This window comes from Rouxiella chamberiensis, from assembly GCF_026967475.1.
GTDB classification, from domain to species: Bacteria; Pseudomonadota; Gammaproteobacteria; order Enterobacterales; family Enterobacteriaceae; genus Rouxiella; species Rouxiella chamberiensis.
The window spans coordinates 3,744,550-3,802,220 of the sequence record NZ_CP114058.1 but is presented as its reverse complement, the minus strand read 5'-3'; the positions used below and the strand labels follow the sequence as shown (position 1 = coordinate 3,802,220).

Genomic DNA, 57,671 nt, shown 5'->3' with positions numbered 1-57,671 from the left:
AGACCGGGCGCATCACCAGCAGCGTGAGCGCCAGCGCGATGCCGGTCAGAATCTTGTTCGGCGGACTCTGCTGCAATCCGAGCGCCTGACGAAGAATGGCCAGCACAATGATGAAGCGGGTGAAGCAGGTCGTCATCAGCAGCATGATGGGCAGCAGGCCCAGCAGGGTCATGAGGACCAGGATTTCGATTTTGACGTTGTAATCCTGCCCTGCGCCGTGCGCCGTGGTGCTAAATAACGTCAAGTCGCCCCCGAGCGCCCAAACCTGCGGGGTGGCAAGCAATCCGGCGCACAGCAAAAAGAGCGCCAGCGGTCTGCGCCACGGCACAAGCTTCATAGGATCAGCTCACCCAAGTCTTTGTTGTTGAATTCGATGAGTCGCAGTCCGTATTTGTCGTTAACCACCACCACTTCGGCCTTGCCGAGCTGGGATGCCGTTGATTTTGACATCCAGAGAATCGCCGGCCAGCTTGTCGAGTTCTATCACCGAATCGTTATCTACCGACATCAACTCGGCGAGGGTAATTTCGGCCGAGGCGACTTCCAGCGTCAGAGTGACGGGAATGCGGCTAAACAGCGACATCTTGCGCTTGGTGGCGCTCAACCTTTGCTGCTCGGCGAGCAAGACATCGTCAAGCCGTCGAGCAGGATCAGGGTCGGTATCGGCGGCGGAGATTTCATTGGCAATCAGCTCAAAATCCATCTCACCCAGGGGGTTTCTTCGCGCTCAGTCATGCTTGTTCTCGCTTGTTGTGTCTGTAAACTCTGAAAAGAAAAGTTTTCCGCGATCTTCTGCGACGACCGCGTTGAAGATTTGTTCTCTGCCGACAAAAACGGCCACGGTATCGGGAAGCGAAACAGGCAGAATGCTGCCCTCTTTCAACCCTAAAAGTTGCGCCAGCGTCAGGCTCAGGCTGCACAATTTGCCATGCAGCCTGACGGGCAGGGATTCAATCGAATGCGGCGTGGCGCACAACGAGGTCGTAAGCGAGCCGGTGGGCTGGCGCAAAACGCACAGCAGACGGTCGACATTGCCGGTATCCAGAAACAGATAGAACGCCCCCTTTCCGCCTGCCAATACAAAGGTCAGCCGGTAAGCCCATTCGCCAATCTGGGCGGCATGCTCGGTTTTACACGGGGTAGGTGCTCCGAAGGCTTCCTGATTTATCACCCACTCGGCAAGCTCAATCCCCAGGGTATTTTTCAACCGCTCTTCGGTTTTGGTCAGCGGCGTATTGCCGTTGCCAGACGCGGATGCGGGCAAGCCAGAACGGCCTTCCTCTTTGAGGAATCCGTAATAGTCATCAAGAATGCCCAGCAACAGTTCGCGGTCGAGATCGAACCCGATATTGCCTGCCGAATTGGAAAAAACCTCTACCTGTCTGGCGACATAATTTTCGTCGAACGTTATTGCTTCCAGAGAAATACTCATTCGGTATTTCTTTAAAAAGTAATAAACCAGGCTGCTGTCAATGCTGTCGAAACAGGCCAGCACGACCTTCGGTAATTTATGATAAGGCCGACCTAATTTCTCCACGTCGATAGGAATGACTCCCGCCGCATTATCTTTGGAGAAGATTTTAATATTTTTATTATTTCCTTTCATACGCTCACCGGAGGGACAGGAATGATTATATTAATCTGCCAATTTGAACCCCATCGAATTAATATTGCAACGACATTCTGGTTAAAAACAATAAGCCCGCGATAAATGGTTGTATCGATTGATGATTAATTTAATTAATTCAACATTATTTAATAATTGAGCCACATTGAAATGACGCTGTTATTTAATTCATTGAAATAAAGACAACAGTTTTACGAATTGTCAGGAAAAATACCTCCACCTCATGATTTTATATTTATCAACAAAATACTACCAGACAAGTCCTGTTCAAACTTAATTCGCAACTTCATATAATTCATGCCGATATCCTGCAAATAACGGTCAGGAATAATATGATGGAAAGCACAACGGGCGGAGCATCAATGCACCTCTATAATGACACGGATGATAAAGTGAGTTATATCGCGCGATCTCAATCGAGTCTGAATATCATGGCATTGGCGCGTCGAGTCGCTAATTTCAACGTTCCGACCCTGATTACAGGTGAAACCGGAACGGGTAAAGAGCATGTTGCGCGTTATATTCATCATTGCGCCCTTGGCGACGGCTTGCCCTATGTCGCCGTCAACTGCGCGGCCATTCCCGAAAGCATGATTGAAGCCATTCTCTTCGGCCACGTCAAAGGGGCATTTACCGGCGCGCTCGGCAGCGTCAAAGGCAAATTCGAGCAGGCCAACGGCGGCACACTGCTGCTGGATGAAATCGGTGACATGCCGATGAATATGCAGGCAAAACTGCTGCGTGTGCTGCAAGAGCACGAGGTGGAAAGGATTGGCAGTCACGAGCGGATACCGCTCGATATTCGCCTGATAGCCTCAACCAATAAACATCTTCCTACCGAAGTCGCCAACGGCCATTTTCGACAGGATCTTTTTTATCGTATTTCGGTCGTGCCTATTCATATTCCCCCGCTGCGCGAAAGGCCGGAAGATATTCTTCCGCTGACCCGGCTGTTCCTCAATAAATATCAGGCCACCTTGCTCAATAAGGCGAGACTTTCACCGCAGGGGCTGCAATTGCTTGAACACTATGACTGGCCGGGGAATGTGCGCGAGCTGGAAAACGTTATTCAGCGCGGCATTATTCTCTGTGACAATTATCTTATCACGCCAAAAGATCTTGGTTTATTGCCGCAGCAGGCCGAACCGCCTGCGCCAAAACATAGTCACGACTCTGCATTTTCGACGCCGCCCGAAGACAGTCTGAAAAATAATATCAAACAGCACGGCCGACTGGCGGAATATCATTACATCAACGAATTATTGCGCGAATGTCAGGGAAATAAATCCAAAACCGCCGAGTCGTTGGGCATTACCACCCGCGCCCTGCGTTATCGTCTGGCGTCCATGCGGCAAAAAGGCATCGGTATCGACTGTTATTCCTAATTCACTTTCGTCAATCAGGCGGGTTAAAAAAATGGACAAGCTCACGGCTGTGGGTATGCAAAATACCCAGCGGCAACTGTTGCAGGATATGCAAAGGATGGCCGCTCTCGGGGGCAATTCATTAGCGGTCGGCGCTCAACCGCGCATTATTGAAGACAACGCGGTTTCGCCGCCTCCGGCAATGACGTTTTCGGGAGTCTTGGCGGGCGCGATAAATAATGTCAACGATCTGCAAATAAGCGCCAGCGATAAACAAACGGCAGTCGATATGGGTATCAGTGACGATCTTTCCGGCACGATGCTCGAGAGTCAGAAAGCCAGCGTGGCTTTTTCGGCATTGGTTCAGGTCAGGAATAAATTGACGACCGGCCTGGATGAAGTCATGAACACCGCTCTTTAAGGCAAAATCGTGCTCGATAAAATAAAACACTCTTTACGGCAGATAACATTGCCGCGCGGTAAGAATCCGCTGTTTGTTGCCGCCGCCGCGTTGGTCATGACGGCCGCCATTGCGCTGTCATTGTGGGGCAACAGCGCGAATTATGTTGCGCTGTTCGGCTCGCAGGAAAATATTCCCGTCGCACAGGTCGTCGAGGTGCTGGGCGGAGAAGCCATCGCCTATCGGGTAAATCCCGACAGCGGCCAGATTCTGGTCAAAGACCGCTATCTCGCCAGGGCGCGTATGGCGCTGGCAGCCAAAGGCATTACGGCGCTGACGCCCTCGGGTTATGAGTTGATGGACAAGGAGCAGATGCTCGGCAGCAGCCAGTTTATGCAGAATGTCCGCTACAAGCGCAGTCTGGAAGGCGAACTGGCGCAAAGTATCATGGCGCTCGACGCGGTAGAACACGCGCGCGTTCATCTGGCGATGGTCGAACCCAGTGCCTTCGTTGTCAGTACCCGACCGGAGAGCAGTGCGTCCGTCATCGTTCACCTGCGCTACGGTCAGCGACTGAGCGACGCACAGGTCGGCGCGGTGATTCAACTGGTGGCAGGCAGCGTGCCCGGCATGAAAGGCGAGAATGTCCGCGTGGTCGATCAGCACGGCAACCTGCTGTCTGAATCCTATATCGCCGAGCATGACGGCGTGCCTTCTGCCAAAAATGGCCGCGAACTGGCCGAAAGGCTGAAAAACGACACCCGCAAAAATTTGGGCGACCTGCTGGTTTCCATTGTCGGCGCAAATAATTTCCGTCTCAGTATTACGCCTATATTCAATCTAAGCCGCGTCGAAGAAACCGAAGAGCGCCTGTCGGGTGCGCCGAAGGTCAGCGACGAAAATATCAATCAGGAAAATACCACCAACGAGCTGGCGCTCGGCATTCCCGGCTCGTTGAGCAATCGCCCCGCCAGTAAGGTCGATGCCGCCTCGCCTCAGGCGCTCTCCACCCGCAATCAGGCGCAGCGCAAATATGCCTACGATCGCGAGATTCGCCACGTCCGTTATCCGGGCTATGTGCTGGAGAAAATGAGCATCGCCATCGTGCTGAACCAGTCCGCGCCACAATTGGCGAAATGGACGGACGCGCAGCTTAACTCCCTGAACACGCTGATGACCAATGCCGCCGGTCTCGACAGCACCCGCGGCGACGTGCTCACCCTGAAGATGATGGCCTTTACGCCGCAGCCCGATATCGACATGACGCCCCTTCTCTGGTGGCAGGACACGGCAGCGCAGCGTTGGGCCGAAATCCTCATCGCGGGCCTGCTGGCGCTGCTGCTGATTATTTTCGTCGTGCGCCCGGCTGTGCGTCATTACCTGATAAAACAGGGGTCGACGCCGCAAACGGAAACCGGCAGCGAGACGCCGGATACGGGCGAACTGTCGGCCGCCGAAACGCTGGACAACCTCACCCGCCGCAACGTGTTTGAAAGTGAAGAAGCATTCCTGCCGCTAAGCTCCGGCATTGAAGAAAAAATTGCCTGTCTGCAGGCCCTGACCCTTTCGGAAACCGATCGCGTCGCTGAAGTCATCAAACAATGGATTAACTGTCATGAGCAATCTGACCCTCAGTAAAGCAACGGCTCAGAGCGAAGCGGTACCCGGCTCCGAGCATACCCGCATTGAACAGGCGGCCATCCTGCTGCTGAGTATCGGCGAAGAGGCCGCCGCCAATGTGATGAAGAAGTTCAGCCGTGAAGAGGTGATTCTTATCAGTGAAACCATGGCGCGGCTGCGCGGGATAAAAATCGTCGAGGCCAAACTCGCCATCAACAGTTTCTTTGAAGACTATCGCGATCAAAGCGGAATCAACGGCGCGTCGCGAACTTATCTGCACACCATTTTGCAAAATGCGCTGGGCGGCGAGATTGCCAAAAACGTGATTAACGGCATTTATGGCGATGAGATTCGCTTTCGCATGGCGCGCCTGCAATGGATAGACACCTTGCAGCTGGCCGCGCTGATTGAGCAGGAGCATTTGCAGCTACAGGCGGTTTTTCTGGCTTTTTTACCGCCCGACGTCGCCGCCGAGGTGCTGTCTTTTCTGGAGTCGAGTCGTCAGGACGAAGTGTTGTACCGCATTACCAAACTCAATGATGTGAATCGCGACGTGATAGCCGAACTGGACCGTCTTATAGAAACCGGATTGGCGATGCTTTCCGAACACGGCTCGAAAGTCGTTGGTTTGAAGCGCGCCGCCAACATTATGAACCGCATTCCGGGCAATCAGCAACAGATGCTGGACCACCTTGGCGAACGCGACGATAGCATGGTCAACGCCCTGAAAAACGAGATGTACGAATTCTTTATTCTCAGCCGTCAGAGCAGCGACACCCTTCAGCGCATTGTGGAAGAGATCACGTTGAACGACTGGGCGGTGGCGCTGAAAGGCACCGAACCCGTGCTGCGGGCGGCCATTTTTGGCGCGATGGCGAAACGGCAGGCGCAGTTGCTGAAATCGACCATCGATCGGCTGGGGCCGGTGCCGGTCAGCCGCATCGAGCAGGTGCGCAAGGACATTATGGCGCAGGTACGCGACATGGCCGAGCTGGGCGACATTCAGATCCAGCTCTTTGCAGAACGGACGCTGGAATAATGGCCCCTTTCAATAAACAGAAAACGCGACCCTATGCAGACTCGACGCCGCGATTGCATCGGTTTCCACCGCTGCGTAAAGCGCCTCAAAATGAGCAAGAAACGCTGCCCACGGGGCTGGAATATCAGCAACGATTAAACGACGGCTTTCAGCAGGGTGTCAGTCAGGGTTTTGCCAAAGGGCTGGAAGATGGCAGGCAGAGTGGCTTTGCGCAGGGACGTCACGACGGCTTCGCCGAAGGCATGGCCACAGGGCGCGTCGATGCTCAGAGGGTCGAAAAAGCCGCCTTCAATGAAGCCGCAGAGCCGCTGTCGCAATTAGTCGAGAAAATGAATCAGGCGCAGGAACGTTATGAAGAACGCCGTCGCGAAGAGCTGTTGCAGCTGGTTGAAAAGGTCACACGGCAGGTCATTCGCTGTGAACTGGCCTTGCAACCTACGCAGTTGCTGGCGCTGATCGACGAAGCGCTAACGGGCATGGACGTGCGCCCCACCATGTTAAAAATCAAGCTAAATCCAGAAGAATATCAGCGAATTACCGATATCGATGCCGAAAAATCCGCGCTGTGGGGCCTCACGCCCGAGCCTGCCATGCTCCCCGGAGAATGTCGCATCATTACCGATAATGCCGAGCTGGACGTCGGCTGTGAGCACCGTCTCGCGCAGTGCATCAGCGGCTTGCGCACCAGTCTGCTGCCCGAGAAAGCCGATGAGTGACAGCGATTATCTCGATAATGCCCTGAAATCGCTGGATAACATCAATCTGGCGCGCGTTGCGGGCAGATTGACCCGTGTTAACGGCATGCTGCTCGAATTTGTGGGCTGCCGTCTGGCCATTGGTCAGCGGTGTCAGGTAGAGACGCGTCAGGGTCAGCTTATCGACGCACAGGTCGTCGGTTTTCAGCTCGACGTCACCTTTTTGATGTTATTCAAGCCGACCACCGATCTGATGGCGGGCGCACGCGTTCTGCCCGCCGAAAAGGACCCGTCGCTTCAGGTCGGCGACGGCTGGCTGGGCCGTGTGGTCAACGGTCTGGGCGAACCGATTGATGGCAGGGGAAAACTGTACGGCGACACGCCGCTGCTGCAACCCTTGCTGCCGATCCATCCGCTGACCCGCCGCGCGATCGATACGCCGCTGGACACGGGTATTCAGTCAATCAATGGCTTGCTGACAATGGGCAAAGGCCAGCGTATAGGATTGATGGCCGGTAGCGGCGTGGGTAAAAGTGTACTGCTCGGGATGATCACCCGCTGTACGGCGGCGGATGTCGTCGTCGTCGGGCTTATCGGCGAGCGCGGGCGCGAGATTCGGGAATTTATCGAAAACGCGCTTCAGGCCGAGGGAATGGCGAAATCGGTGGTCGTTGCGGCTCCCGCCAACGAATCTCCGCTGATGCGCATTAACGCCACCGAAATCTGTCACGCCATTGCCACCTATTATCGCGACAAAGGTCAGGACGTGCTGCTGCTGGTCGATTCTCTGACTCGCTACGCGATGGCGCAGCGCGAAATTGCGCTTTCGCTCGGCGAACCGCCCGCGACTAAACGATACCCGCCTACCGCGTTTGCGGCGATCCCGATGCTGGTCGAAAGTGCAGGAAATAGCAGCAGTTCGGGGACGATGACCGCCATTTACACCGTTTTGGCCGAAGGGGATGACCAGCAGGACCCCATTGTCGACTGCGCGCGCGCCGTGCTGGACGGCCACATCGTGTTATCGCGCAAACTGGCCGAAGCGGGCCAGTATCCCGCCATCGATATCAGCCAGTCGATTAGTCGCTGCATGAATCAGGTGACTTCGCCCGAACATCAACAGGCCGCGCGGCGGGTTAAACAGTTGTACGCCGACTATCTGAGCATTCAACCGCTGATCCCGCTTGGCGGCTATGTCGCGGGCGCTTCGGCCTCGTTCGACTGCGCGGTTAACCTGCATCCGGCCATTCAACGGCTCTTGCAGCAGGAAATCGTTCATCACGTCTCTCTGCCCGAGGCCATGTCGGCCGTGATGGCTATCAATGCCGAGGCCTGCCGCGCCGCGCCGGAGCTTTCATGACCCAGGCAATCGAGAGTTTGGCGCTGTTCCAGCAGTTGCGTTTACGCCAGGTCGACAGCCTCACCGGCGAGCTAGGCCAGCAGAAAAGCCTCTGTCAGCGGTATCAGCGCACTCTGGCGGCGCTAGCCGGTCTTTATGAAAGTACGCGCCAGCCCGAGGGCGGTTTAGCCATACAGCTGAATAACCAGTGCGGCTACAAGCACCATATTCAGCGGCTCATCGACTGGCAGAAACAGGAGCAGATTCTGGCCGACAAGCAGCAACAGCGGCTGCAACGGCTACTGCTGGCCGAGGCGCGACGGGAAAAAGCGGTGGAGTGCGTGCTGAACGAGCAATACCTCGCGCAGTCGAGAGAAACGCAGCGCCGCGAGCAAAAGGTGACGGATGCCCAATCCGTTCAATGCTGGGTGCGGCTTCAGGCACTAAAAAAATAGACTTCAGAGGGAACTGCGATGAATTCAAAGAAAAAACAGGTTGTTACTTCCAAAAGTGCACGCAAGCATCTGCTGACTGCGCTTATCAGCAGGAGCCGGTCGCAGGCGCTTGCGCCGATAAGTGCCGACGAATACCCCTTTGTCAGCGTGATCGTGCCAAGCTATAACCGCCGTCATTTTTTGCCTTATTTATTATACATCTATCAATATCAGGATTATCCGGCAGACCGGCGCGAACTGGTCATTCTCGACGATTCCCCGCAAAGCAGTCAGGACCTTGTCGATCAGCTTCTGGGTGAGCACAGCGGCGAAAACGTGCGCTATATCTTTAGCCCCGAGCGGCTGTATCTGGGGCAAAAACGCAACATGCTGAACAAGCTGGCAAAAGGCGAATACCTGCTGTGCATGGATGACGACGACTATTATCCGCCCGATAAAATCTCCTACACCCTGCGCGAAATGCAGAAAACACGGGCGCTGTTCTCCGCTTCCGGGCAAATCTACATCTGGTACAGCCATCTGGATAAAATCTATAAAACCAGTTCGCTGGGGCCGTATTACGCGCTAAACGGCACCTTTGCCTATCATCGCGACTTTCTGAAAAACCATCTTTACGATGACAAGGCGATGATTGCCGAGGAGCATGTTTTTCTCAAAGGCTTTACCGAGCAAGTGCTGCAAATCGCGGCGGAAAAAAGCATTCTCTGTATTTCGCACAGCAACAATACCTATGACAAAGATTTTGTGATGGAGAGCTGCACGCCCGCAGACTTTACGCTTAAAGATTTTATTGCCGACAAAACCCTGCGGGCACATTACCGCCGCATGAGCCACGCGCCGGTTTCGCAAAAAGTGAACTGGCAGGCTTTCGAAAAAATCGCCGTGGTCGTGGAAAACAGGGATCAGGAACAGTGGCAGCAACTGCAGGCCCGCTGGCAGGAGATGGGGATGGACAGCGCCCGTTTGCTGCCTTTTTCGCTCGACAGACATCCGCATCCCGCCATCGCCGAAAGCCAGACTCATCTCGAGATTCTGACGCAGGCGCAGCAGGCGGGCTGGAAAAACGTGCTGATACTGCACGCCAATCTGCACTTTCTTCATCAGGAGAAAGCCATTGCGAAGGTCAACACGCTGATTGAGGCGCTTGAACACGTCGAATGGCAGGTGATGATGCTGGGCGTCGATCACCACAGGATTGCGCCTTCCGTGGTGCTGCCGGGCATTGTCAAAATGAATCATGGCGAAATCCCGTGCGCCTATGCCGTCAATCAGCCCTATTTCTCGACGTTAATCGAAAATTATCAGCAGGGTTTGACGCTGCTGCTGGCGCAGCCAGAAAAGATAATCTATCGACTCGACCAGTTCTGGACGTCCCTGATGCAGCGAGATACCTGGCTTGCGATGTACCCAAGCTTTGCCTATCTGCCGACCCTGCGATATCCAAAAGAGCCTGAGCCCGTGGATTCAGCCCACCGTTTCTTCCGCAAAATTGCCGACGACAAGCCATTGGCCAAAAAGCAAAAGGTCCGAAAATGAGTCTCTATACTCCAGAATGTGTCCTGAAATTCCGTCAATACGTCGATCGATGCGCCTGCGCTTACTGCCTTGCCTCTGGCGCGGAAAACGTGGCGGTAACGCGGACTTGGGCAAACGAACAGCGCGAAAGCCTGCGGCTTGGCTGCGAACGTGCCTGCCGCGAGGTGTTACTCAATCCCGAGGCCTTTGTGCTGCACGTCGACGAATCCACCGCCCGGGCCGCCTCTACATTGACCCCGTTTGAACAGACGTTGAATCAGCTGTCCATCAATCTGGCGATTGACCCTTATCTGTCTTTCGATGAAAGTCTCTACGGCCTCGGCGTGCTTATCAGCAAGGCGTCAACGTGCGACCCTACCGTGTCCGACGCCGTATTGGCGCTGAACACGTTGAGTCATGAGCTTGGCGAGCTGGCACAGCGTGGCTTGCTTCAGCAGCAATGTGCCTTGATGCCGCCGCTGCCCGACAGGCAAACTCGCGCCTTTGCCACGCTGGGCAAACAATCCTTTCCGCTCGCCTTGCCGCTTATCGACAAAATGGCTTTTATGCTGGCCTTGACCGAGTTGGCGCTGTTTAGCCCGGCGCAGCGGGCCGAACGGCACCATGCCCTGAAAACGCTCTGGCGCGAGCGCTGTGTGCCTTTCTTTGCCTCGCAGGACCACATCTGGCGCAACTATCTGCTTTATCGCCTCTACGATCGGCCTTTCTGTCTAGCTTCCGAACACAGTCTCGGCCAGCAATTTTTACAGCTGATGCAAGATATTCATGGGCTGAAATTACTGTCTGCGCTTTTGATTTCGCTCGATTTACCGCTCGACCATGAAAATCTGATCAAGGTGTTCAGCGCCTATGCAATGACAGCGGAGAAAACGCCGCACTCTGAAGGTGGCGGCGAAGAGGCAGGCGAGGAAGCCAACAAGGTGCCGTTTGCCCTTGCCCTGATTTCCCTCTAACTCATTCTTTATAAATGTAATCTTGCTCTCTGTCGAACCAGGGAGCCAGAAGGTCGCGCTGTAGGGTCAACAACGCGCCATTGCGCTCATTAAGCCGTTTGCAGGTCAGCGCAGCCTTTGCCAACTGCCGCCACAGGCTGTTAAGAGCAGGGTGATGGCTGGGCGGCAGGCGTTTCACCAGCATGTCAAAACCGGCGCTGCTGGCCGGTATCTCAAGTGCGATAAAATATTGATGACGCAGCACCGCGTGGGCGCTCAGGCGCTGATAAACCGCCGTCAGCGCCGCGTTAAGCTCGAAAAGCGCCGCGCCGCGACGACGCAGCATCAGCTGTCTTTGCTGCTCAAGCTGCGTTATCAGCTGCTGATAATCCTGCCGATCGGCATTGAGAAGCTTGAGCAATGCGGTGACGGACTGCGCAGTCGACGGGCCATTCACCCTCTGTAAAACTGCTGCATGCTGTCTGCCAGCGTCTCGAGGCACACAGAGAATCGGCCTTCCGCCAGCGCCTTTTTCATCTCTTCTACGCGATCGTTGTCCACCTCGGGCATCTCGGCGAGGGTTTTCCTTGCCGCCTGCAAGGTGGAAGACAGCACGCCGTCTGCCTGCACGGGGCGAGTCACGGCGGACTTGGCGTCCGGTTTGCGCAGATTTCTGACTGGCGCAACCGGCCGGATAGGTCCTGAATTGATTTTCATTTATTGCTCCCGATAAACGTCCTGCACGGCCTGTTTGATTTCAGGCGGAAGTTTTCTTTCATACCCACAACAGGCGGCACGCCGCGGCCAAAACTTTAATTTTTTTCGTCTGTCGCGACGCGCTACTGAACGGGCAACGCCATCACGGTCACCACCCCCACGTCGGTCACCCGCGCCATCACTGTTTTCTGGCTGGCGCCGTTTCTGACTTTTATCAGATCGCCCCGCCGCCCTTTTTGCAAGGCTTCGCCCAGCGTATGCGCGGAAACGCCCTGCTGCTCGGCGACAAGCACCACCGATTGTCCTCGTTCCACCAGCGTCGGCTGTTCCAGTGCGGAGGGTGAAAGCGGCTGCTGAGCGAGGACTCGCCGCTTGAGCGTCAGCCCCAGCGCGCTGTCCCTGTCGGTGAGAAAATTGCCGTACAGCGTGGCGATATTGCGTTTTTTGAATTCCATATCGTCAGACGTCAGGCGCGCGCCGCGTGGCAGCATTTTCGTGCTCACCAGAATTGCCAGATAGAGCGTCGGTTTTACCGTTACCGATGTCTCCCAGCCCGGCCCGTCTTCGCAGCGAATGTCATAACGCATCCGCAGCAGGCTGCTTTGTTCGGCCGTCGGGATCGCGGTTTGCAGCGCCGTTTTACAGGCGGCATTGCGGGAAATGTCATTGGGGATAAATACCGTGAAGCTGGCGCGATAGTCCGTCCACTGCTCGCGTTGCGCCTGCGCTTTCAGGTCGGCGGTGGCGAGACGCACGGCTTCGGCATACACCTGTCGGCGCGCACCGCGATCGCCCGAGGCGGCATGAGCGGCGGACCCAAGCAGAAGAGGAAGGCCAATCAGGGCCATCAGGCGGAAAAAGACTTCCGTTGCAGCGGTCGATAAAAACTAAAAGCATTGTAAATCATAGCGTTGTCATCCTGGCATAGTTATTGCTCATGAGGTGATTGAGCAAACCCTGCGATGACGCCGAGAAAGGAAATGTCGTGAGTATCAGTTTTGAGAAATCGTTGGGTATCCACCCTTCGGCCCTACAGCTTCGACTTTCCCGAGCAGAGCTGTTGGCGGCGAATCTGGCTAACGTCGATACGCCAAACTTCCAGGCAAAAGATATTGATTTTTCACATGAGATGCAACGCGCAACGCAAAGTTTCGGCCTGCCGTCGGCGGTGCAAATCAAATACCGCGTGCCGTATCAACCTTCGATGGACGGCAATACCGTCGCGCTGGACGTTGAGCAGGCCGAGTTTGCCAAAAACGCCCTCGACTACCAGACCAGCATCACTTTTTTGAAGATGCAATTCAGCGGCCTGAATCAGGCCATAGAAGGGAAATAACCGTGGCTTTCACTGATATCTATCGCATTTCCTCGTCGGCGATGACCGCACAAACCGTCAGATTAAATGCCATTGCCAGCAACATGGCCAACGCCGAAACGCCTGCCGCCGATGCGCAGTCGGTCTACAAGGCGCGTCATCCGCTGTTTGCCGCCGTGTATCAAAGCAGTCAGCTGCTGAACCATAACGCCATTGCCGGCGCGCGCGTGCAGGTGCTCGACGTGGTGGAAACCGGCGGCAGCGTTGCGCGCTACGAACCTCATCATCCACTCGCGAACGCCAAAGGTTACGTTTTTTATCCGGAGATCAACGTGGTGGAAGAGATGGCCGACATGATGTCCGCCTCGCGCGGTTTCGAGACCAACGTTGACGTGCTGAACAACGTGAAAAGTATGCAGCAAAGCCTGCTCAATCTGGGAGGAAGTTAATCCATGAATGTTAACAGCAGTTCGGCAAGCTACGGCGCGACCGCGACCCAAGCGCCCATCCCGCCGCAGAGCAACGGCATCCAGAACAATGAAGATATGTTCATGCGCATGCTGGTCAATCAGATAACTCATCAGGACCCCGCCAATCCGCTCGACGGCAACCAGATAGCCAGCCAGTTTGCGCAGATGTCGCAGACCCAGTCGCTGAACAGCGTGGCGAAAATCACCGCCAACAGCAACACGTTGATGAGCAACCTGCAGGTGCTGAGTACCGCCAGCCTGGTCGGCCAAAACGTGATGGTACAAACCGACTCGATAGAACTGGCCGATAAAAGCCTCAACGCGCGCATCACGCTGCAACATCCGGCCAGCGCCGTCACGGTGTATCTGAAAGACCGATTTGGCACCGACCACAAGCTTGCGCTCGGCCCGCTGCCTGCCGGAGAGCACGACTTCACTGTTGATCCGCAGAAAAACGGCTTGCCGCCCGGCAAATATACCCTCGACGTGGTAACCGACAGCGGTGAAAAAAGTGTTCCCGTAGAGTTTGGCGGCACGGTGAAGGTGGTGCGTATCTCGCCGCTGAATGGCGATATCGCACTGAATATTTCCGGTCTCGGCGACGTCTCGTTTACCCGAATCCGCCAGTTCGGATCCGCGTCGGCATCGTCTGCGCGTAGTTAACTTTTCTTTAAATGAAGGAAATCGATTGTGAGCTTTAGTATCGCAAACTCGGGTCTGGACGCCGTGACCCAGCAAATGAACACCGTCAGCAACAACATTGCCAATGCCCACACCGTGGGCTTCAAATCCGGCCATACGCAGTTTGCCGCGCTGTACGCGGGCGAGCAGCCACTCGGCGTCGGCGTGACCGGCATTGCGCAAAGCATCAGCCATCGGGGAAATTTACTCAGCTCCGACAGAGAGCTGAATATGGCCATCGACGGCACCGGCTTTTTCATTGTGCGCAACAGCGCCGGTGAAAACCTGGTCACCCGCGCCGGGACTTTCGACTGCGACGGCAGCGGCTATCTGAACAACAACGGCATGCGGCTACAGGGCCACGGCGTTGACGACAAGGGCGTCTTGCAGGCGGGCAACCTCACCGACCTGAAGATTGCCAATGGCGGTATCCCGGCGAAAGCCTCTACCACGCTGAATCTGGTCGCCAACCTGAAAAGCGACATGCCGGATATCAGTAAAAAATTCGATATCAAAGACAGCACGACCTACAGCTATCAGACCACCAGCCAGGTTTATGATTCACAGGGCGGAGAGCATCAGCTCAACCAGTATTTCGTCAAGAACGGGGTGAACAGCTGGGATGTGTATTACGCCACCGACGGCAAATCGGTAACCAGCACGCCCGCGCGTCTCACCTTCGACAACAGCGGAAAAATGATAGGCCCCGCCACGCCGCCGGTGGTCACTATCGTCAAACCTGCGGCCGGAACCGACGATATCAAACTCACGGTCGACTACAGCGGCACCACGCAATTTAAAGATCTCTCCGACGTATCGCTGAACAAAACCGACGGCTACAAGTCCGGCAAGCAGACGGGGCAGAAAATCGATGAAGACGGCTCGGTTTATGCGACCTACAACAACGGCGAACGCCTGTTGCAGGGCCAGATAGTGATGGCCAACTTCAAAAATCCGGACGGCCTGTCGCCTCAAAACAACACCACCTGGAAACAGACGCTGCAATCGGGCGAGATGCTGACCGGCACGCCGGGCGCGGGTCTTTACGGCAAGATTAAATCCTCGATGGTGGAAGATTCCAATGTCGACCTCACCGGCGAACTGATGAGCCTGATGAATTCACAGCGCGACTATCAGGCGAATACCAAAGTGATAAGCACCGACAGCAGCATGATGAATGCGCTGTTCCAGGCCATGTAATGGACCATTTACTCTATACCGCCGTCAGCGGCGCAACCCGCAGCCTCAATCAGCAGATTATCCACGCCAATAACCTTGGCAATGTGAACACGCAGGGGTTTCGCGCCGATCTGGAAAGCGCGCAGGCACAGCGTATCGCGGGTGAAGGCTATAACACCCGCTATCTGGTGCAGGAAAAAACGCGGGCGTCGACATGACGCAAGGCCAGTCGGAAGTCACGGGACGCAGTCTGGATATCGCGCTTCGCGGGCAGGGCCTTATCGCGCTGCAAGGCCCGAGGGGCGAGGTCTATACCCGCAACGGGCTGATGAACATCAATGACGGCGGCCAGCTCACGATAGGCGGATTGGCGGTTCTGGGCGACAGCGGCCCCGTCATCCTGCCGCCCTACAAGCAGGTCGCCATCGGAGACGACGGCACGATTTCCATTATTCCGGCCAGCGGTGATATCAGAACGCCGCAGGAGATTGACCGCATCAAGCTGGTCGATATTCCCGCCAGAAACCTGACCAAAAATCCGCAGGGATTGCTGATTGCGCCGCAGCGCACAACACCGCGCAGCGAAGCGGTTCGCGTCGAGGCGCAGCATCTTGAAGGCAGCAATGTCTCGGCAATCAGCGAAATGACCGCCAGCATCGCCCTCACCCGTCAGTTCGAAGCCCAGATAAAGATGATGAAAGTGGCCGAAGATCTGGCGCAGGTGGGGAACCGGTTGCTGCGCAACAGTTGATTTTTAAACACTTTACGGGACTACAGTCATGAATCCTGCGTTATGGATCAGTAAAACCGGGCTGGCGGCTCAAGATGCCAAAATGAGCGCCATTTCCAACAATCTCGCCAACGTGAATACCAACGGTTTCAAGCGCGATCGGGTGATTTTTCAGGATCTGTTCTACCAGAATCAGCGCGCGCCCGGCGGTCAGCTGGATCAGGCCCACATTGCACCCTCCGGCATTCAGTTTGGCACCGGTGTAAAAGTGGTCGGCACGCAGAAACAGTTCACGCAAGGTGCCAATCAGGTCACCAAGGGCGATCTCGACGTGGCCATTTCGGGCCAGGGATTTTTCCAGATTGAAAACACCGAGGGCGATGTGGCCTACACCCGCGCCGGTAATTTCCAGTCGGGGCCGGACGGCACACTGGTGACGGCGGAAGGGTTGCCCGTCATCCCGCGCATCGAAATTCCTGCCAACACCAAAGCGCTGCACATTGGCAAGGACGGCACCGTCACCGCCAGCGTGGGAGGCGAAACCGATCCGGTTGAAGTCGGCCAGATTACGCTGGTGAATTTCGTGAATCCCGGCGGTCTGGAGGCGCTGGGGTCCAATCTCTACAAAGAGACCGCCGCCAGCGGCGAGGCGGTTGAAGGCGTACCGGGCGAAGAGTCGTTCGGCCAGCTCGAACAGGGATCGCTTGAAGGCTCCAACGTGCAGGTGGTGGAGGAGATGGTGGACATGATAACCGTTCAGCGCGCCTACGAGATGAACGCCAAGATGGTTTCAGCGGCTGGCGACATGCTGAAATTTGCCACCCAAACGCTGTAAATGTGCAATCCACGCGGCGTTTTCTGCGTGTCGGTCACGCCGCGCCAGACAATAAGAAGCTATGAAAAAATCATTGATAGGCGGCCTGATGGTGCTGCTGTTAAGCGGCTGCGAAAGCACGGGCATGATGGTGCATAAAGATGACGCCGCCTTTGCACCGCCCGAAAATCTGGTGCAGGCCCGCCAGCCCGTCAGCGGAGGCGGGCTGTTTCAGCGCGACAGCGACGGCTCGCTCACTCAGGACCGCCGCACTTACCGCGTGGGCGATATCCTGACGGTAAAACTGGATGAATCCACCCAGTCGAGCAAGCAGGCCAACACCCATTTCGGCAAGAAAAATGACGCTTCCATCGGCATTCCCGAGATTTTCGGCCGCTCGCTGGACAAGCTTGGCGGCTCGCTGTCGGCCAGTCGAAAATTCAACGGCAACGCCGGTTCGGAGCAGCAAAACATGCTGCGTGGCGCGATTACCGTGGCGGTGCATCAGGTGTTGCCCAACGGCGTGCTGGTTATTCGAGGCGAAAAATGGCTGACGCTCAATCAGGGCGATGAATACATGCGCGTCTCGGGGCTGGTTCGCGAAGAAGATATCGAGCATGACAATTCGGTGTCCTCGCAGCGCATCGCCAATGCGCGTATCTCGTATTCAGGGCGAGGTGCGCTGAGTGACGCCAACTCGGCGGGCTGGCTGATGCGCCTGTTCAACCACCCTTTCTTCCCTCTTTAATTACGGAGCATTCTCATGAAACGGCTCTTTCTGCTCGTAATCGGGTTATGGCTGGCTGCGCCTGCCGCGCTGGGACAGACACTCGGATCGCTGGTCGATGTGCAGGGCGTGCGTGGCAATCAGCTGGTTGGCTACAGTCTGGTGGTCGGCCTTGCCGGAACCGGCGATAAAAATCAGGTCAAATTCACCAGCCAGTCGATGATGAACATGTTGCGCCAGTTTGGCGTGCAGCTGCCGCCGAAGATGGACCCCAAAGTCAAAAACGTCGCCGCCGTGGCAATAAGCGCCACGCTGCCGTCGATGTATGCCCGCGGGCAGTCGATCGATGTCACCGTTTCCTCGATTGGCGATGCCAGAAGCCTGCGCGGCGGAACCTTGCTGCTCACGCAGTTGCGCGGCGCGGACGGCGAAATCTATGCGCTGGCACAGGGCAACGTGGTGGTCGGCGGTTTCAAGGCCGAAGGCGATAGCGGCTCGAGTATCACCGTCAATACGCCGACGGTCGGGTTGGTGCCCAACGGCGGATCGGTCGAACGCGAGATAGCCAGCGATTTTCAAACCAGCCAAACCGTGACCCTTAATTTGAAGAGCCCGAGTTTCAAGACCGCCAACAATGTGGCGATCGCGCTGAATCAGGCATTTGGCAGTAAAACGGCCACGGCACAGAGCGCGACCAATGTGATAGTCAATGCGCCCAACGATCCCGGCGCGCGCGTGGCCTTTATGTCGCTGCTGGAAGATGTGCCGGTGACGCCCGGCAGCGTGCGGCCACGGGTGGTATTCAATGCCCGCACCGGCACGGTAGTTATCGGCGAAGGGGTCGTGGTGCACGCCGCCGCCGTGTCGCACGGCAATCTGTCGGTGAATATCAGTGAAAACAAACAGGTGAGTCAACCCAATCCATTTGGCAACGGCAAAACGGTCACGACGCCGCAGAGTACGATTTCGGCGCGTCAGGGACAGGGGCAGATGATGATCGTTCACTCGGCAACCCGTCTGCGCAGCATCGTCGATACCCTCAACAGCCTCGGCGCGTCACCCGACGACATGATGGCTATCCTGCAGGCGCTGCATGAAGCGGGCGCGCTCGATGCCGAATTACTCGTGATTTAAGGAGCTAACGATGATCGATGCCATAAACACCGCACGCAGCTACATTCCGGGCGACATCGGCGGCACGCCCAAACCGCAGACTCTTGCCCAGGCCTCGGAACAGTTCGAGGCTCTGTTTCTGCGCTCGATGACCCGGCAGATGCGCAAGGCTTCCGACGCGCTGGTCGGTGATGACGACCCGTTCAACAGCAAGCAGCAGCGCATGCTGCGGGATTTTTATGACGACAGGCTGTCGCAGACGCTCGCGGCGCAGCATTGCAGCGGCATGGCCGAACTGCTGGTCAAACAGCTGGGGAAAGCCGCGCCATCGACGCCGGACACTTAAGTTTTCGGCCATAGATGTCGCTGAGAACCCAAGGAAGCGCCAGCTCGCCATTCGCGCGTGTGGCCGATGCAACAGAGAAAAAGGACCGTTCATGGACATTATCAATACCGCAAGTTCCGGCGCGCAGGCGGCCAGAGCCAGAATGAACGCCAGCGCGATGAACCTGGCGAACCTCAAAACGCCCGGTTACAGCCGTCAGCAGGCAGACCAGAGCGCCATTGGGCCTTCCGGCGAGAGCAACAGCGCAGGCGGCGGCGTGCAGATTGACCGTCTCAGGCGCATTGCCGACTCATTCCTGACCCGCCAGCTTTGGGGCAGCAACAGCAAAAGCGAGTACTGCAAAAAGGACGATGTTTATCTGTCGCCGCTGGAAAAAATTCTCGGCAACAGCAATACCGGTCTGGCCGAAGGCGTCGACAAGTTTTTTGCCACCCTGAATGGCGCAACGACGCAGCCTGATAATCCGGCCAATCGACAGGCTATTGTCGGTGAAGCACAGGCGATGGCGACGCGTTTCAACAACGTTAACCGTTTTATTCAGGACCAGCGGCGCAATATTCACAGCGAACGCCGGGACACCGTTCAAACCGTGAATACCCTCACTAAAAATATCGCCAGCTACAACGACAAGATTTCTGCATTGGTCGTCAATGGCGACAATGCCAACGTGATGCGCGACCAGCGCGACGAACTGGTCAAACAGCTCAGCAACTTCATGGACGTGAATGTGCAGGAAGACAGCAAGGGGAGCTATACCGTCAGTCTGAACAACGGGGAAACGCTGGTCAGCGGCAAAAACGTCGGCACGCTGTCGGTCGAGGACAGGCCCAACGGATCACAGGGACTGGCGCTGGAGTTCTGTCAGGTAAAAAACGTGATAAACATGGCATGTGGCGGCAAGCTCGGCGCCATGAACGATTATGAAAACAACACCTTGAGCCAGATGCGCAGCGAGGTGAACGGCATGGCGGAAAGTCTGACGAAACAGGTGAACGATCAGCTGGCGAAAGGCTTCGACCTGAACGGTAAAGCCGGTAAACCGCTGTTTGTGTTCGACGCCAAAAGTGCGGTGGAAATGCTGAAAGTGACGGCGCTGCCGCCTGCCGATCTGGCGCTCTCGGACAAACAGGGCGTGAGCGGCAATGGCGGAAATCTGCTGGCGCTCATCGACATCAAAAACCGCAAGTTCAGCGTCGGCGGCAGTTCGCCAGTCACGCTCGGCGACCGTTGCACCGCCATGATAAACGTCATCGGCATGACCAGCCGACAAAATAAAAGTGAAGCGCTGGCCGCCAATGATCTCTTCCAGCAGGCGCAGACGCGGCGCGACAACCTCAGCGCCGTCAATTCGGAAGAAGAAGCCATTAATTTACAGTCGGATAAAAACGAATATCAGGCCAATCTAAAGGTTATCGCCACCGGCGATAAAATATTCAGCGAACTGCTGGCCCTGTTTTAATCGCCTTTTTAAGGAATCAATATGAGAGTCAGCAGTCTGTATCTTCCCTCGCTTATGAATCAGTCGCTCGAGAGGAGCGGCAACGCCATTTATAATTTGCAGGAACAGGTCTCGTCCGGCAGGAAAATCAATCAGCCCTCGGATGACCCTATTGTCAGCGCGCAGCTCATCAATCTTCAGCGCGAAAGCCGCGAAATCAGCCAGTATCAGAGCAATATCAAACGCATTTCCACCAGCTTCTCACAGCAGGAGACGCAGGTCAGCGCCATTTTGTCGCAAACCGACCTGATTCACGGCGATCTGGTGAGTGCCGCCAACAGCACCAATTCCACCGTCGATCTCAAAAGCCTTTCACAGACCATCGACGGGAAAATCGAGGCCATTGTCGCCTCGCTGAATCAGAAAAATGAAGACGGCCACGCCATGTTCGCAGGCACGATGACCGATCATCAGGCGGTGATTCTGGACCCCCAAACGGGGCGTTATTACTACAACGGCAATGAGGAACAGCGCGTCAGCACCGTGGCGAACGGCATCAACATCGCCGAAAACACGCTGATGGGCGACGCGTTTTCCAAAAGCGGCAGCACTCTCGATGTGCTGAATACGTTGGCGGCTCTTAGCCAGAAAATGAAATTGCCCAAACAAACGGTGTCGGGCTGTCTGAGCGATATCAACGCACAAATCGTGCTTGTGGATCAGTGCGCCAAGAATCTGGGCGGCAAGCTCACTGACCTGGGGATTCGCCAGAACCGCCTGACGCAACTCGACGATGCGCACACCGATATCGCCACGGTTCGGCAAACTCGCTATCGAAGATCTGGTCAATACCGACAGCGTGCAGGCCAACGGCGATATCAACCTGTATAAAATGTCGATTCAGGCCAGCGAAATGACCTACATGAAGATAAGTCAGCTTTCTCTCTTTAATTACATGGACTAAACGATGCAGGTTGGAATCACTCGCCATAAAGCGTCCAGCCTTGCGCCGACGCCGCCTCAACGCCGCTCCGTCAACGCGGCAACCGCCGTACAAGGCACGGACACGGCGCACAGGATTCAGGGGCTGGATTTTCCCGATCCGCTGCTTATCTCCAGCCGACCGCTGCGTTACAACGTGGAATTCAATCGCCAGGTCACCGCCGTGCAGCAGGCCGATGATTTCCTTGGCCGCGCGGAAAGTGGCATTGTCACCCTGCGCCACACCATCAATCACGGTACGTCGCCGGAAATCATCCGGCAGGCGCAGCAGTTGACGAGGCTGCTGGACAACCGTCCCGCGCTGTCGGGTCATAGCGTGGACCGCGCATTGCGAGTCACGCTTACCGCGCCGCCGCAGGTCGGTTTTCGACTGGCGGCGGCCGAAACTCTGCTGAACAACCCGCAGGCAGAAACCCTTATCTTTTCTCTTTCGAATGAGGGGCAGGATATGGCGGCGTGCACTTTACCCGCCGAGGGCGAGCCACAGCAGCGTTTACGCCCGATGCGTCAATGTCTGGGTCGGTTGGGCATCGCCACGCATGGCGATACGCAGCACGCCGTCACCTTTTCGGTGAGTGAAGAGAGCTGGCCGCGCGTTCGCGATCGTTTGGCCGTGCGCGGCGAGGGAAAACGCTTTACCGCCGAACGGTTTACGGCGCTTGATCCCGTGCCGGACGCCACCTTGCAAGACAGCCTGAAACCGCTGATAGCTCATCCGCAGCAGGCTCGGGCGCAACTGAAGACGCTGCATCAGGCTCTGGAACATATCAGCGGGCAGCGGGAACAGCTTGCCCTGAACAGGGAGCAGATCCGCTCTACCCTCAACGGCATGGAGACGTTTAAGGATCAAGGGTCGGCGCTTCTGGCTTCTTCTCGACTGGGCAACCGTCTGGCCGAGGCGGCCGCGCATTTTTCCACGCTGTCGCAGGCGTTGAACGGGCAGGCCAACGCTCGCCCTACCACCGTTAAAAACTTGCTGCGCGGCTAAGGTCGCGCCTGCCTGACCGCCTCTCTCCGCCTTTTTTGCATTTAATCGTCACCGCATTTAATTTTTTCGTCCCCTGTGTCGTTTTATCCAGATACCAAAACAAGAAGGCTAATCGATAGCCTTCAACAGGGGATTTACATCATGGGTTTATCAATTTTTACCAATGCTTCTGCAATGACCGCCAACAACGCGTTGAACCGTTCCAATGCGCTGCTGAACACATCCATGCAACGTCTGGGCACCGGCAAGCGCATCAATACCGCAGCAGATGATGCAGCCGGTATGCAGATTGCCAGCCGCCTGCAAAGCCAGGTGGATGGTATGACCGTTGCGCGAAAAAATATCAGCAATGCGACCTCGTTGCTGCAAACCGCAGAAGGCGGCTTTAACGAACTCACCAGCATCATGGGCCGTATGAAAGACCTGGCGACCGAATCTGCCAACGGCACGGCTTCGCAGACGGATCACGATGCGCTGCACGCCGAGTTTACCCAGCTGAACGGTGAGCTGAAAAATATCATGAGTAACACCAGCTTTGGTGGCGAAAAGCTGATGACTACGGAAAAAGCAGGTGTTCACGCCGTTAAAGGCGCTTCAGCTATAGCAGAGGTCAGAGATGGATCAGGCAAAGTAACGGTCTCGGGCGTGCCCGCTGTTGTAGCTGTTGCCGGTAAAGATCCCGTAGCCGCAGGTAAATTCGCCGATAAAGCCGGTATGAACTTCCAGATTGGCGACAGCACCGGGGAAACGCTTAACGTCAATATCAGTGACGATCTCAAAACCCTGCAAACCGCGATGGACGGATTCGATAAATTAACTCTGAATGTGGGCGATGGTGCCGTTCCTGCCACCGCGACGAGCGCGGCGGTTGTGGGTGATTTCGTGAAACCGTCTCAGGAAGCGATGACCGAACTGTCTAAGGCGATGGAAAAAGTGGGCGGTATCCGCTCCAAACTGGGCGCCTCCATCAACCGTCTGAGCCACACCGATGCCAACATCACCACCATGCAGGACAATACCCGTCAGGCGCTGGGCAATATCCGCGACGTCGATTACTCCACCGAAGCCTCGAACATGACCCGCCAGCAGATGCTGTCGCAGACCAGTATGACCATGTTGAAACAGTCAAACAGCATGTCACAGATGGTTTCCGCGCTGCTACAGGGTTAATCCCCTTCGCGAGCCGCCACACCGCCTGCGGGCGGTGTTTTTGTCTGTCGCCATCCCTTCCGCCGAAGGAGCCGAAAGCGGAACCCCGCTTCCGCGATGTAATTTATCTCTATGTTTTTATTGCAATTAATAGCTGGCACGCGGATTGCTAATCCTAACGCGTGTGTGCATAAGCCAGGAGAATCATCATGTTTGACGCAAGCAGTATCGATCCGACAAAGATTGCCACCACCATGGCCGCCGCCGCCGTGAAATCGCTCGACGACAGAGTCGCCAGACAGGGAAAAACGCTCGACGCGCAGCAAAAATCGCTTACCGCCCTGTCGACCGAAATGAACCGTTTTCGTACCTCGCTGAGTGCGCTGGACCATAAAAACGACGGTCTTCTGAGAAATCAGGTGACCCGCAGCGAAGAGCACGTCGCCACCGTTACCGCCAATTCGACGGCAGTAAAAGGCAGTTATGACATTGAAATCGTTCAGCTTGCCAGCAGAAGTCAGGCCGAACTTACCCATCTCGACGATGCCGCGGTCAAAAAGGCGCAGGGCACAATGGTGCTGACGGTAGGCAAGCAGAAACTGGCTATCGACATGTCGAAAATGAATTCGCTGGCCGATGTACAAAAAGCGATCAACAGCGGCGCGAAAGATTCGCCAGCCATTACGGCTTCACTGGTGAGAATGAACGGTCAGGTGTCGTTGATGATAAGCACCGACCATACCGGCGTCGAAAATTCCCTTTCGCTGTCCGGGCTGCCCGCAGGCGCCTCCTACACATGGCTTCAGGTGGCCAAAGACGCCAAATACACCTTTAACGGCAAGCACGGCTCAAGCAGCAGCAACACCATTGAAAATGTGATCGATGGCGTCACGGTTGAACTCGATAAAATCACAACCAACGGCGCACCGCTGAATATCAAGATTGATACGGATGCAAAATCGTCCCGCGATCAGGTGCAAAAGTTCGTGGATGCCTACAACAAGCTGGATGATTCCCTCAATGCCACCACCGTTATCGGTTCCAAGACCGCGCAGCGCGGCATTTTCGCAAGCGACGCCGACATTGTTTCCATCGACCGAAATCTGAAAAATCTGCTGCGCAGTTCGATAGGCGGCAAAAACATTACCGACTTCGGGATTACGGCGGATAAAACCGGCCATTTGGTGATCGACAGCGAAAAGCTGGACAGCATCCTGAGAAAAGATCCCAAAGCGTTAACGGCGCTTTTCAACGGCAAAGACGGCCTAATCAAGAAGCTGGACAAGTCATTGGACCCCTATTTGAGCAAGGCAACCGGCTCTTTCAAGCGTCGTCAGGACAGTATCGATCGTGACCAGCTCGAGCTGACAAAAAGCAAGGAGTCCAACGATAAACGTTATCAGGACACCTACGACCGCTACCTGGCTCAATACTCCCGTCTACAGGCCACGATGAGCAAAATGAATCAGACGCTCTCCTCGCTGGGCCTGCTCGGCTAACAGGAATGCATTCAAGGAGGCTGTATGTACGGTAATGCGCACGAGGGCACCACGCTTTATCAGGAATCGATTGTCGCGATGCGGGCCGCCGCCGCCACGCCGCACCAACTGGTGCTGATGCTGTTCGACGGGCTGATGGACGAACTGATGCGCGCGCGCAGTCATATCGTGGCGAAACGCTACGAGCGCAAAGGGCAGAGCATCAACAAGTGTATCGATATTCTCAACGGCCTCACCAGTTCGCTGGACTATGAAAAAGGCGGCGAGTTGGTGCTCAATCTGGCGGGCCTTTATGACTACAGCGTGTATCGGCTTTACGACGTCAGCCATACGCTCGACGTCGACGGGCTTGATGAGGTTATCGCCATTCTGGAAAACATTCGTCAGGGCTGGCATGCCATGGACCGCCACGATGGATGAAGTCAACGCTATCCGGATTCTGACGCAGGTACTGCAACAGATGAGCGCAGAGGACAGTCCCGAGGCGCTCGAGCAGGTCAATCGCGATGTCGAAAACTTGATAGCGCGGATCAACGCATTGCCGCCAGCCGCTGACATCAAACAGGCGTTGCTGCCATTGCGGCAGGCTTTCGAGGCGCTGCTGGCGCGCTGTCGCAGTCACAGTCGGCAACTCGATGCCGCGCTGAAAATGCACTGCGCCTACCACGAAGGCACTGACGCCTACGCCAGCGTGTCAGCGCACAAGGAGGGATAACATGACGGCAATCAGCATCACGTCCGGCCTGCCTACGCCGATCCCATCCGCTATTCTGCCCGTTCCGCTCGCGCCAACCGCTGAAACGCCCGCAGATACGCTGCCCTTTATTGTGCAACTGCTGGCCGCCACGGGCGCAGCGCCCCGGAAAAATGCTCCGACGCTGCCGGTGGTCAAAGACGACAGACAGCAAGCGCCGCTCGACGAGGGCGACAAAAAAACGCCGCATGGAGAAGGGGTTAACCAGCAGTGGCTGGATGCCCTGCTACTGCCCACGTCTCTTCCCGTTGTGCAGCCCGCCGCCGCTTTCGTTGTTGCGCCGGTTCAGGTTGACGCAGCCGTTGCCCCTCGCCCAATCGTTTTATCTCCGGGTCTTGTCGCGCTGCCTTTGTCGAAAAACGAGAGCGGTGTGCAAGCCGATGTCCCTCCGGCGGCAATGCAGCCGAAAGCCTCCTCCTGCGTGCCGGTTCTGGCTTCACTGCCTGACCTCCCTTTGCCCGCCAAGCCGCGTGCGGGCGAGTCTGAAGGGGTACACGCGCCGTGGGGCGAGGCGTTGAACGCCGTTGGCTCGACGTCACCTCTTTTGCCGACGTCCGCCGCAGATTCCATACCTGCGCCGACGGCAGACGTGCGGCTGACACTGCACGGCAACGGCGAGTCGCTGGCGCAACAGCTGGGAAACGCGCTGGGCGAACGGCTCAAACTCCAGATTGATAATCATGTTCAGCACGCCTCCATCAAGCTTTATCCGGCAGAGATGGGAAAAATCGATATCTCCCTGCATTTCGAAGCCGGAAAATTGAGTGTGCAGATCAATGCCGGACAGCAGGATGTGTACCGCGCCTTGCAGCAGACCAGCAACGAATTGAGACAGAATCTGCTCCAGCATAATGTTCAGGTGGAGGTTCAGGTTTCCTCCCAGCAGCAGCCACCGATGCAACAGCAGCATTCGCAGAAGAAACCCCACGCGCAGGCAGAAAACATTGTGATTGCCCGCGCGCTGGACGACGAAAATCCTACCTCCGATTCCGACGGCAGTATCTTGCTGACAATTTAAGAGTCCATCATGAAAACGAAGAGTTTATTTTGGGGGTGCTGTTTTCATTATTGACGGCCGCTCTGGTCGCCATAATGTTGATCTTCTCCCAAAGATATTTACTGAATGACAACAATAATGCCAAGGCAGCGCCCTTGTTCTTTAATCGCGATACGCCCTATAAAACCAGTTTCGTCGAAGTTAAAAATATCGTTATTAATTTAAAAAATTATGAAGGACGTGAGCGCTACGTATTACTCGAGCTGGCGCTGTCGACCACCACGCCGAAAAACAAGACGTTGACGATGGAAGATTTACCGGCCGTCAGAAGCTCGACCGTAAATTTATTGTCCAACGCAGACTTTCAGGAAATTCATAATTTACCGATCCCCGAGTTACGCAGACGATTAATGGAAGCCTATCAACGCGATTTACAGACGATGAATATTCAGGTGCCGTTTGAAAATGTCATTATCAGTAAAATCGTCTTCCAATGATATTAACATTATGGAAACAACGCCCGCCTCTACATTAACCGAAAAAGAAGAGAGCGACGCCGTTTCTCGCCTATTTGCCGCTGGTCAAAAAAATCGTCAGGCAATTGGCTTTACAGGCCAGTTGCGCGCTGGATATTCAGGACATAGAACAAATCGCCTTGATGGGGTTACTGGAGGCCATCAGGCGTTATGGTCGCCCCGACGGGCAATTCGGCAGCTATGCAAAATTAAGAATCCGGGGTGCCATTCTGGATGAGTTGCGCGAAAACGACTGGCGGCCCCGCCGGTTGCGGCAAAAAACGCACAAACTCAACGATGCCGTCCGAGCCTTGGCGCGTCAGCTTGGCCGCGAGCCAACGGCCCATGAAATAACGACGCAGCTTGATCTGACTGCGCAGGAATATCAGCAATATTTGCTGCTGGACAGCGCCCGCGAGATGCAGAGTCTGGATGAACTTCTTTCTCTGGGCACCCCCACGGACACGCTGCAAAGCAGAGGGCTGGAAGAGAAATTTATTCTGCAAGACAGCATGAAACATGCGCTTGCCACCCTCGACAAACGCGAACAGATCATTTTGTCGCTGTATTACCAGCACGACATGAGTTTGAAAGAAATTGCCCTGACCCTCGAGCTGACGGAAGCCCGTGTCTGTCAGCTTAATAAAAAAATCACTGAAAAAATAAAGCTTTTCTATAACAACGAGAACTAAACATGCAAAAAATCATCGGTATTCTCATCATTATGCTGTGTGTCACGGGAGGATTTATTCTGTCTGGCGGCCATCTTATTTCCTTTTGGCAACCTGGTGAAATCATCATTATTCTGGGCAGCGGCATCGGCGCGATGGTGCTTGCCAATTCTCGCTATGTATTGAGAGAAATTGGCCGCCAGATGCGCGGGGTTATCAGAAAAAACGAATACACCGTCGAGTTTCAAAAGCAGTTATTAATGCTGCTCTATGAATTACTCGAACTGGTACAGATTGGCGGCCTTAAAATGCTTGACGAGCATATTGAAATACCCGCTGACAGTTCACTCTTTAGAAAATACCCCTTAATTCTGGAGCAGGAAGCGCTGGTGACCTTTATTTCCGATAATTTTCGTCTGATGGCGATGGGGAAAATCAATCAGCACGAACTTGAAGGGATCCTTGAGCAGGAGTTGATTGCGGTTGAAGATGAACTCCTGACGCCCTCCCGATCGCTGCAAAGAACGGGTGAGGCCATGCCGGGCTTTGGTATTTGTGCCGCTGTTCTGGGCATCATTATCACCATGCAATCGATTGATGGTTCAATCATTCTGGTCGGCATAAAGGTCGCTGCCGCGCTGGTCGGGACGTTTCTGGGCGTATTCCTGTGTTACTGCTTTATGGATCCGATGGCCAATGCCATGGAGCAGCGCACCAAGAAAACCATCGCCTTTTTTGAATGTGTGCGCATGGTTCTGGTGAATCATCTGGCCGGAAAACCCAATCTGCTGGCCGTGGATGCGGGCCGCAAAATGCTGCCGCTGGACTGTAAACCAACCTTTGCCAAACTCGACGCGTGGGTTTCCGACATGGCGGAACCGCTGAAATGAGGGAAAGCGGCAAATTTACTCACACCACGATTATCAAGCGCCACGCGGCGCGTTCGCATTTCAGGCCGCATACCGGGGCCTGGAAAGTCGCCTTTGCCGACTTTACGCTGGCCTTGATGTCATTGTTTATCGTGCTGTGGATTGCAGCGTCTATCTCGCAGAAAGACCGCCAGCAGATAGTCATGACCCTGAACAATGCTTCGATGCTGGAAGGGCAAGGCGAAAGTGTTTTCGACAACGATGCGCATAACGCAATGATTGATATCGGGATGGTTAACAATCAGCCCATTGCCCCGGTCGACAGCATTCTTGAGCGCTCGAAGGCCGACATGGACGAGCTTTCGCGCGCCATTTTGAAAATTACTTCCGAAAACCATGCTCAGGCGAATCTGCAAATCGATATTGTGCCGCAGGGACTGCGTATCACGATTCGAGATGACAGGCACCGCGAAATGTTTCCGCGCAGCAGTGCGCAGATCGGACCTTTCTTCAAAGATTTGCTGAAAAAAATCGCCCCCACCCTGAATCAGCTCAACAACAAGATTGTTATTACCGGCCATACCGACAGCACGCAATATCAGAGTCAAACCCGGTACAGCAACTGGAAACTCTCAAGCGACCGCGCGGTCATTGCACAGCAAACCTTGCTGGCAAACGGGCTGGGTGAAGATAAAGTCTTGCAGGTCAGCGCGATGGCCGACAAGTTGCTGCTAAAGCCCGACCAGCCCAACGCCGCAGAGAATCGGCGTATCGAGATTTTGGTGCTCACCCAGACGGCCTCCGACAGCCTGTATCAGTTCTTTGGTAAACACGGTATTGAGGTCACACCCGCGCGTCCATAGCGACACGCCATTTTTTCTCAGGGTTCCAGCAAGCCTCGCAAGTTATCAACGCAGGGCTTGCAGGCCTTCAGGGTAGGGTTAAGATAGGGTTCATTCATTCAACCACCTGAAGAGAAAAGATGATGCGCTGCAACTGGGTTTCCGGCGATCCGCTGTACATCGATTATCACGATACCGAGTGGGGCGTGCCGGTCAAAGACGGACGAGCATTGTTTGAACTACTGTGTCTCGAAGGTCAGCAGGCCGGGCTTTCATGGATTACGGTGCTCAAGAAACGCGAAAATTATCGTCGCTGTTTTCACCAGTTTGTGCCCGAAAAAATAGCGGATATGACCGAGCACGACGTCGATACGCTGGTGCTCGAAAGCGGCATAATTCGCCATCGTGGTAAAATCGAAGCCATTATTACCAACGCAAGAGCCTGGTTGGCCATGCAGGCAGGCGGTGAAGATTTTTCGCACTTTGTCTGGCAGTTTGTCGAACACCAATCCGTTATCAATCATCCTGAAGGTCCGGGCGATGTGCCCGCCAAAACCGACGTCTCCGATGCCCTGTCCAAAGCGCTGAAAAAACGCGGCTTCAAGTTTATCGGTTCAACCATCTGTTATGCCTTTATGCAGGCCAGCGGCATGGTGAACGATCATCAGACTTACTGCCAATGCTACCCCAACATGCCCGCTGCGTGATCCGTCGTTCAGACGACGCCGATCTCGACCCCATCATGCTGCTTTGGCTGCGCAGTACGCTCGCGGCGCACCCTTTTATCGATGAAAGTTACTGGTATGAAAGCGCATCGATGGTCAGAGAGTCCTTTTACCGCAGGCCGTTACCTGGGTTGCCTGTCCTGCGAGCAGAAAAGAGATAGCGGGGTTTATCAGCGTTATCAATCAGCAGTTTGTCGGGGCGCTTTTTGTCGATGCCCCCTTTTATGGTCAAGGCGTTGCGCAGCAACTGATGGCGCAGGCTCGAAGCCGCTACGGCAAGCTGCTGCTGGAGGTTTATCAGCAGAATCTGCGAGCCGTGGCTTTCTATCGCAAAGAGGGGTTTGTGGTGATTGCCGACACGCATCACCCAGGCACCGGACTGCCGACCTGGGTGATGGCACGCGCTTAGCGCCAGTAGATCCAGACGTTTTTGGCGCTGGAATCCATTACCTGTTTCCGGCCGTCATCGAAGAACGGTTTATCGGTCGTCAGATACTTGTCACAGACGATGGCGCGGATATTCACGTTGCCCGCAATGGGTCCCTTGTGTTCGATAGAGGCATAGCCAGAATTGTTTCCTGTGGTTGCGCTGTAGTAAACGCCCGACGCCCCATCTTCACCGGTTTTAGCTCTAAAGCATACGTTCACCCTCTCCTTCGGCGCACGACCGTATTGATCTTCAACTTTCACATCAATGGCATAGACATAAAAAAGTGCAGGGAACATGGCATAGTCGTAGCGAAGTTGCACCACATCATAGTGCAGTTCGATAGTCACCGCAGAGGGTGCGGTAAAGCGCCGCGTTTCACCGCGCAGGTCAGCGACGTATTTATTTACGGCCGTGATGTCTACATTGAGGGTTCGGCCTGCGTAGGCGGGGTTGTTGATCTCCATAAATTGTCCGGTTTCGCCATGCAATGGCTGACCATCCAGTTTCCATTGATAGTGGGCAGCGTATTGTCGCGAAACGGTATCGCTGAATTCGACATTTATGCCGACCCGATTTCCGACCTTGAACTCGCCGACAAACTGATGAGAAAGCACCGTAGGAACGGTATCCGCGAACACAATCATTGCCACTTCATTCAGATCAGGGTTTGAGGTTGACCCGACAATCAACGTTTCTTCACGTTGGACATATTTTTCGGGCGGCATCAGCGTCACGGTGACTTTTCCGTGTGCATTGGTTTTCGCCTCTCCCCCTGAAGAATGACGGCATGGTCCAGCGCGTTCCAATTAAGGGTTTCGCCCACCACCGGATTGAGGTATTTATCCTTGATTGTCACCGTCAGCGTTTTAGGCGCGCCCTTGTCGCCCACCAGCAACTCCTGGCGAGTTTTATCCAGCGTCATCGAGGTCGCGATGGCACCTTTGACGAAGCCCACCCTGCCCGAGCGTTCTGTTTCTCCTTCAATGTTTTCCGTATTGCGTGGCGTGACGGCAACGCTTAACTCCGCGTCGAGATCCTCATATTTCAGGATATAGATTTTCTGCGTGGCGCCCGGGATTGGCTGGGTGTCGCCTTTCAGGTGTCGCATCCACTGGAACGTGGTGCCGGATTCTGCCGGACCGCCGTTTGCTCTGAACACGTAACGGGCCGTAACTCGCTCGCCAACCCGTAACTCGCTTTTCTGTATCTGCACCTGACCCGCCTCGGGCGTGGTCAAAATCGTGATACTTGCCGATTTCACGCGGTGTCCCTTGATACCGCGGCGGCTCATCGGCGTCACTTCGGCATAAAGACGTCGGCGCATATCGCTGCTTTTAACCGTATAAGAGACGCCTTCCCCAACTGCCGATTGGCTGTCGCCGAGCGTGTACCATTTTATCTGCGTACCGCTCTCAAGACCGCCGCCCTGTTCGAGATAGGTATAGGTTAGCGACAGCGTTTCCCTACCTTGCCCGTTCCGTCGATTTTGAGATCACGCGCGACGGGCAAGCCGATAATTCGGGCCGTTGGCGCAGCCTTTTGCCGTTGCCCGATATAGCCTGCAGTATTTCTCGGCGTAATTTCTACCCAGATTTGCGCATTGATATCTTTTTCGGTGAGGCGGTAAGTGCGCGCGGTAGAGTGAAGTATTTCGGTACTGACTTCGCCCACTTTTCTCATCCAGCGAATCTGCGATCCGCTCTCTTTTCCGGAACCATTTTCTATGAATCGATAGTGTGCCGTCAGCAGCGACTCTTCAACCTGTTCACCGCTGATAACGACCTCCGCCACGTCGGGCAGCCCAATGATTAGCGGTGTGGGTGCCGAAGTTATGGGCACGCCGTAGACACCTTCGCTACTACGCGGCGTGACGGTGACCGTCAGGGTAGCGCCAATGTCGCTTTTGCCAAGAAGATAATTTTTGGCGGTCTGCCTGTCGACGGTCTGGGCATGTCCATTACGCCAGCGCTGCCATACGTATCGACTCACCGCTTCGGGTTTGCCCGTGGCCTCGACATAGTCATAGCGCGCCTCGAGCGTGGAGCCTTCAAGAAGGGTGCCCGCGATTTCAAGCTGGCGGACAGCTGGCACGCCTTTAAACACCAGCGCCTTGCTGCTGTGTATTTCGCCCGCCGAAGCGGTCACAAGCTGGGTACCGCCCGCAGTCGAGGTCAGCGTCACATCGGCTTTGCCGTAGATATCGGTTATGGAGGTCGTACTGCCAAACTCGACGTGTGGCGAAGACCAGCGGATTTCCTGCTGGCTGACTGGATTGCCCATGACGTCTTTGGCTATCGCGCTTATCGTTATCCGCTCTTTGCCGTCGGCGACGGGTTGGGTTTCATCGGCGAATAACGTCAGCCGATAAACCGGTCCCGCCGTTACCGTGACGCTGTAGTAGGCTTTTTGCGCGATGAAATTGGCAGATTCCGCCTCGAGCACGCTAATCGTGACCGGCCCGCCGACCTTGAGATAACTTAACGATCCCTGGGTCGCGTCAACTCCGACAATGGTTTGATCGCTTGAGGCGTAGCTTATTTTGCCGCCATTACTCGAAGTGGGCGTCGGGCTTTGTGGATTATCGGTGATAGCCACCCGCAATTTTTCCGGTAATCCGCCCAATGGCTGACCTTTACCTTTTTTCACCTGAACGGAATAGGAAATTTGCTGGGTCAGGGTGTTGTCGTGTTCCGGTTCGGTCACCGTGATAAGGGCGGTGCCTGCGGCATGATAGGCGAGCAGACCGGTCTGTTGCTCGACGCTGACAATCGCGGGCGCATTCGAGCCAAACACCAGCTTTCCGCCGTTGCCGCCGGTCGGTGTTGGCTGCTGCGGTACGTCCCCCAGCGTTACAATCAGTGGCGGGAGTCTGTCGAGCGGACGACCCGATGCGCGCGTGACCTTGACGTTAAAGGTCACCGCAGCCGGCGCCTGTAAAAACTCGGTTTCGGCCTGCGACACGGTAATCACCGCCTCGCCGGCCTGACCAAAGCGCAGCGTGCCGTCATCGTTCGCAACGACAATGTCGGGATGATTGGAAACAAAAGTCAGCGTGCCGCCGTTGCCGCCATCAACCGTGACGTGCTGCGGTGCCGACTGCCATACCACCGCGATATCGGCGGGCGCAATCAGTCTGTCGGCGGCTTTTTTAAGCAGGGTGATGTTAAAACGCATACTTTGTGGCTGAAAGTTGGGGCTGGCCGCCTCATTGACGGTGATGGTGACGGGAGAGCCAGGTTGTAGCCAGTGCATCTGCCCTGTTTTCGCCTCAATGGCGATACGCTTTGGATCACTCGACGAATAACTCAAGACACCGCCGTTGCCGCCTTTGGGTGAAACCTTTTGAGGCACGTCGCCCCACACCACGGTGCGGTCGGGCAGTTGTTCCAGCGCCTGTCCGCTGGCGGCATGGAGAGTAACGGCAAAGGTCGCGGGTTCGGGAGCAGTAAACTCTTCTGTTGCGAGCTGGGTGAGGGTAATCGTGGCGCGCCCCCCGCCAGCAGGGTGAGCACCCCGCCCTGACCACGAGAAGCGACTGTCGCCGTATTTTCATTGTCGGAGCTAAACCGCAGCGCGCTGCCATTGCCCCCTCTTACCGCAAAGACCAACTCAGGATTTCCGGGGGAAAACTGGCGCACAATGTCGTCGGGAGCCTGTATTGGGGGCGAGCTTTTGCGTAGCAGTTTAACGGTAACGTTGTCGGTCAGGGTGGTGCCTTTTATGCGGGCGGTCAGCGTCCAGCTTTCGGATTGACCGACGGTGGCAGGAATCTCGAAAGCATAGGTTGCGACGCCGTGGCGATCGGTTTCCGATTCTGCAATCTCGCGCGTACCGGTGTTCCACACCACACTGCCCGCCACGCCCTGACCGTCTTCATCCGTTATTTTTGCGCTAAACAATGCCTTGCCTGCGCCAACCACTGCCTCGGTTGGCGGCGTGGTAAAGCGTATCGATTTCGGCTGTCCAAAGACGGCGTTAAAGGTTTTATCAAGCTGACGTTCGCCCTGCCTGTCAGAAAGCGCCGTTCTGCCACGCGCCAAGATATCGAGGCTCGCCCGCAGGGTTGCCGTGCCCTCTTTCTGAATATTGTTATACAGCACGGACGTATAACCCTGGCTGTCTGTCATGGAGGCCGACTGGCTCAACACGCCAAGTTCGGCGGATTTTTCATGCCAGAACACCTTGCGCTCACTCACCGGATCGCCGTGGCTGTCGAGAACCCGCACCTTCGCCTCGACGATGCCCGCCGTGCCGCGTTTGAATTTGAAGTTGTTTTCCTGCTGAAAGATGCCGTTGACAGGGGTCAGCGTCAACGCCTGTAACCTGACAACAGGCGCTTTTACTTCGGCCTGCACGGCTTCGCCCCTGAGCCCGTCCGCATTGACCGGGATCACGCGAAATACCAGGCCGTCATCCAGAGAGTCACGCGTTAGGGTGTAATCGGAAAAATGCCCGATAGGTGTCGTCATGTCGCTGCTGCGATACCAGCTGACGTCAGACCCTTCGGGATGCTCGTCTGCGCCTTCGTTATTCAGATAGGTATATTCGCCGTGGAGGACGCCGCCGACGTTGATCTCCCCCGTAATACGCACATGGCGGGCACCAGGCGCGACATCGGCAGGCAGAATTTCGAGGTTGTAACGTGCCGAACCGAGAGGAACCTGCGAGGCAGAGAGCGGATACTCATAGGCGGAAATCTGTACGTTGCCGCGCCTCAACGGTTTTACCATGCCGCTTTCCGTATCGACGTCGGCCAGCAGCGGATTGCTCGAGGCATAGGCGATATAACCGCCATTGCCGCCTTTCACCGCGTTGACATACCCGGCACCCAGCGCCTTGACCGCCGCCGAGGCAGGGTCGAAATAAATGCGCTGCGTCTTGTCCTTTTGCTGATAGGACAACACGATATTAGGGTTGCGGGTGACAAACTCGTGTCGGGAATGAATAAGCGACGACAGCGCACGCGCCTGCATCGGGTCAATTTGCTGGGCAAAGTTGCGGCCGAAATCCCAGCTGACTTGCATTCCGGCGTTCCATTCTCCTTTCTGATTGCTGATGTGGCTGTGATTGACGTTAAGCCCCAGCAGGGAGATAGGCTGCCAGTTCACACCCAGCGTCAGACCAAAAGGATCGCGCGAAGCTTCGTTTCGGGTGCCCAGTACATCCACTTTATCGCCGTACCACCGGAAAATTTTGGCCTGGGCCGAAGCGTGCCGACCCAATTGGGTTTCGAGGTTGAGATCCCAGCCTTTTGCCGCGCGTTCGTAGAGTTGAAAGCGGTGAGTATCGTCGTTGAAAAGGTCATCTGCCGATTTTTTCCAACCGCTTAACGGATGGTAGTAGTTCAATGAAGTTCGCAGGCGTTCGCTCCAGACTTCGAAACCCGCGCCGATACGGTGATGATTGCGGGTGGCATCCATATCCAGAAACAGATTGCCGCCCAGCATCAGATTTTGCGTCATATTTTTTCGATAGCCTGCGCCGAAATTGACAATATTTCGCGCGTTCCAGCGGCGGGCGCTCATTTGGGAAAACAGCGTGGTGTTTTCGCTTTCGAGCCACGGGTAAAAAGTATCGAAACGGTAATTCCAGGCCGTGTTGCCTAATCCGGCCTCAACGCTGACATTGGCTTGCCCGCCGTGCTGGGTAAGCCAAGTCTCCAACTGCTGCGAAACGGCGCCGTCAAGCAGCGCCTGACCCTGGTTTTTCGCCGCGCCCGTCAACCCGCTGCTTTGCATTTGTGGCGCAAGGCCGCTGAAAACCTCGCCGATTTTTTCTTCAGTCGCCTGTTTCTCTTCCCTGTTTGGCGCGGCGTCTGTGAGTGGCAGAGGCGTCAGAAAATCCTGCCCCTTGAATATCGTGGCTTTCTCCGCTTTTTCAGGAGCAGCGCCTGTCGGAAAGCTAATTAAAAATAAAGAAAATAGCTGCACCCCTACTATAAAAAAGGCCGCGATTTTTTTAATTAATGAATTATTAGCCAAATAAAAAATTGGGTTTTTATGTGCCATCCTGGTCATCCCGAATTAATGCAGCGCAGCGTAAATAAATAATATTTAATGCACTCATCTCATTAAATATTATTGATAATAAACTTTTCCATTCTGGTTATTTATACTCCTGTTCGCCAACAGATAGATATAACGAAAGCCTTAATTAGCCCGACATTCATTTAATTAAAACAATTGGGTTTACTTTAAAGTTTTTTAATATAAATACTCACAAGCAGATTTATCTGAGTGATAAAACGCGCCTTTTCTCGCATAAAGAGCGCATGAGCCAAGAATGACGATGACACTACCAGCGATTTTTTATTTCACGTTTCTCTTTCGCTGATTAACCTCTTTGCTGATACACATTTTGAATGTCTGACGGAGTCATAGCACGCCAGGCAGCCGTTTTATAAAGGAAGCATAAAAATGACTAAACGTATTCTGGTAATCGCAAGCACTCTCTGCCTCACTTTGGGACTCTCGGCCTGTACCACCAACCCTTACACCGGCGAGTCACAGGCCGGTAAATCAGGTATTGGCGCGGGCGTAGGCGCAGCACTCGGCGCGGGCGTGGGCATGCTGTCGTCTTCCAGACACGATCGCGGCAAAGGCGCGCTGATTGGCGCGGCAGCCGGTGCGGCACTGGGCGGCGGTGCCGGTTATTACATGGATGTGCAGGAAGCGAAACTGCGCGACAAAATGAAGGGCACCGGCGTCAGCGTGACCCGTCAGGGCGAAAACATCGTGCTGAACATGCCGAACAACGTGACCTTCGACAGCAGCAGCAGCACCCTGAAACCGGCGGGTGCCAACACGCTGACCGGCGTGGCGATGGTATTGAAAGAGTATCCAAAAACTGCCGTCAACGTCGTGGGTTATACCGACAGCACCGGCAGCCAGGCGCTGAACATGCGTCTGTCCCAGCAACGTGCCGACGGCGTAGGCAGCGCGCTTATCACGCAGGGCGTAGACGGCTCCCGCGGTTCGTACCACGGGTGCCGGTCCGGCCAACCCTATCGCGTCAAACAGCACCGAAGAAGGCAAGGCGCAGAACCGCCGTGTCGAAATCACCCTGAGCCCGACGCAATAATCGATTTTTGTTAAACATTTCTTCACCGGCCCGACGTCATGGGCGTGGTGACAAGGCCAATTGCGCGCACACCCCACCAGCCAATCAACCGGCGGTCGGGGTGTGCAGGCGCAGATTACGCCTCTTCCGCGCGAATAACACAGAGTGAGTGCATCAAGTACGCAGGGTAAGTTGCCTCACTCTGTGCTAGTCTCCTAAATCATCAGCAATAACCTTTTTTCCTATCATCGCAACAGGTTATCTGGCGATTATCCAAGGAGACCGAACGTGAGCAGGTCCAAGACTCAACCCACACCTACTCCACGTGCCACCATCAGGGACGTGGCCAGCGCCGCCAAAACCGGTAAAACCAGCGTTTCGCGTTATCTCAACGGCGAACAGCATCTGCTTTCCGATGCATTAAAAGAGCGAATCGAAAGAGCAATCGCTCTACTGGATTATCAGCCTAGCCAAATGGCTCGCAGCCTGAAAAGCGGCGAAACACGCCTGATTGGCCTTATCATCGCCGATATTACCAATCCCTATTCCGTTGAAGTGATGCGCGGTGTCGAAGCGGCCTGCCGTCAGCAGGGCCTGACGCTGCTGGTCTGCAACACCAACAACGAATTCGATCAGGAAAAGCATTACCTTCAGCTCCTGAGCAGCTACCGTGTCGACGGCATTGTGGTGAACGCGGTCGGCATGCGCGAAGAGGCGATTTCATCCCTCCAGCAATCCCAACTGCCGATGGTGCTGATTGACCGCAAGGTCGCCAACTTCTCCTGCGATGTCATCGGTCTCGATAACGCCGAAGCCACGACGGAGATAACCCGGCATCTCTTGCAGCAGGGTTTTGAGGCAATCCTTTTCCTGAGTGAACCCGTTACCATCAATACCCGTCTCGATCGCCTGCACACTTTTCTCAAGATGATGCAGAAGACGCCGCAAAGGTTTGCCGAGCAGGGCGAAGTCGAGCTGGAAGATGACGAAGGTCTCGAGAAATTGTTACTGGATTTTGCCGCGCAATATCCCGACAAACGCCGTGCGGTCATCTCCGTCAACGGTGCGCTGACGCTGGTTATTGCCCGTGCCATGCGCCGAATCGGCATGGTGTGGGGAAAAGATATCGGCCTGCTGGGCTTTGACGATCTCGAATGGGCGGAGCTTGCGGGCGTCGGCATCACGACCCTGAGACAACCCACCTACGACATGGGTTATGCGGCTCTGGGCCAGCTGGTAAAACGTATTCATGGCAGTGATGAGCCTATCCGCGAACATGCGTTTTCAGGTGAGCTGATAATTCGTGGTTCCACCCAATCGGCTTAATCCCTTCCCGTTAGCCATACTCTAAAATCGTGACCCTGATCTCGTTCTTCACCTACGAGATCATGTTTTCCTGTTACCGAACTTTTACTTGGGACCGGTTCCAGTTAACGTAATGTTAACAGGGACTACGCCTGAGGCGAAAATTGGCCTACCTTTAACTTTCGGGTTTACCGCGCTTTTTCGGGCCCGACCGGGTAAAAACATCGACGCATCAAGGGAAAATTGGCATGAGCAGATCAGAAAACGTGGCAGACATCGTGATAGTAACCGCCGCTTATGGCTATCAGGCGGTCAAAGACCTGGGTGGCCAGGCGGCCCTTCTTACACCTATCGCCGAATCGGGCGCTGACGGCGTCGAAATTCGTCGTGAGCTGTTCGCCGAAGGTGAAGTCGAGCAGCTCGAGGCGCTCGGCGAAAAAATCCGTCGGCACAGGCTTTTTGCTTTCTATTCGGTTCCTGAATCGCTGTTTTTGGCACAAGGTAACGTCAACCCTTCACTGGCCGATTTTCTGACCGAAGCCTCCCGTCTACAGGCAAAAAAACTCAAGATAGCGCTCGGCGCCTTTGTGCCGGGTGAAGACCTGACGGCGCTGAAAGTGCTGCTGAATCAGCATGATGTCGAACTGGTAGTGGAAAACGACCAGACGCCGGACGGCGGCATTCTGCATCCGATGAACGCGTTCTTCTATGCCGCCGAAGCCCTGGACCTACCGGTTGCCATGACCTTTGATATGGCCAACTGGCTGTGGGTCGGTCAGGATGCGCTGGAAGCGGCCGAAACGCTGCGCGAGCACGTAAGCTATGTGCATGTGAAAGCGGCAGAATCACGCGGCGGCAAAATGCATGCGGTAGCACTCGACGACAGTGACGGCAGCTGGAAACCGGTATTGGAAGCCCTGCCCGACAACGTGCCACGCGGCATCGAATTCCCGCTGGAAGGCGAGGATCTGACTGCCGTTACGCGCCATTACGTTGAGTTGCTGCGCGGCGTCAATCACTGATCGGGGGCAAAATGAGCATCTGTTTACAATTACAACAACAAAGACTGCGCTATAGACGCGGTCAGAGTAAGGGGTTTGACGATGAGCAAGGTTAAATTGGCCGCCAAACGCTGGTGGTACATTATGCCGATCATTTTTATCTCCTATAGTCTGGCGTATGTCGATCGCTCGAATTTCAGCTTTGCTTCCGCCGCCGGTATCAATGACGACCTAGGAATAACCAAGGGGATGTCATCCCTGCTTGGGGCGCTGTTTTTTCTGGGGTATTTCTTCTTCCAGATCCCGGGCACCATTTATGCCGAACGCCGCAGCGTTAAAAAGCTGGTGTTCTGGTGCCTTGTATTATGGGGGCATTTGCTTCCTTGACCGGCGTTGTCAGCAGCATTCCGCTGCTCGCGGTGATCCGCTTTATGCTCGGGATTGTCGAAGCCGCCGTGATGCCTGCATTGCTGGTTTATATCAGTAACTGGTTTACCCAATCCGAACGCTCGCGGGCCAATACCTTTCTGATTCTGGGTAATCCGGTCACCGTGCTGTGGATGTCGGTGCTCTCGGGCTATTTAATTCACGCCTTTGGCTGGCGCGAGATGTTTATTTTCGAGGGTATTCCGGCGGTTATCTGGGCGGTTTTCTGGTGGTTCCTGGTCAAGGACAAGCCGGAAGAGGTCAACTGGCTGAACAAGGACGAGAAAAAGGCGCTGGCCGATGCGCTGGCCGACGAACAGAAAAATATCAAGGCCGTCAAAAACTACGGTCAGGCTTTCCGGTTCGCGCAACGTCATCATCCTGTGTGTGCAGTATTTCACCTGGAGCATAGGGGTTTACGGCTTTGTGTTATGGCTGCCGTCCATTCTGCGCGCCGGAAAATCCATGGGCATGGTCGAGGCGGGCTGGCTCTCTTCGGCTCCTTATCTCGCGGCCACTATCGCGATGATTCTGGCCTCGTGGGCCTCCGACAGAATGCGCAACCGCAAACTGTTTATCTGGCCGCTGCTGCTGGTGGGGGCCATCGCCTTCTTTGGTTCATGGGCTATCGGTCAGCATAATTTCTGGCTGTCCTACAGCTTGCTGGTGATAGCCGGTGCGGCGATGTATGCGCCTTATGGTCCGTTCTTCGCCATTATTCCCGAAATGTTGCCCAAAAACGTTGCCGGTGGCGCGATGGCCCTGATCAACAGTCTCGGCGCGCTGGGGTCGTTTTTCGGTTCGTGGTTTGTCGGCTATCTGAATGGCAGCACCGGAAATGCGGACGCGTCCTTTATCTTCATGGCCGTGTCCCTGCTGGTTTCGGTGATCCTGACCTTGATGGTCAAACCCGAAAAAACAGCGGAACCGCTTGAGGCTCACTAGAATAGTCTCTATTTTAATCAATGAATTGTCTTACTGAACAAACAGTCTACTAATCGTTAGCTTGATGGAGTAAGTAATGAAGCCGTCTATCGTTCTCTACAAAAAAATCGCAGCCGATCTGCACGAGCGTCTTGAGCAGCACTACAAGGTCGTTGAATTTAATGGTATTAACGACGCCAATCGTGCTCAGGTATTCGAGGCCTTGAAAGAGGCTGAAGGATTATTGGGTTCCGGCGGCGCAATCAACAAAGAGTTAATCGACCATGCGCCGCGTCTGCGCGGTGTTTCGACGGCCTCGGCAGGTTTCGACAGCTTTGACGTTGCCGAACTCAGCCGTCGCGGCATTCCGTTGTTCAACGCGCCTGCCGCGCTTACCGACACCGTTGCGGATCTGGTTTTCGCGCTGGTGCTGGCAACCGCACGCCGCGTGGTCGAGTTGTCCAATCTCACCAAACAAGGTGAATGGGACGGCAATGCGCCGACCGACTGGTTCGGCCTCGACGTTCATCATAAAACCCTCGGCATTATCGGCATGGGCCGTATTGGCCTGGCCGTGGCGCAGCGCGCACATCTCGGCTTCGACATGCCTATTCTCTACAACGCACGCAGCCAGCATAAAGAAGCCGAAGACCGCTTCAACGCCCGCAAATGCTCGCTGGACACCTTGCTGGAAGAGTCTGATTTCGTTGTGGTTATTCTGCCGCTGAGCGATCAGACTTTCCACATCATCGGCAAGGATCAGCTGGCGAAGATGAAATCTACCGGCATTTTGATAAGCGCGGGTCGCGGTCCGGTGATTGACGAGCAGGCGCTGATTCAGGCTCTGCAAGACGGTACCATTTATGGCGCAGGTCTCGACGTGTACGAGAAAGAGCCTATGCCGAATGATTCCGGCCTGCTCAAGCTGCCGAACGTCGTGACCTTGCCGCACATTGGTTCCGCTACGGCGCAAACTCGCTACGACATGGACGCGCTGGCGGTGGACAACCTGATTGCTGCGCTGTCAGACTCCACCAACGAGTTCTGCGTGAATGCTAAAGATCTGAAAAAATCCTGATTTTTTCCTGATTTTTATCTGAAGAAAACGGCGCGGTGCCGAGTTCGGTGCCGCGCTATTCTGCTCTCTTACCCTTCTCCTCCCTTCGACTATCTTGCCTTTCGTGTCCTCCTCCGATTGCACAGCCGCGGCGCAGGCGTTAAGGTGGGCGTCACATTTTGATAACACGCAAAGTAAGCTATGACGTTCTCTGTTTTCGGCGAAAAATTTACCCGTTTTTCCGGCATTACCCGCCTGATGGGCGATATGAATGACGGTTTGCGCACACCTGGAGCGGTGATGCTCGGTGGCGGAAATCCGGCACAAATTCCTGAGATGCAGGCGTATTTCCAGAATCTGCTGGGCGAGATGCTGGCAGACGGTAAACTCGCCGATGCCTTGTGCAATTACGACGGCCCGCAGGGTAAAGACGTGTTGCGTCATGCACTGGCCAAAATGCTGAGTGAAGAACAGGGCTGGGAGTTGACCGCCGACAATATCGCGCTCACCAACGGCAGCCAGAGCGCCTTCTTCTATCTGTTCAATCTGTTTGCGGGGCGACGCAGCGACGGTACGCTGAGCAAGGTTCTGTTCCCTCTGGCACCGGAATATCTGGGCTATGCCGATGCCGGCGTTGACGAAGACCTGTTTGTTTCGGCAAAACCCAATATCGAGCTGCTGCCGGAAGGCCAATTCAAATATCACGTCGACTTCGACCATCTGACTATCGGCGAAGATATCGGGCTTATCTGCGTGTCGCGTCCGACCAACCCGACCGGCAATGTGCTGACCGACGAAGAGCTGATCCGCCTCGATGGCCTGGCGCAGCAGCATGATATTCCGCTGCTTATCGATAATGCCTACGGCGTGCCTTTCCCCGGTATCGTGTTCACCGACGCCACGCCGCTCTGGAATCCCAATATTATCCTGTGCATGAGCCTGTCGAAGCTGGGTCTGCCGGGTTCGCGCTGCGGTATCGTGGTTGCCGACGAGAAGTACATCAAGGCTATCAGCAACATGAACGGCATCATCAGCCTCTCTCCGGGCAGCATAGGACCGGCGATGGCCAGCGAGATGATTGCGCGCGGGGATTTGCTCAGGCTCTCGCAGGACATCATTCGCCCGTTCTACTCTCGGCGTGTGCAGGAAACTATCGCCACGCTGCGCCGCTATCTGCCCGAAGAGCGCTGTCTTATCCACAAACCGGAGGGCGCGATTTTTCTCTGGCTGTGGTTCAAGGATTTGCCTATCACGACCGAAGTGCTGTATCAGCGCCTCAAGAAGCGTGGCGTGTTGATGGTGCCGGGCGATTACTTCTTCCCCGGCCTTGAGCATCCCTGGGCGCACACCCAGCAATGCATGCGCATGAACTATGTTCCGCAGGCCAGTGAAATCGAACGCGGCGTCATTATTCTTGCCGAAGAGATAGAACTTGCGCATCAGGAGCACCGCACCGCGTAAAAAGGCGGGTAGCGACGAAAAAAACCGGAAGGCCAGCGAGGCGTTTCCGGTTTTTTTATGGGCTTTTCAGACGCGGTTAATCAACAGCAGGACTCACCGCGAGGTAAGCCGTGTGCGCACGTTCTCAGGCCGGATTATTTTCCAGTGCCTGCGTGTCGGCGGCCGCCTTGTCCGTGCCGATGGCAATACGCTGAGGTTGCAGCGCAGGCGGGACGTCACGGGTCAGGCTGATATGCAGCAGACCGTTGACGAACTCGGCGGAGGCAACCTGCATATGTTCGGCCAGCGTAAAGCTCAGGCTAAAGGTTTTGCACACCAGCCCCTGATGCAGATATTCCACTTTGCTGTCTGCCGGTGTCGGCGTACCGCTGACCGTCAGTCTCGGCCCCTCGACCTCAATATTCAGTTCACTCTGCCTGAATCCGGCGAGCGCCAGCGAGATGCGATAATGGTTATCGTCTGATTTCTCGATATTGTAGGGAGGATAGCCGGAATCGCTGCCTTGCAGCGTGCTGGCTAATTTATCAAAGCCAATCCATTGACGCAGAAGTGGGGAAAGATCGTGGTTACGCATATTAACTCCTTCAGTGAAGCGAGATGATTTATACACTCTGTGGCGCATTGGCGACATTGCCGCAGCCCGGCTCCCTTACGGCGAACCCTTCAGAGCAATTTTTACTTTGGAGACTTCATCGTTACTCTTAAATTATTTCAATACGGCGAGGCTTGGAGGCTTCCGGCACCACACGCTGCAAATCGATATAAAGTAAACCGTTGGCCAGATTGGCTGATTTAATTTGAATATGTTCTGCTAATTGAAATTTACGTTCGAAATTACGCTCGGCAATGCCCTGATATAAATAGGTGCGCTCGGCCGGAGGATTGACGTGTGCGCCTTTCACTACCAGCATGTTGTCCTGGGCCGTAATCTCTAATTCCGACTCGGCGAATCCCGCCACGGCGATGGCGATCCGGTAATGATTTTCATCAACCAGTTCAACATTATACGGAGGATAACCGCCGCCCTGATTTTGGCCGGATTCGATTAAATTAAACAGGCGATCGAAACCGATAGCGGAACGATAAAGGGGAGAGAGATCGAAATTACGCATTATTACTGCCTCCTAATATTGCAGCGAGGAAAAAATACAGCCTTCCAGTCGGACAGGCCAATAACGCGCGAATACCCTGACGGCGTATTCTTTTGCAGCGTCGTATGATAAAAATGGCGGTGAAAAAATTAATTTCAAGCATTCGCCAGAAAAAATTTCGTATTAATGCTGGTCAGGTTGCGAAAAGGTCTACCTCATCCAAGGTATAATGGTCATTAGTTACCGTGAGTTAACGTTAATTCTTCAAATCGGTACTACAATTTTAAACGCACTTTCTGAACCTGTTTTGTAGGTTTTAAAGAACATCCTCAGCCCGACAGTTAGAGATGAGTTTAAAGATGAAGAAATTTTTATTATTGCCTGTAGCGACAGGATGCGCTTTTTTAGCCAGCGGCTGTTCCAGCGTAATGAGCCATACCGGTGATTATCAGGGGTATTATTCAGGGTCCAAGGCGGACGTCAGAATGATTAAGAGTGAAGACACAAGCTGGGCCATGACGCCCCTGCTGGTGCTGGATCTTCCTTTTACGGCGGCACTGGACACGCTGTTGTTGCCTTACGATTATTATCGCCGCGACAAGCCGGGTACGCTTGATCGCATCAAAGCCAGCGAAAATAAAAATCTGGCGCTGAGCCACGGCGTCGATATCAATCATGTTCCGCCCATGCCCGCCGCCGCAAACTAATCTTATCCGTTGCGGCGTTCGAGAACTCAGGCTTCCGATTTCAGGTAAGCGTTCTGATTTCAGAGAAAAGCGCGCTGAGAATCAGCCCGCCATACTCTCGGTTGATGTGATAAACAACTGATTAAATCCTGATATTTCACGCATGAACGCCACCGATTTACCGTCTGGCGAAACCACCACGGCATCGCCACAGGGTGCAACGTCGGTGCGCGGGGTTAAACGTTGCATCTCGCCGCTGGCGACGTCCAGCAGCATCACCGAGTTGTCGCATATCAACGCCAGCCTGTCGCCCCGAGGGTGCCAGCTCAACGCCGACTGAATGCCGCATGCGCCACGGCTGATTTGCCAAGGCTCGCCGCCCAGCGGAGACACTCCCCACACCTGCACAATGCCGCTGTCGTCTTTCATCAGAAACGCGATTGTCGCGCCATCGGGTGAGGCGCGCAGCCAGTGTCGAGGCTGGGACACGACGCCCGGATATGCTCTGTCGGCCGTAAACGTGATTCTGCGCTGAACCACCCCCGCCGGCGGTGCCGGAAGACGTGAAGGGGTTCCCTGCAACGGAAAATCACCCGCCTGGGTAAGCGCCTTGTCATCGGCAGGAAAGTCGACGACAAACACTTCCGGCAGCTTTTCTCCCGTCGCCGATACCGTGTCGCCGATGAAAGCCAATGCCCAGCGCTGTGGCTTTCCGTCGGCTTTTTTGTATCCGTTTTGGCCTATCCAGCCCTCTTCATAGGCGCGATTGATCTGATTGCTGCCCGGCTGCGGCGTCGCCGTGGTCTGGCTGACCAGCACGCAGAAATGCGTACCGTCGTATTCTCGTGGATGCGCCTTGGCCGCAACCACCGGATGATGCGCGAGCGCCACGCCGACATTGCGTAAATCCTCTGCCGCATCGCGCGCGTGCATGACGTGATCGTTATAGGTAAAACTGACCCGCGAACCGTCGGGACTGAATACGTGCACGTGCGACCCGCCGCGCAGCGCGCCCGGCGTATAGGGTTCAGTAATGTCAAAGGCATCAAGCGTGGCAGGCTGTGGCGAGGTTTTCGGGTCGAGAATGACGCCGCGACGGTGATGGAAATCGTATTTCCAGTGCGCATCGGGGTTTTCCGGCCCATGAATAAACACGTAGCGGGGAGCGGCGTCGGCACTGACGGTCACGACGCCCACATGCGCGCCCTGCGTGGCTCGATACAGCGTTTCCACCGTCCCGTCGCCGACATTGATGCGCTCAATGGTTGCGCCACTAAAATCGCTGCCTTTTGGCCGAACATCATAGACAAGCCACTGGCTGTCTGCCGTCCAGACATTGATATTGGTCAGCTGGTGACCCCGCGCCTCAAAAGTTAACTGCTTTTCACCCGCCACGTTACATCCCTATTTGTTACCGGTTCCGTGATGGCAAAGCCGTCATCACGGGAGCCGTGATTGCCGCATTATTTATTCAAGACAAACTTGTCGATGGCGAACGCTACGCCGTCTTCGCTGTTGGTTTTGGTGACGAACTGGCTGACCGCCTTGACGCTGTCCAGCGCATTGCCCATCGCCACGCCCAGCCCCGCGTATTCCAGCATCGCGATATCATTTTCCTGATCGCCCAAAGTCATGATGCTTTCGCGGGCAATCCCCAGTTTTTCGGCGAGTTTCTTGACACCTTGCCCCTTGTTCACACTCTTGTGGAGGATTTCAAGATAGTACGGCGAGCTTTTCATGATGGTGTAGCGCTCTTTGGCATCATGCGGGATTTGAGTAATCGCGTGGTCCAGCTTTTCGGGATGATCGATCATCATCACTTTAGGGAAACGCATCTCGCGATCCATCTGCTCGACGCTGCGGTAATGCAGCGGAATACCCGTAATATAGGCCTCGTGAATGGTATACGGGCTAATATCCTGGTTCGCGGTATAGAGATCGGTATAGGTCAGCGCCTGGAAACTCACACCCAATAAACGCGCCAGCGATTCAAAATAGAGAAAATCGTTAAAGGCCAGCGTGGTTTCGGCGAAAATGCTGCCATCTTCGGCGTTATGCACCAGAGCGCCATTATTGGAGATGCAGTAACATCCAGCCTGCTCCAAATCCAGCTCCTGAAGGTAGCGCTTGATGCCGATAAAAGGTCGGCCCGTGGCCAGAACGACCTGAACCCCTTGCTTAACGGCGGCGGCCAACGCATTTTTAACTGCCGGCGTGACTTCATGCTGCGGGTTAAGCAATGTTCCATCCATATCTATTGCGATCAATTCTATTGCCATAGCGTCCTCGGAATGTGTGTAGTTAACAACATGCTAGCGCGTTTTTATCGCCTGACGCCAGAAACAAAGCGCGTCGATAATGACCCTGACGCTATCGATTCCGGTGGAGGCTTTTCGGGTTTCTGGCGGCATCAGGCGGGGATTTTTATTTGATTGCCGCTAAAAATATTTTTTACCTTGAGAGTGTTATCGTAGGCTATTTCCTCGAGCTTGATGAAAAATACCTGCTTTTTGGTACGTATTCGACTGCGTAAATACAGACTGGTCACTGCCTGCACTCTAAAAAAGCTTTTCTGGTCGAACAGATACTCGCCTTCCATGCCTACTTGAGTGGTCAAACGCTTGATAAGCGGCTTACCCTTGCGCGAAGTGATGTGGTAGATGGCAATCGCGGCATTCGGATGCTTGAGCCATTTCGGAAAAAACATAAACCCCCGACTCAGGGCCACGTTGACCAGTTTGCCCTTCGACGATGCCGACATAAAGGCGGGATAATTGCTGACGACATCGCCGGCGCGAAACAGGCGCATATTTTCTTCACCGATATCCACGACTCTGACCAGACTCTGCGCCTCGAGCATTTCAGGCAATCCTTTGAGTGCACTGCTTAAATTATTGGCGGCAAGCAACATATCCGCCCGAGGATGATGACTCAGCAGCGCATTGTTCAGCTCGAAATTCTTGTTGCTGGTGCCTGCGGGCCAGCTTTTTTCTGCGGATAATTGAGGTAATGCTTCTGCCACGGCACATAGGACCAACTGCGCAGCGCCTCTTTCTGGTCTGCCGACAGCGCGATGAAACGGCGGATATATTCGTGGCGATAGGCGCGCGGTATCAGCGATCCCTTCCAGCTGGCCGGGTCGTAAACCAGATGGCCTATCATGGCTTCCCACTCATTGACGTCAAAAGCGGCGACGTGGCGCGTATGGGGAAAGCAGGTGCCCCAAATGCCGCGTTTACAGCGCTTGGGCAGCGCGGTTCTTAATGTGTGATAAAACCTGCGTCCGCCGTTGACCAGAGGTTTGCGGATCAGTCGCAACAAATCGAACGGCGGAAGCACAAAACCCGCGATTTCTCTGCCGGTCACTCTGCCCATCTGGTTAACAAGGGGTCTGACGGCGGAAAAAACCTGCTGCTGCAACAGTTTTCCGCTCATACCGGCTGCCCGACCGGCTTTCATCGTCGCCATCCCAATCTTGATGCCGCGCGCTCCCAGCTTGATGAGCGGAATGCCCATCGCAAGCAGCGTAATGCCGAGATCAAACAGGTCAAACGCCAGATCGCCAAGCGTGGGGTGATAAGCCGAATCCTTTATCTTTCGCTGCACCGTGTCATAAAACGGCACAAAAGAGAGAAATTTTTCCCCCAGATTTTTATCGAGATGCTGGTCACGCCAGGCTGCAATATAGTCTTTGACGACCTGATACTGAATGGCGATCAGGGCTTCGAAGAGAGGGGTTCTGTGACATTGAATCGCAGCGCATGTTTATACTTCTTCATTATCATCAACTTGCCAGCGTTTAGCGTCGATATGCCGGGCCAGAGCGCGGCAACAAGGGCTTCGACCGGCAGCCAGTCCGCCGAGATAAGCTTGCTGTCGGCCAGCGCACGGATGGCGGTGACTCCGCTTTCTGGCAGGAGCCGACTTATCTCGGCCACTGCCAGTTGCGCGCCCCAGTTACTGGCGGCATAGCGTTTTCCCGAGTGCCCGCGAAAGATAAAAATAAACGAACCGGCTTCGAAAGCGTGGCTTTTTGCGCCCGTCTGGGGAAGCAATGCGCTTCGATAATGGCCTATCCTTGCCGAAAAAAGCGGGGTGAATGCGCGTTCCAAATCCAGCGCACTGATGCCCATGTAGGCCGTGGTTTGCGCCACGACGGCGACCACATCGTCGAGCGCATGGTGATTAAGATACTCAGTGAACTGCGCATAATAGTGCGTCAGGTCGTTCAATTGATTTCGGGTTTTGAACGGCTTGGCGGGCGCGCGGGTCAGCACGTTAAACTGCGCGAGGTAAAAATCGATTATCGTTTCCGGCGTAAAAATCAGCCCCCGTTCGGCGTGCGCGGCCAGAAATCGCGGTTCGAAATCGGGCGCAGCGGACGTTAAGTCCCAACCGATTATCCTCGACTGCACATAATAGAGGGCGCTCTCCACGCGAAGAATCTTTCGTGCAAGCGGCGCGGAATAACCGGGTTGCGCAGGATCAAGCTGCTGATTGATAAAGCTAAATAAACGCTCATCGGCCCATTTTGCCTGTTCATACATGCTGTAGAGAATACGGGCCGACTCGAGGCGATTGGTGGCCAGAGAGACATAGCCTGTGGGCGGATAATCCTGACAGTAGCGGCTGACATCACGTAATGCCTCCAGCCAGTGATGGCCCGAAACGGCGGTTTCGAAGCCCGCCGATACGGTGTCGTTTTGCGCATAAACGTCATTCGTTGTGCCTGCCTGCGAGGGTGAAAGCGCGCGCCAATAGCGTATATCGCCCTCGTTTCTCGCCGCCTTTGCCTCTCTCGCCTGTCTACGCGCTGTCGTTCTGCCTTTCTCGTCCTGTCTGCGTGAAAGAGAAGGCAACTTACTGTTTGCAAGAGAAAAAAGCGTCGTTGTCGTGTTGGACGAGTGGCGAGCTGTCGAAGAGCTTATCGCGCCGCGAAAAGATTTTTTATCGCGTGCTGTGAGTGGGAAAGTGCGGCGGAGGGCAACGCTGCCCGAGGTTGCGCGCGAAATGCCAAGGGCGGCGCATAACCCGAAAACGCGTACCGGGGCAGTAGCGGATGGCCGCCGTCATCACGCCGGAATGTGCGGTCGCCTCCCGTTTGCAGGGCAGTTTGCCTGCCGGCGGTCGCCGCGACGGGGGGCAAACAGGCCGCCGCGCCGAGTCCCAGTGCGCTCATCAGCAGTGTACCTTTCATCCGGGGCGTTGACCCCTTCAGGCTTGTGGGCTGGACACTCGCATTGCCGACGTCTTGCAGAGATAACCGCTGCGACTTGCCACTCAAGGTAAAAAAATCTCTGCCCTTCACTTCTCCCGCCGTTTTCACCGGCAAAATGGCGTGCGGGACTATTCTCGGCATAGCGACGACCTCCCTGTAATTAAGAACATCTCCTCTCGCTTTAGCCTACTCGCCTCCTTTTGGAAGTGCACTCGACGGAAAACCGAAAAATGGACGAAAAAAAATCCGAAGCGACTGCCCGCTTCGGATTTCACGTGAGAACAAAAGGCCGGACGATTAGATATCGATGTTCGCGGCTTTCAGGGCGTTCTCTTCAATGAAGGCACGACGTGGTTCAACGGCGTCGCCCATCAAGGTGGTAAACAGCTGGTCAGCGGCAATTGCATCCTTGATGGTAACGCGCAGCATGCGGCGCTGGTCCGGATCCATGGTCGTTTCCCACAGCTGCTCCGGGTTCATTTCGCCCAGACCTTTATAACGCTGTACGGACAGACCACGGCGGGACTCTTTCACCAACCATTCCAGCGCCTGTTCGAAGCTGGTAATCGGTTGACGACGCTCGCCACGTTCGATGAAGGCACCGTCTTCGATAAGACCGCGCAGCTTTTCGCCGAGCGCACACAGTTTGCGGTATTCGCCACCGTGGATGAATTCGAAATCGAGATCATAGTCGGTATCGACTCCGTGCGTACGAATACGCAGTACCGGTTCGAAAATCTGACGTTCGCGGTTTTCACGCACGATAGCGCTGTAGCTGCTGCCGTGTGACTCTTTTTCGTTCAGCAGGTTAACCAGCTGCTCCATCCACTGCTGCACCTTGGCCTGATCGTTCAGGTCGGCTTCGCCGAGCGTTGGCTGATACACCAGATTGTTGAGCAGCGCACGCGGATAACGACGCTCCATGCGGCCAATCATTTTCTGCACCGCATAGTGCTCGGCCACCAGCTTCTCGAGCGGCTCGCCGGCCAGAGCAGGCGCGCTGGCGTTGGTGTGCAGCGTCGCGCCGTCCATTGCGATGGAGATCTGATACTGATCCATCGCTTCGTCATCTTTGATGTACTGTTCCTGCTTGCCTTTTTTCACCTTGTACAGCGGTGGCTGAGCGATAAAGATGTGGCCGCGCTCAACGATTTCAGGCATCTGACGATAGAAGAAGGTCAGCAGCAAAGTACGGATGTGCGAACCATCGACGTCGGCATCGGTCATGATGATGATGCTGTGATAGCGCAGTTTGTCGGGATTGTACTCGTCACGGCCAATGCCGCAGCCCAGCGCCGTAATCAGCGTGGCGACTTCCTGTGAAGAAAGCATCTTGTCGAAACGCGCTTTCTCGACGTTCAGGATTTTACCTTTCAGCGGCAAAATGGCCTGATTCTTGCGGTTACGTCCCTGCTTGGCAGAGCCGCCCGCGGAGTCCCCTTCCACTAAATACAGTTCGGAGCGAGCCGGGTCGCGTTCCTGACAGTCGGCCAGTTTGCCCGGCAGACCGGCCAAATCCAGCGCGCCTTTACGGCGAGTCATTTCACGGGCTTTACGCGCCGCTTCACGCGCACGGGCCGCATCGATGATTTTCCCGACCACGATTTTCGCGTCGCCCGGGTTTTCCATCAGATAATCGACCAGCTTTTCGTTCATCAGGGTTTCAACCGCTGATTTCACTTCCGATGACACCAGCTTGTCTTTGGTCTGGGACGAGAACTTCGGATCCGGAACCTTGACGGAAACCACGGCAATCAGGCCTTCACGGGCATCGTCACCGGTGGCGCTGATTTTGGATTTCTTGCTGTAGCCTTCTTTATCCATGTACGCGTTCAGGGTACGGGTCATCGCGGTACGGAAACCGACCAGGTGAGTCCCGCCGTCGCGCTGTGGAATATTGTTGGTAAAGCAGTAGATGTTTTCCTGGAAACCGTCATTCCATTGCAGCGCGACTTCAACGCCGATGTCGTCTTTTACGGTCGAGAAATAGAAGACATTGGGGTGAATCGGGTTTTTGTTCTTGTTCAGGTATTCCACGAACGCCTTGATACCGCCTTCGTAGTGGAAATGGTCCTGCTTGTCATCGCGCTTGTCGTGCAGGCGAATGGCCACACCGGAGTTCAGGAACGACAGTTCGCGCAGGCGCTTGGCCAGAATGTCGTACTCGAATTCGGTCTGGTTGGTAAAGGTCTGGAAGCTCGGCCAGAAACGTACGGTTGTACCGGTCTGCTCAGTCTCGCCCACGACTTTCAACGGGGTCTGCGGTTCGCCGTGGACGTAGGTTTGCTCGTGAACCTTACCTTCACGACGGATAACCAACTCCAGCTTTTCAGACAGCGCATTGACTACCGATACGCCTACGCCATGCAGGCCGCCGGACACTTTGTATGAGTTATCGTCAAACTTACCGCCGGCGTGCAGCACGGTCATGATGACTTCTGCGGCTGAAATGCCTTCTTCTTCATGAATACCGGTTGGAATACCGCGGCCGTCATCCTGAACGGATACGGAGTTATCCGCATGAATAGTGACAAGAATCTCGGAACAGTGGCCAGCGAGGGCTTCGTCGATAGCGTTGTCCACAACCTCGAATACCATGTGGTGCAGACCAGTGCCGTCATCGGTATCGCCGATATACATGCCGGGGCGCTTACGCACCGCGTCCAGCCCTTTTAATACCTTGATACTTGAGGAGTCATAAGAATTCGACATCAACGTTTCTCGCTCATTTTTAGTCCTGTGATAGAACGGCTATTTTACCTTGTTCCACGCGGAACATCTTGCCCTTTTCACCCGCCATATCGGTTACTTGTTCAGCGCCGATTGCGCTGACAAAAACCTGGGCCCGGGTGGCTTTCAGGCGATCGGCCAGAAGCCGGCGTTTACCGGGATCCAGCTCGGAGGCAAAATCGTCAAGAAGATACAGGCAACGCCGCCCGCTCTGTCGGGTGAGAAACTCACCCTGCGCCAATCTGAGTGCGCACATCAGCAGTTTTAACTGCCCGCGCGAAAGCAAATCCTCCACCGGCGTGCCGTCGGCACGGATGCGAAAATCGGCTTTGTGCGGGCCGGATGCTGTATAAGTCAAGGCTCTGTCGCGCTCGAACTGGCGCTCCAGCAGTTCACCGTAGTCACTCTCTTTGTCCCAGCCGCGCTGGAACGAGAAAGTCAGGGCAAACTCGGGCAGGAATTGGGCACAGGTCGCGCTGATATCAGCGGCAATCGCCTGGCTGTACTCTGCCCGCCACGCGCTGATGCGCTCGGCCAGCGGGATCAGCTCCTGATCCCAGGCGCGAATTTGCGCATAGCGACTCACCTGACGCAGCGCGGCGTTGCGCTGCTTGAGTAACCGTCGCAGGTTGCTCCAGGCGATAAAAAAACCGGGGTCGTGGTGAAAACAGCCCCAGTCCAAAAAGGCACGGCGATACTTGGGACCGCCGTTTAATAATGTGAAACCTTCGGGCGTAATCAGCTGCATGGGCAGCATCTGCGCCAGTTCCGAGACTTTATGGCCGTCGGTGCCGTCGATTCTGACCTTGCTGTCGCCGGTACGGGTTTTACTTAAGCCGACGCTTAGCTCGCGATCGCCGCCGTCATCGATACGTCCGTGCAGCACAAATTCCGGCTGGTCGTGACGAATGACTCTTCCCGCCTGCAGGCTGCGAAAGGCGCGGCCATGCCCAAGCGTATAGACCGCCTCGAGCACGCTGGTTTTACCGCTACCGTTAGGACCTATCAGGAAATTGAATCCGGGCGACGGCGTTAAATCCGCCGCCTCGATGTTGCGGAAATCTTTGATCAGTAATCGCGTTAATGCCATAGGATCACAGACGCATTGGCATTACGACATACGCCGCGGCCTGGCTTGCTGCATCTTCGATTTGCACGCTGGATACCGAATCGGTCAGCAGCAGGCGCACTTCTTCGCATTTCAGCGCATTGAGTACGTCGAGGACGTAGCTGACGTTGAAGCCGATTTCCATTTCGGTGCCGTCGTAGGCGACGTCAAGGATCTCTTCGGCTTCTTCCTGCTCGGGGTTGTTGGCTGTAATCTTCAGCTGATTCTGGCTCACGTACAGGCGCACGCCGCGGAATTTCTCGTTGGAGAGGATGGCCGCGCGGGCAAAGGCCTGTTTGAGCAAGTCGCAGCCAGCTTGCAGCGTTTTGTCGGGATTCTTCGGCAATACGCGGCGATAATCCGGGAAACGGCCGTCAACCAGCTTGGAGGTAAAGATAAAATCGCCGACGTGGGCACGAATATTGTTGCTGCCGATTTGCAGCTGCAACAGGGAATCGCCGCCGTCGAGCAGACGCACCAGTTCCATCACGCCTTTACGCGGAACGATAACGGAATGCGACGGCAATGACTGGCCGATAGGCATTGAACACACGGCCAGACGATGCCCGTCGGTCGCCACGGTACGCAGTTCTTCCCCTTCGGTTTCGAACAGCATGCCGTTTAAGTAGTAGCGAACGTCCTGATGCGCCATCGAAAACTGCGTGGCTTCAATCAGGCGTTTCAACGTGGCCTGCGGCAAGGTGAATTCAACCTCGCTCTGCCAGTCGTCGAGATTCGGGAAGTCGGTCGCAGGCAGCGTAGACAGCGAGAAACGGCTGCGGCCCGAACGGACCAGCATGCGCTCGCCCTCGAGCGTCACGGAAATCTCCGCGCCTTCCGGCAATCCACGGCAAATATCAAAGAATTTACGCGCCGGAACCGTCGTTGCACCGACATCATGAGGCTGGGACAGCGCAACTTTGGCGACCATCTCCATTTCAAGATCGGTACCGGTCAACAGTAACGCGCCTTCCGAGACCTTTAATAACAGGTTTCCCAGAATTGGCAGTGTTGGTCGTCCACCCAGTGGGCTACTGACCTGTTGCAGTGGTTTCAGCAAATGCTCACGTTCAACAATAAATTTCATAGCGCTAGGAGGATAGTGTCCTGATTAAGTTAGAGAAATCTTCTTTGATGTCATGGCTCTCTTCACGCAGCTGCTCTATTTTTCGGCAGGCGTGCAACACCGTAGTATGGTCACGACCACCGAACGCATCGCCGATTTCTGGCAGGCTGTGGTTGGTGAGCTCTTTCGCCAGCGCCATCGCCATCTGGCGAGGTCGGGCAACCGAACGGGAGCGCCGTTTGGAGAGCAGGTCTGCGACCTTGATCTTATAATACTCGGCGACCGTTTTCTGGATATTATCGATGGTAACCAGCTTTTCCTGCAGGGCAAGCAGGTCGCGCAGCGCTTCACGCACGAAGTCGATAGTGATGGCGCGGCCGGTAAAGTTGGCGTTGGCGATAACGCGGTTCAGCGCCCCTTCGAGCTCACGCACGTTGGAACGCAGACGCTTGGCAATAAAGAACGCCACTTCGCCCGGCAGACGGATGTCGTTCTCGTCGGCCTTTTTCATCAGAATCGCTACGCGGGTTTCCAGCTCGGGCGGTTCGATGGCGACAGTCAGACCCCAGCCGAAGCGGGACTTCAGGCGGTCTTCCACGCCGTTTATCTCTTTCGGATAACGGTCGGAGGTCAGGATTATCTGCTGATTGCCTTCGAGCAATGCGTTAAAGGTATGGAAAAACTCTTCCTGCGAACGCTCTTTGTTGGCAAAGAATTGAATGTCATCGATAAGCAGGGCATCGACCGAACGGTAGTAACGCTTGAACTCTTCAATGGCGTTATTTTGCAGGGCTTTCACCATGTCCTGCACGAAACGTTCGGAATGCATGTAAACCACTTTCGCATTCGCCTTGCGGGCCATAATGCCGTTGCCTACCGCGTGCAACAGGTGGGTTTTACCCAGACCGGTGCCGCCGTAAAGGAACAGGGGATTATAGGCGCCGCCCGGGTTGTCGGCCACCTGGCGTGCCGCTGCACGGGCCAGTTGGTTGGACTTACCTTCAACGAAGTTGTCGAAGGTATGCTTGGGGTTGACGTTGGAACGATAAGACAGCTCCGGCTGGGCCGGCGAGCTGTCCCAGCTTGGACGAGAGGGCGCAGCACGCGGCAGCGTTCGCGCCGCAACCGGGGAACTCACGGTGGCAGCGACGGTTTCATTAACGCGCTGAACCATGGGCTTGCTGCCAACCTCGAAACGTAACAAAGGCGCATCCGTGCCACAAAAGTCATTCAACAGACCGTTAATGTTGTTTAAGTATTTGTCACGCACCCAATCGAGGACAAAACGGTTTGGCGCATACAGAGCCAAGGTGTTGTCACTCAATTCCGCCTGCAAAGGGCGTATCCACATACTGAATTCTGTGGCAGGTAACTCATCCTGCAATCTGGCAAGACACTGCTGCCAAAGCGAAAGTGACACGGCGGACTCCACTCGAACAAGACCAAAAAAGAAAAAGGATCAGGATATTTTTAAATCATGATTTTAGACACACGCCTCGCTCGCACATTTACAGCTACGCCACGGGATAAAACCGTAGGGTCAGTGATAAATAGTGAGGAG

Annotated in this window: 57 protein-coding genes and 5 pseudogenes (1 of these 62 running past the window's edge); 40 read left to right on the top strand and 22 right to left on the bottom strand. The window is 55.1% G+C overall.

Going from position 1 to position 57,671, the window contains the following annotated elements; genetic code table 11:
• The 3 genes and pseudogenes from fliP to O1V66_RS17670 all read right to left on the bottom strand — a co-directional run.
• A protein-coding gene (gene fliP, locus O1V66_RS17680) for a flagellar type III secretion system pore protein FliP (RefSeq protein WP_045048824.1) crosses the window boundary here: on the bottom strand, positions 1–337 show its start. Its footprint begins 422 nt before the window's first position; 337 of the gene's 759 nt are visible here — the first part of the coding sequence; the start codon lies at positions 335–337; its stop codon lies beyond the left edge, outside the window.
• Positions 334–703, bottom strand: a pseudogene (fliN, locus tag O1V66_RS17675) (flagellar motor switch protein FliN). The gene fliP and the pseudogene fliN overlap by 4 nt, the downstream one beginning before the upstream one ends.
• Positions 704–727: 24 nt before the next feature.
• Complete coding sequence (locus O1V66_RS17670) at positions 728–1,606, bottom strand: FliM/FliN family flagellar motor switch protein (RefSeq protein ID WP_045048826.1); 879 nt, start codon at positions 1,604–1,606, stop codon at positions 728–730.
• 383 nt (positions 1,607–1,989) lie between these two features.
• On the opposite strand from O1V66_RS17670, the gene O1V66_RS17665 reads away from it, so the two are divergent.
• The 9 genes from O1V66_RS17665 to O1V66_RS17625 are packed head-to-tail and all read left to right on the top strand — an operon-like array spanning position 1,990 to position 11,028.
• The gene (locus tag O1V66_RS17665) at positions 1,990–3,012 is read left to right on the top strand and encodes a sigma-54 interaction domain-containing protein (protein WP_045048933.1); all 1,023 of its coding nucleotides are present in this window, start codon (positions 1,990–1,992) and stop codon (positions 3,010–3,012) included.
• Positions 3,013–3,043: 31 nt separating this feature from the next.
• Positions 3,044–3,412, top strand: a complete 369-nt coding sequence (locus tag O1V66_RS17660) for a flagellar hook-basal body complex protein FliE (protein WP_045048827.1) — start codon at positions 3,044–3,046, stop codon at positions 3,410–3,412.
• A 9-nt stretch (positions 3,413–3,421) separates the two neighbouring features.
• Positions 3,422–5,029 carry a flagellar basal-body MS-ring/collar protein FliF gene (fliF, locus tag O1V66_RS17655; RefSeq protein ID WP_269127933.1) on the top strand — a complete coding sequence of 536 codons (1,608 nt, stop codon included), beginning with the start codon at positions 3,422–3,424 and terminating at the stop codon, positions 5,027–5,029.
• Entirely contained in the window at positions 5,007–6,050 is a 1,044-nt protein-coding gene (locus O1V66_RS17650) for a FliG C-terminal domain-containing protein (protein ID WP_045048829.1), read from the top strand. The genes fliF and O1V66_RS17650 overlap by 23 nt, the downstream gene beginning before the upstream one ends.
• Entirely contained in the window at positions 6,050–6,766 is a 717-nt protein-coding gene (gene fliH / locus O1V66_RS17645) for a flagellar assembly protein FliH (RefSeq protein ID WP_045048830.1), read from the top strand. The genes O1V66_RS17650 and fliH overlap by 1 nt, the downstream gene beginning before the upstream one ends.
• The gene (gene fliI / locus O1V66_RS17640; protein WP_045048831.1) at positions 6,759–8,105 is read left to right on the top strand and encodes a flagellar protein export ATPase FliI; all 1,347 of its coding nucleotides are present in this window, start codon (positions 6,759–6,761) and stop codon (positions 8,103–8,105) included. The genes fliH and fliI overlap by 8 nt, the downstream gene beginning before the upstream one ends.
• On the top strand, positions 8,102–8,539 hold the full coding sequence (gene fliJ, locus O1V66_RS17635; protein WP_045048832.1) for a flagellar export protein FliJ: 438 nt from the start codon (positions 8,102–8,104) through the stop codon (positions 8,537–8,539). The genes fliI and fliJ overlap by 4 nt, the downstream gene beginning before the upstream one ends.
• Positions 8,540–8,557: 18 nt before the next feature.
• Positions 8,558–10,075 (top strand): glycosyltransferase family 2 protein, encoded by a 1,518-nt coding sequence (locus O1V66_RS17630; RefSeq protein ID WP_082051041.1) that lies wholly within the window; start codon positions 8,558–8,560, stop codon positions 10,073–10,075.
• Entirely contained in the window at positions 10,072–11,028 is a 957-nt protein-coding gene (locus tag O1V66_RS17625) for a hypothetical protein (protein ID WP_045048833.1), read from the top strand. The genes O1V66_RS17630 and O1V66_RS17625 overlap by 4 nt, the downstream gene beginning before the upstream one ends.
• A gap of 1 nt (position 11,029) precedes the next feature.
• Here the strand turns inward: O1V66_RS17625 and O1V66_RS17620 are convergent, their stop codons facing one another.
• The 3 genes from O1V66_RS17620 to flgA form a co-directional block, all read right to left on the bottom strand.
• On the bottom strand, positions 11,030–11,464 hold the full coding sequence (locus O1V66_RS17620; RefSeq protein WP_045048834.1) for a flagellar protein FlgN: 435 nt from the start codon (positions 11,462–11,464) through the stop codon (positions 11,030–11,032).
• Positions 11,461–11,724 carry a flagellar biosynthesis anti-sigma factor FlgM gene (gene flgM, locus O1V66_RS17615; protein WP_052673442.1) on the bottom strand — a complete coding sequence of 88 codons (264 nt, stop codon included), beginning with the start codon at positions 11,722–11,724 and terminating at the stop codon, positions 11,461–11,463. Before flgM ends, O1V66_RS17620 begins: the two co-directional genes overlap by 4 nt.
• A gap of 122 nt (positions 11,725–11,846) precedes the next feature.
• Positions 11,847–12,572, bottom strand: coding sequence for a flagellar basal body P-ring formation chaperone FlgA (gene flgA / locus O1V66_RS17610; protein ID WP_045048936.1), 726 nt, complete (start codon positions 12,570–12,572; stop codon positions 11,847–11,849).
• A 137-nt stretch (positions 12,573–12,709) separates the two neighbouring features.
• Here flgA and O1V66_RS17605 point away from each other — a divergent pair, with 137 nt between their 5' ends.
• The 24 genes and pseudogenes from O1V66_RS17605 to O1V66_RS17495 all read left to right on the top strand — a co-directional run bounded on the left by O1V66_RS17605 (position 12,710) and on the right by O1V66_RS17495 (position 30,957).
• Positions 12,710–13,060 carry a flagellar basal body protein gene (locus O1V66_RS17605; protein WP_045048835.1) on the top strand — a complete coding sequence of 117 codons (351 nt, stop codon included), beginning with the start codon at positions 12,710–12,712 and terminating at the stop codon, positions 13,058–13,060.
• Between the two features lie 2 nt (positions 13,061–13,062).
• On the top strand, positions 13,063–13,488 hold the full coding sequence (gene flgC, locus O1V66_RS17600; protein WP_045048836.1) for a flagellar basal body rod protein FlgC: 426 nt from the start codon (positions 13,063–13,065) through the stop codon (positions 13,486–13,488).
• A gap of 3 nt (positions 13,489–13,491) precedes the next feature.
• Positions 13,492–14,172: a flagellar hook capping FlgD N-terminal domain-containing protein gene (locus O1V66_RS17595; RefSeq protein ID WP_052673444.1), complete on the top strand. Its 681-nt coding sequence runs from the start codon at positions 13,492–13,494 to the stop codon at positions 14,170–14,172.
• A 27-nt stretch (positions 14,173–14,199) separates the two neighbouring features.
• Complete coding sequence (gene flgE, locus O1V66_RS17590; protein ID WP_045048837.1) at positions 14,200–15,390, top strand: flagellar hook protein FlgE; 1,191 nt, start codon at positions 14,200–14,202, stop codon at positions 15,388–15,390.
• A pseudogene (locus tag O1V66_RS17585) lies at positions 15,390–16,120 on the top strand (flagellar basal body rod protein FlgF). Before flgE ends, O1V66_RS17585 begins: the two are co-directional and overlap by 1 nt.
• 28 nt (positions 16,121–16,148) lie before the next feature.
• Positions 16,149–16,934, top strand: a complete 786-nt coding sequence (gene flgG / locus O1V66_RS17580; RefSeq protein WP_045048839.1) for a flagellar basal-body rod protein FlgG — start codon at positions 16,149–16,151, stop codon at positions 16,932–16,934.
• Between the two features lie 61 nt (positions 16,935–16,995).
• The gene (flgH, locus tag O1V66_RS17575) at positions 16,996–17,661 is read left to right on the top strand and encodes a flagellar basal body L-ring protein FlgH (RefSeq protein WP_045048840.1); all 666 of its coding nucleotides are present in this window, start codon (positions 16,996–16,998) and stop codon (positions 17,659–17,661) included.
• A gap of 15 nt (positions 17,662–17,676) precedes the next feature.
• A complete protein-coding gene (locus O1V66_RS17570) occupies positions 17,677–18,774 on the top strand; it encodes a flagellar basal body P-ring protein FlgI (protein WP_045048841.1) in 1,098 nt (365 codons plus the stop codon).
• A gap of 10 nt (positions 18,775–18,784) precedes the next feature.
• On the top strand, positions 18,785–19,099 hold the full coding sequence (locus O1V66_RS17565) for a rod-binding protein (RefSeq protein WP_045048842.1): 315 nt from the start codon (positions 18,785–18,787) through the stop codon (positions 19,097–19,099).
• A gap of 91 nt (positions 19,100–19,190) precedes the next feature.
• Positions 19,191–20,558: a flagellar hook-associated protein FlgK gene (gene flgK / locus O1V66_RS17560; protein WP_045048843.1), complete on the top strand. Its 1,368-nt coding sequence runs from the start codon at positions 19,191–19,193 to the stop codon at positions 20,556–20,558.
• 21 nt (positions 20,559–20,579) lie between these two features.
• Positions 20,580–21,428 carry a flagellar hook-associated protein FlgL gene (gene flgL, locus O1V66_RS17555; RefSeq protein ID WP_269127931.1) on the top strand — a complete coding sequence of 283 codons (849 nt, stop codon included), beginning with the start codon at positions 20,580–20,582 and terminating at the stop codon, positions 21,426–21,428.
• 76 nt (positions 21,429–21,504) lie between these two features.
• A complete protein-coding gene (locus O1V66_RS17550) occupies positions 21,505–22,527 on the top strand; it encodes a hypothetical protein (protein WP_045048845.1) in 1,023 nt (340 codons plus the stop codon).
• A gap of 141 nt (positions 22,528–22,668) precedes the next feature.
• Entirely contained in the window at positions 22,669–23,697 is a 1,029-nt protein-coding gene (locus tag O1V66_RS17545; RefSeq protein ID WP_045048846.1) for a flagellin N-terminal helical domain-containing protein, read from the top strand.
• A gap of 188 nt (positions 23,698–23,885) precedes the next feature.
• The gene (fliD, locus tag O1V66_RS17540; RefSeq protein ID WP_045048847.1) at positions 23,886–25,175 is read left to right on the top strand and encodes a flagellar filament capping protein FliD; all 1,290 of its coding nucleotides are present in this window, start codon (positions 23,886–23,888) and stop codon (positions 25,173–25,175) included.
• A 24-nt stretch (positions 25,176–25,199) separates the two neighbouring features.
• Positions 25,200–25,595 (top strand): flagellar export chaperone FliS, encoded by a 396-nt coding sequence (gene fliS / locus O1V66_RS17535; RefSeq protein ID WP_045048848.1) that lies wholly within the window; start codon positions 25,200–25,202, stop codon positions 25,593–25,595.
• Positions 25,588–25,890 (top strand): hypothetical protein, encoded by a 303-nt coding sequence (locus O1V66_RS17530; RefSeq protein WP_045048849.1) that lies wholly within the window; start codon positions 25,588–25,590, stop codon positions 25,888–25,890. Before fliS ends, O1V66_RS17530 begins: the two co-directional genes overlap by 8 nt.
• A gap of 1 nt (position 25,891) precedes the next feature.
• Positions 25,892–26,947: a flagellar hook-length control protein FliK gene (locus O1V66_RS17525; RefSeq protein WP_052673445.1), complete on the top strand. Its 1,056-nt coding sequence runs from the start codon at positions 25,892–25,894 to the stop codon at positions 26,945–26,947.
• A 74-nt stretch (positions 26,948–27,021) separates the two neighbouring features.
• Positions 27,022–27,423: a flagellar basal body-associated FliL family protein gene (locus O1V66_RS17520; RefSeq protein WP_269127930.1), complete on the top strand. Its 402-nt coding sequence runs from the start codon at positions 27,022–27,024 to the stop codon at positions 27,421–27,423.
• Between the two features lies 1 nt (position 27,424).
• A pseudogene (locus O1V66_RS17515) lies at positions 27,425–28,133 on the top strand (FliA/WhiG family RNA polymerase sigma factor).
• A gap of 2 nt (positions 28,134–28,135) precedes the next feature.
• A complete protein-coding gene (motA, locus tag O1V66_RS17510; protein WP_045048852.1) occupies positions 28,136–29,002 on the top strand; it encodes a flagellar motor stator protein MotA in 867 nt (288 codons plus the stop codon).
• On the top strand, positions 28,999–29,844 hold the full coding sequence (locus tag O1V66_RS17505; RefSeq protein WP_045048853.1) for a flagellar motor protein MotB: 846 nt from the start codon (positions 28,999–29,001) through the stop codon (positions 29,842–29,844). The genes motA and O1V66_RS17505 overlap by 4 nt, the downstream gene beginning before the upstream one ends.
• A 119-nt stretch (positions 29,845–29,963) precedes the next feature.
• Complete coding sequence (locus O1V66_RS17500) at positions 29,964–30,530, top strand: DNA-3-methyladenine glycosylase I (protein ID WP_045048854.1); 567 nt, start codon at positions 29,964–29,966, stop codon at positions 30,528–30,530.
• Entirely contained in the window at positions 30,527–30,709 is a 183-nt protein-coding gene (locus O1V66_RS21805) for a GNAT family protein (protein WP_330873420.1), read from the top strand. The genes O1V66_RS17500 and O1V66_RS21805 overlap by 4 nt, the downstream gene beginning before the upstream one ends.
• On the top strand, positions 30,637–30,957 hold the full coding sequence (locus tag O1V66_RS17495; protein WP_330873495.1) for a GNAT family N-acetyltransferase: 321 nt from the start codon (positions 30,637–30,639) through the stop codon (positions 30,955–30,957). The genes O1V66_RS21805 and O1V66_RS17495 overlap by 73 nt, the downstream gene beginning before the upstream one ends.
• Here O1V66_RS17495 and O1V66_RS17490 read toward each other — a convergent pair.
• The 4 genes from O1V66_RS17490 to O1V66_RS17475 form a co-directional block, all read right to left on the bottom strand.
• Entirely contained in the window at positions 30,954–31,712 is a 759-nt protein-coding gene (locus O1V66_RS17490; protein ID WP_269127929.1) for a hypothetical protein, read from the bottom strand. The two genes, O1V66_RS17495 and O1V66_RS17490, sit on opposite strands and share 4 nt — an antisense overlap.
• Entirely contained in the window at positions 31,709–32,302 is a 594-nt protein-coding gene (locus O1V66_RS17485; protein ID WP_269127928.1) for a hypothetical protein, read from the bottom strand. The genes O1V66_RS17490 and O1V66_RS17485 overlap by 4 nt, the downstream gene beginning before the upstream one ends.
• A gap of 122 nt (positions 32,303–32,424) precedes the next feature.
• Complete coding sequence (locus O1V66_RS17480; protein WP_269127927.1) at positions 32,425–34,329, bottom strand: Ig-like domain-containing protein; 1,905 nt, start codon at positions 34,327–34,329, stop codon at positions 32,425–32,427.
• On the bottom strand, positions 34,284–36,908 hold the full coding sequence (locus tag O1V66_RS17475) for an inverse autotransporter beta domain-containing protein (RefSeq protein WP_269127926.1): 2,625 nt from the start codon (positions 36,906–36,908) through the stop codon (positions 34,284–34,286). The genes O1V66_RS17480 and O1V66_RS17475 overlap by 46 nt, the downstream gene beginning before the upstream one ends.
• A 486-nt stretch (positions 36,909–37,394) precedes the next feature.
• Here O1V66_RS17475 and O1V66_RS17470 point away from each other — a divergent pair.
• The 6 genes and pseudogenes from O1V66_RS17470 to O1V66_RS17445 all read left to right on the top strand — a co-directional run bounded on the left by O1V66_RS17470 (position 37,395) and on the right by O1V66_RS17445 (position 44,211).
• Positions 37,395–38,058: pseudogene (locus O1V66_RS17470) on the top strand (OmpA family lipoprotein).
• 267 nt (positions 38,059–38,325) lie between these two features.
• On the top strand, positions 38,326–39,363 hold the full coding sequence (locus tag O1V66_RS17465) for a LacI family DNA-binding transcriptional regulator (RefSeq protein WP_045048857.1): 1,038 nt from the start codon (positions 38,326–38,328) through the stop codon (positions 39,361–39,363).
• Positions 39,364–39,590: 227 nt separating this feature from the next.
• Complete coding sequence (locus tag O1V66_RS17460) at positions 39,591–40,364, top strand: sugar phosphate isomerase/epimerase family protein (RefSeq protein WP_269127925.1); 774 nt, start codon at positions 39,591–39,593, stop codon at positions 40,362–40,364.
• Between the two features lie 81 nt (positions 40,365–40,445).
• A pseudogene (locus O1V66_RS17455) lies at positions 40,446–41,714 on the top strand (MFS transporter).
• Positions 41,715–41,790: 76 nt separating this feature from the next.
• Positions 41,791–42,771 (top strand): glyoxylate/hydroxypyruvate reductase GhrB, encoded by a 981-nt coding sequence (ghrB, locus tag O1V66_RS17450; RefSeq protein ID WP_045048860.1) that lies wholly within the window; start codon positions 41,791–41,793, stop codon positions 42,769–42,771.
• Positions 42,772–42,951: 180 nt separating this feature from the next.
• A complete protein-coding gene (locus tag O1V66_RS17445; protein ID WP_045048861.1) occupies positions 42,952–44,211 on the top strand; it encodes a valine--pyruvate transaminase in 1,260 nt (419 codons plus the stop codon).
• A 124-nt stretch (positions 44,212–44,335) separates the two neighbouring features.
• On the opposite strand, the gene ibpB is transcribed toward O1V66_RS17445, so the two are convergent.
• Both ibpB and ibpA read right to left on the bottom strand, forming a co-directional pair.
• Positions 44,336–44,785, bottom strand: a complete 450-nt coding sequence (gene ibpB / locus O1V66_RS17440) for a small heat shock chaperone IbpB (RefSeq protein ID WP_045048862.1) — start codon at positions 44,783–44,785, stop codon at positions 44,336–44,338.
• Positions 44,786–44,912: 127 nt separating this feature from the next.
• Positions 44,913–45,323 carry a small heat shock chaperone IbpA gene (gene ibpA, locus O1V66_RS17435; RefSeq protein ID WP_045048863.1) on the bottom strand — a complete coding sequence of 137 codons (411 nt, stop codon included), beginning with the start codon at positions 45,321–45,323 and terminating at the stop codon, positions 44,913–44,915.
• Positions 45,324–45,661: 338 nt separating this feature from the next.
• Between ibpA and O1V66_RS17430 the strand changes: the two genes are divergently transcribed.
• Positions 45,662–46,009: a YceK/YidQ family lipoprotein gene (locus O1V66_RS17430; protein WP_052673447.1), complete on the top strand. Its 348-nt coding sequence runs from the start codon at positions 45,662–45,664 to the stop codon at positions 46,007–46,009.
• Positions 46,010–46,090: 81 nt separating this feature from the next.
• On the opposite strand, the gene O1V66_RS17425 is transcribed toward O1V66_RS17430, so the two are convergent.
• From O1V66_RS17425 to dnaA, 10 genes are all read right to left on the bottom strand, one after another.
• Positions 46,091–47,383 carry a DUF3748 domain-containing protein gene (locus O1V66_RS17425; RefSeq protein WP_045048865.1) on the bottom strand — a complete coding sequence of 431 codons (1,293 nt, stop codon included), beginning with the start codon at positions 47,381–47,383 and terminating at the stop codon, positions 46,091–46,093.
• 68 nt (positions 47,384–47,451) lie between these two features.
• The gene (gene yidA, locus O1V66_RS17420; protein ID WP_045048866.1) at positions 47,452–48,267 is read right to left on the bottom strand and encodes a sugar-phosphatase; all 816 of its coding nucleotides are present in this window, start codon (positions 48,265–48,267) and stop codon (positions 47,452–47,454) included.
• Between the two features lie 131 nt (positions 48,268–48,398).
• Positions 48,399–49,010, bottom strand: coding sequence for a hypothetical protein (locus tag O1V66_RS17415; RefSeq protein ID WP_269127924.1), 612 nt, complete (start codon positions 49,008–49,010; stop codon positions 48,399–48,401).
• Positions 48,935–49,612 (bottom strand): hypothetical protein, encoded by a 678-nt coding sequence (locus O1V66_RS17410; RefSeq protein ID WP_269127923.1) that lies wholly within the window; start codon positions 49,610–49,612, stop codon positions 48,935–48,937. The genes O1V66_RS17415 and O1V66_RS17410 overlap by 76 nt, the downstream gene beginning before the upstream one ends.
• A 92-nt stretch (positions 49,613–49,704) precedes the next feature.
• Positions 49,705–50,847: a hypothetical protein gene (locus tag O1V66_RS17405; RefSeq protein ID WP_269127922.1), complete on the bottom strand. Its 1,143-nt coding sequence runs from the start codon at positions 50,845–50,847 to the stop codon at positions 49,705–49,707.
• 65 nt (positions 50,848–50,912) lie between these two features.
• A complete protein-coding gene (locus O1V66_RS17400; RefSeq protein ID WP_269127921.1) occupies positions 50,913–51,347 on the bottom strand; it encodes a hypothetical protein in 435 nt (144 codons plus the stop codon).
• 156 nt (positions 51,348–51,503) lie between these two features.
• Positions 51,504–53,918: a DNA topoisomerase (ATP-hydrolyzing) subunit B gene (gene gyrB, locus O1V66_RS17395; RefSeq protein WP_045048868.1), complete on the bottom strand. Its 2,415-nt coding sequence runs from the start codon at positions 53,916–53,918 to the stop codon at positions 51,504–51,506.
• 19 nt (positions 53,919–53,937) lie between these two features.
• On the bottom strand, positions 53,938–55,026 hold the full coding sequence (recF, locus tag O1V66_RS17390; protein ID WP_045048869.1) for a DNA replication/repair protein RecF: 1,089 nt from the start codon (positions 55,024–55,026) through the stop codon (positions 53,938–53,940).
• Between the two features lie 4 nt (positions 55,027–55,030).
• A complete protein-coding gene (gene dnaN, locus O1V66_RS17385; protein WP_045048870.1) occupies positions 55,031–56,131 on the bottom strand; it encodes a DNA polymerase III subunit beta in 1,101 nt (366 codons plus the stop codon).
• Between the two features lie 4 nt (positions 56,132–56,135).
• Positions 56,136–57,530 carry a chromosomal replication initiator protein DnaA gene (dnaA, locus tag O1V66_RS17380; protein WP_052673449.1) on the bottom strand — a complete coding sequence of 465 codons (1,395 nt, stop codon included), beginning with the start codon at positions 57,528–57,530 and terminating at the stop codon, positions 56,136–56,138.
• Positions 57,531–57,671: the final 141 nt, after the last annotated feature.

Coding starts and splice junctions, on each gene's coding strand:
- O1V66_RS17485 (WP_269127928.1), bottom strand. CDS start 32,302: ATGCGCCGACGTCTTTATGCCGAAGTGACGCCGATGAGCCGCCGCGGT.
- gyrB (WP_045048868.1), bottom strand. CDS start 53,918: ATGTCGAATTCTTATGACTCCTCAAGTATCAAGGTATTAAAAGGGCTG.
- O1V66_RS17530 (WP_045048849.1), top strand. CDS start 25,588: ATGGATGAAGTCAACGCTATCCGGATTCTGACGCAGGTACTGCAACAG.
- flgK (WP_045048843.1), top strand. CDS start 19,191: ATGGACATTATCAATACCGCAAGTTCCGGCGCGCAGGCGGCCAGAGCC.
- flgM (WP_052673442.1), bottom strand. CDS start 11,724: ATGAAAATCAATTCAGGACCTATCCGGCCGGTTGCGCCAGTCAGAAAT.
- O1V66_RS17650 (WP_045048829.1), top strand. CDS start 5,007: ATGAGCAATCTGACCCTCAGTAAAGCAACGGCTCAGAGCGAAGCGGTA.
- O1V66_RS17545 (WP_045048846.1), top strand. CDS start 22,669: ATGGGTTTATCAATTTTTACCAATGCTTCTGCAATGACCGCCAACAAC.
- O1V66_RS17445 (WP_045048861.1), top strand. CDS start 42,952: ATGACGTTCTCTGTTTTCGGCGAAAAATTTACCCGTTTTTCCGGCATT.
- flgA (WP_045048936.1), bottom strand. CDS start 12,572: ATGGCCCTGATTGGCCTTCCTCTTCTGCTTGGGTCCGCCGCTCATGCC.
- O1V66_RS17550 (WP_045048845.1), top strand. CDS start 21,505: ATGCAGGTTGGAATCACTCGCCATAAAGCGTCCAGCCTTGCGCCGACG.
- motA (WP_045048852.1), top strand. CDS start 28,136: ATGCAAAAAATCATCGGTATTCTCATCATTATGCTGTGTGTCACGGGA.
- O1V66_RS17525 (WP_052673445.1), top strand. CDS start 25,892: ATGACGGCAATCAGCATCACGTCCGGCCTGCCTACGCCGATCCCATCC.
- O1V66_RS17400 (WP_269127921.1), bottom strand. CDS start 51,347: ATGCCGAGAATAGTCCCGCACGCCATTTTGCCGGTGAAAACGGCGGGA.
- O1V66_RS17665 (WP_045048933.1), top strand. CDS start 1,990: ATGCACCTCTATAATGACACGGATGATAAAGTGAGTTATATCGCGCGA.
- O1V66_RS17660 (WP_045048827.1), top strand. CDS start 3,044: ATGGACAAGCTCACGGCTGTGGGTATGCAAAATACCCAGCGGCAACTG.
- fliI (WP_045048831.1), top strand. CDS start 6,759: ATGAGTGACAGCGATTATCTCGATAATGCCCTGAAATCGCTGGATAAC.
- recF (WP_045048869.1), bottom strand. CDS start 55,026: ATGGCATTAACGCGATTACTGATCAAAGATTTCCGCAACATCGAGGCG.
- O1V66_RS17630 (WP_082051041.1), top strand. CDS start 8,558: ATGAATTCAAAGAAAAAACAGGTTGTTACTTCCAAAAGTGCACGCAAG.
- O1V66_RS17505 (WP_045048853.1), top strand. CDS start 28,999: ATGAGGGAAAGCGGCAAATTTACTCACACCACGATTATCAAGCGCCAC.
- O1V66_RS17570 (WP_045048841.1), top strand. CDS start 17,677: ATGAAACGGCTCTTTCTGCTCGTAATCGGGTTATGGCTGGCTGCGCCT.
- dnaN (WP_045048870.1), bottom strand. CDS start 56,131: ATGAAATTTATTGTTGAACGTGAGCATTTGCTGAAACCACTGCAACAG.
- flgG (WP_045048839.1), top strand. CDS start 16,149: ATGAATCCTGCGTTATGGATCAGTAAAACCGGGCTGGCGGCTCAAGAT.
- O1V66_RS17565 (WP_045048842.1), top strand. CDS start 18,785: ATGATCGATGCCATAAACACCGCACGCAGCTACATTCCGGGCGACATC.
- flgL (WP_269127931.1), top strand. CDS start 20,580: ATGAGAGTCAGCAGTCTGTATCTTCCCTCGCTTATGAATCAGTCGCTC.
- O1V66_RS17670 (WP_045048826.1), bottom strand. CDS start 1,606: ATGAAAGGAAATAATAAAAATATTAAAATCTTCTCCAAAGATAATGCG.
- fliD (WP_045048847.1), top strand. CDS start 23,886: ATGTTTGACGCAAGCAGTATCGATCCGACAAAGATTGCCACCACCATG.
- O1V66_RS17500 (WP_045048854.1), top strand. CDS start 29,964: ATGATGCGCTGCAACTGGGTTTCCGGCGATCCGCTGTACATCGATTAT.
- O1V66_RS17460 (WP_269127925.1), top strand. CDS start 39,591: ATGAGCAGATCAGAAAACGTGGCAGACATCGTGATAGTAACCGCCGCT.
- O1V66_RS17520 (WP_269127930.1), top strand. CDS start 27,022: ATGTTGATCTTCTCCCAAAGATATTTACTGAATGACAACAATAATGCC.
- fliJ (WP_045048832.1), top strand. CDS start 8,102: ATGACCCAGGCAATCGAGAGTTTGGCGCTGTTCCAGCAGTTGCGTTTA.
- O1V66_RS17625 (WP_045048833.1), top strand. CDS start 10,072: ATGAGTCTCTATACTCCAGAATGTGTCCTGAAATTCCGTCAATACGTC.
- yidA (WP_045048866.1), bottom strand. CDS start 48,267: ATGGCAATAGAATTGATCGCAATAGATATGGATGGAACATTGCTTAAC.
- fliH (WP_045048830.1), top strand. CDS start 6,050: ATGGCCCCTTTCAATAAACAGAAAACGCGACCCTATGCAGACTCGACG.
- O1V66_RS17430 (WP_052673447.1), top strand. CDS start 45,662: ATGAAGAAATTTTTATTATTGCCTGTAGCGACAGGATGCGCTTTTTTA.
- fliS (WP_045048848.1), top strand. CDS start 25,200: ATGTACGGTAATGCGCACGAGGGCACCACGCTTTATCAGGAATCGATT.
- O1V66_RS17595 (WP_052673444.1), top strand. CDS start 13,492: ATGAATGTTAACAGCAGTTCGGCAAGCTACGGCGCGACCGCGACCCAA.
- flgH (WP_045048840.1), top strand. CDS start 16,996: ATGAAAAAATCATTGATAGGCGGCCTGATGGTGCTGCTGTTAAGCGGC.
- ibpB (WP_045048862.1), bottom strand. CDS start 44,785: ATGCGTAACCACGATCTTTCCCCACTTCTGCGTCAATGGATTGGCTTT.
- ibpA (WP_045048863.1), bottom strand. CDS start 45,323: ATGCGTAATTTCGATCTCTCTCCCCTTTATCGTTCCGCTATCGGTTTC.
- ghrB (WP_045048860.1), top strand. CDS start 41,791: ATGAAGCCGTCTATCGTTCTCTACAAAAAAATCGCAGCCGATCTGCAC.